Source organism: Cellulomonas alba, assembly GCF_030362835.1.
Lineage (GTDB): Bacteria > Actinomycetota > Actinomycetes > Actinomycetales > Cellulomonadaceae > Cellulomonas > Cellulomonas alba.
The window spans coordinates 1257954-1314708 of record NZ_JAUCGQ010000001.1 but is presented as its reverse complement, the minus strand read 5'-3'; the positions used below and the strand labels follow the sequence as shown (position 1 = coordinate 1314708).

The window sequence follows — 56755 nt, the reverse complement described above, 5'->3', positions numbered from 1 at the left end:
TCGCCGAGGCGGGCGTCGTGCGGCGGGCTGCGGGCGGTCGCCTCGAGGTGGCGACGGCGCTCGTGTGCGACGCGCGCGGCACGACAGTGCGCCACGACGCCTACGACGCGCTGGTGCGGCTCGCCGAGCGGCCCGCGGGGTCGTGATGCCGGCTCCGAGCTCCGGCGCCGCCTGGATCGTCGGGCTCAGCTCGGGAATGGCCGCGCTCGCCGCGACGAGTCCGCGCGCCCGGCTGCCGCCCGGCGGCGCCGGCGATGGCGACGCTCCGGCGCCTGTCGTGTCGCGCGACCTCGCGGGCGCCTTGCACGCGGCGGCCGCGCAGCTGCGGGCGGGCGCGGACCCGCCCGCGGCGTGGGAGCAGGTGCTCGGCGCGCGTCCTGACGGACGTGCGGCGCTCGAGCGACTGCTGCTCGAGCGGTGCGGCGGCGCTCGACGCGCTCGACGGTGGCGTGTAGCTGCGTCCACCGCCCGCGCGGCCGGCGGGCCGACGGCAGGCGTCGGCCGCGCGCACACCGCCGCGGTGGTCCGCACCCCTACCGCCGCGGTGGTCCGCGCTGACACTGCGACGGCGGCCCGCGTGCGCGCCGCCGTCGCGGCGGTCGAGGTGGCTGCAGAGCTCGGCGCGCCGTTGGCGCCGGTGCTCGAGCGCATCGCGGGTTCCGTCGCGCTCGACGAAGAAGCGGCCGCTGACCTGCACGCCGCGCTCGCGGGGCCGCAGGCGACCGCCCGGCTGCTGGCGTGGCTCCCGGCGCTCGGCCTCGTGCTCGGCGTCGCGCTGGGCGTCGATCCCGTCCGCGTGCTGCTCGGCGGTGGCCTCGGCACGTGGGCTGGCGCGGCGGGCCTGGCGCTGACCGTCGCGGGACGACGCTGGACGCGTCGGCTGGTGCGGGCCGCGGCGGCGGGGGCGGGGCGGTGAGGCTGCTGCTGGTCGCGGCGGCCGTCGGGGCCGTGGTCCCCTGGACCGGGCGGCGCGGCCGCGGGGGGCGACGCCGCGATCCGGTCACCGAGCCGGTCGCCGAGACCGACGTCGTCCTCGTCCTCGACCTGCTCGACGTCGCCGTCGCGTCCGGCGTCGCGTTGCCGCGAGCGCTCACGGTGGTGGGCGCCGCGATCGGCGGGCGTCACGGGCGGGCTCTGGCTGCCGCGGGCGGCGCGCTGCTCGTCGGCGCGTCGTGGCGTACGGCCTGGGCCGGGGCGCCCGCCGAGCTGGCAGCCGTCGCCGAGACGCTCGCGCCCAGCTGGACGGCGGGCGCCGCGCCAGGACCCGCGCTGCGGGCGTGCGCCGAGCAACGTCGCCGCGGTCGACGCGCGCAGCTGCGGAGCGCGGCGGGGGCGCTCGGCGTCCGGCTCGTGCTCCCGCTGGGGCTGTGCTTCCTGCCGGCGTTCCTGCTGGTCGGGCTCGTGCCGATGATGGTCGGACTTGCCCGCGGGTTGTTCGGATGACCCGAGCACGCGCCGCGCGTTGCGGCGACGAGCTCTGCGCGCCACGCGCCGCGCGCCGCGCGCCCCGCGCCGCGCGCCACGGGTCGCCGCGAGCCGCCCACAGCCCGGTCGCGCAGGTGGCCGTCCACGGATCGGTGCACGTGCGACCTCGCGACGCTGCGCGGTCACGAGCCTGGGAGCGGCGCCCGACCGTCGGGCGGACAGGAGGCCGTGATGTCGTCGATCGTCGTCGCACCGCTCGGTGCGGAGCAGGTCCAGCACGAGGCGGGCGAACCGAGGAAGGGACTGCCTGCGGAACTGTTCGGTGTGCACTGGCGAGCTCTGCGGTGTCGCACGCCGAACTCGCGTCCGAGCACGGAACTCGCGCCTGTCCTGCTGGGCCGGCCCGGGCAGGTGCTCGGCCGCGCGGTGCCCGGGTCCGGCGCGGGGACGAGACGCTCGCGGGGATGGCGCGCCGTCCGGCCGCGGACCGCGGCCGTGGTCGCCCGCGAGGGGCGACGCGTGGCCGCCGCCTCGCGCGACGCGGGCATGGCGACGGCCGAGTACGCCATCGCGACGCTCGCCGCGGTGGGGTTCGCCGGTCTGCTCGTCGTGCTGCTGAAGAGCGACCTCGTGCGTGGGCTGCTCACCGCGATCATTCGCAAGGCGCTGCAGGGATGAGCTCCGCGCGCGACGGTGCCGACGTCGAGCACGGCAGCGTCGAGCAGGGCAGCGTCACCGCCGAGCTCGCGGTCGGCCTGCCCGTCGTCGTGCTGCTGATCGCGCTGCTGGCGTCGCTCGCCGCGGCGGGCGTCACCGAGCTGCGCTGCGAGGCGGCCGCGCGCGCCGGCGCCCGGGAGGCCGCGCTCGGCTCGGACGACGGAACCGTGCGGTCGACCGCCGCGAGGGTCGCGGGCGCCGGCGCTGCGGTCGAGATCGCGCGGGCCGGCGAGTGGACGACGGTGCGGGTGTCGGCCGGGGTGTCGCTCGGTCCGTGGGTGGCGCCCCTGCGCGTCGGGGGGACCGCCGTCGGGAAGGAGGAGCCGTGATCGCGGCGCCCCCGAGCGCGGGACGGGTCCCGGGGGTGCGAGACGCGGCCGCGCGCGACGGCGAACGCGGGTCCGGGACCGTGCTCGTCCTGGCGCTGGTGGCCGCCGTGCTGGTCGTCGCGGCCGCGACGGGGCTGCTCCTGGGCGCCCAACGTGCGCACGAGCGGGCACAGGGTGCCGCGGACCTGGCGGCGCTCGCCGGCGCGGCCGAGCTGCGCGCGTCGGACGGTGCGCTGGGCCCGGCGTGTGCGATCGCACGCCGGTCGGCGGCCGCGAACCGCGCGTCGGTGTCCGGCTGCCTGCCCGGACCGGGCGGGTCGCTGCGCGTGAGGGCCGTCGTGCACGCGGTTGCCGGCGACGCGACCGCGGAGGCGCGCGCCGGCCCGCGCGCCGCGAGCGGCGGCTGAACCGGTCGGCCGCGTCGCCCCCCGGCGAACGGCGGCTGAACCGGTCGGCCGCGTCGCCCCCCGGCGAACGGCGGCTGCACCGGCGGGCCGCGTCGCACCCCCGCCGGCGAGCGGCGGCTGAACCGGTAGGCCGTGGCCACGGGCCGGCGTCGCGCGCGCCCAGGGTGCGCGGAGGCCGAGCCGGCCGCGCGTCAGCCGTCCGCGTGCGTCAGGACCACGTCGAGCAGTCGGATCGCGGCCGCCTTGTCGAGCGGGTCGTTGCCGTTGCCGCACTTCGGCGACTGCACGCACGCCGGGCAGCCGGTCGAGCAGCGGCACGCAGCGATCGCGTCGCGGGTCGCGCGCAGCCACGTCGCGCCGAGGCGGAAGCCCCGCTCGGCGAAGCCGGCGCCGCCGGGGAACGCGTCGTGCACGAACACGGTCGGCTGCTCGGTGTCGGCGTGCATCGCGGTGGACAGGCCGCCGAGGTCCCACCGGTCGCAGGTCGCGAGCAGCGGGAGGAGGCCGATGGAGGCGTGCTCCGCGGCGTGCAGTGCGCCCGGGACCGCCTCGACGGTGACGCCCGCCGCGGCGAGGACCTCGGCCGGAGCGGTCCACCAGACGGCGGTCGTGCGCAAGGTCCGGGCGGGGAGGTCGAGGTCGGTCGAGCCGAGCACCTGGAGGTCGGGCAGGCGGCGCCGCTGGTAGGAGAGCACCTGGGTCGTCACGTCCACGTGGCCGAAGCCCCACGTGAGCGGACCCCAGGCGACCTGCTCGTCGACCGAGACGATGTCGGTCGACGTCACCCACCGGGCCCACGTGCCGTAGTCCACGTCGCGGCGGGTCACGAGCGCGACCCCGTCTGCGAGTCGCAGGTCGTCGACCACGAAGGCGAGGCCCTGGTGCACGTAGACCGCACCGTCGTGCACGGTCGAGTCGGCGGACCCGGCGTCGACGGTGCCGAGCAGCCGGCCAGTGGCGGACTCGACGACGCGCACGGGGTCGCCGCCGGTGCCGCGCAGGTCGGTGAGGCGCGTCGCGGGCTCGGCGTGGGTCCAGTACCAGCCCGACGGGCGGCGGCGCAGGGCCCCGCGCTCGACGAGCTCCGCGAGGAGCTCGCCCGTCTGCGGGCCGAACGTCGCGAGCTCCTCGGCGCGCAGCGGCAGCTCGGCAGCGGCCGCGCACAGGTGCGGGGCGAGCACGTACGGGTTGGTCGCGTCGAACACCGTCGCCTCGACGGGCGCGTCGAGGATCGCCTCGGGGTGGTGCACGAGGAACGTGTCGAGGGGGTCCTCCCGGGCGACGAGCGCGACCAGCCCCTCGGCACCCGCGCGCCCGGCGCGTCCCGCCTGCTGCCACAGCGACACTCGCGTCCCGGGCCAGCCGGCGATCAGCACGGCGTCGAGCCCGGAGATGTCGACACCGAGCTCGAGCGCGTTGGTCGTCGCGAGGCCGCGCAGGTCGCCGGAACGGATCGCGCGCTCCAGCTCCCGGCGCTCCTCGGGCAGGTAGCCCCCGCGGTAGGCGCGGACGGTCCGGGCGAGCTCCGGGTCGACCTCGTCGAGCGCTCGTTGGGCAGAGGCGGCGACCGACTCCGCGCCGCGCCGCGAGCGCGTGAACGCGAGCGTCCGGGCCCCCGCCGCGGCGAGATCGGCCAGCAGGTCGGCGACCTCGGCGGTGGCGGTGCGGCGCGGCAGCTCGTCGGGTTCGGCGACGATCCGCCCCTCGGGTGCAGCAGGAGCAGGATCGGTGTCGACCCGCCACACGTCGTCCGGCGACGGCGGTGCGGTGCGCTCGGCGTCACCGGCCGTCGTCGCCGCCGCGGGGACCGGCACGGGGGTCGCCCACGGGTCGTCGTCCACGAGCGCCGACCACGGCGCCTCGCGACCCGGCAGCTCGGGCGGCTGCCACAGCACGAACGTCTTCCGGCCCGCGGGCGACGCGTCGGCGGTCACTGCGACGACGTCGTCGGGGTCGACGCCGACCAGCCGCGCGGCGCTCTCGGCCGGGTCCGACGTCGTCGCCGACGCCAGCAGGAAGACCGGCGACGAGCCGTACGACTCGGCGATCCGCCGCAGTCGCCGCAGCACGAGACCGACGTGCGCCCCGAACACGCCACGGAACGCGTGGCACTCGTCGACGACGACGTACCGCAGCGACCCGAGCAGCCGCGACCACCGGCGGTGCTGCGGCAGGAGCGCGAAGTGGACGAAGTCGGGGTTCGTCAGCACCACCTGTGCGTGCTCCTGGACCCACCGCCGCTCGTCCAGCGACGTGTCGCCGTCGCAGGTGGCCACTCGCACGTCGCGCGTCCGCGCGGCGCCGACGAGCCGGTCGAGAGCGGCCAGCTGGTCGGCGGCCAGCGCCTTGGTCGGGCACAGGTACAGGGTCGAGGCGCGGCGCGCGACGGTCTCGACGCGGCCGGGTGCGAGCACGCCCGACGCGCTCGCCGCCCGCACCGCCGTGAGCGCAGGCAGCCAGAACGCGAGCGACTTGCCCGAACCGGTCGACGTCGCCAGCACCGCGTGCCGGCCGGCCCACGCCGCGTCGGCGGCCTCGACCTGGTGGCGCCACGGGCGCTCGACGCCGAGCTCGCGGTAGCCGTGGACGAGGTCGGTGTCGGCCCAGGTGGGCCAGTCCGCGTGCTCGCCCGCACGCTCGGGCAGGACGCGCACGTGCGTGGCGCGGTCCGCGCGGCGACCGCCCGCCAGGAGCACGTCGAGCAGCTCCCCGGTCCCCGCCACCGGCCCATGGTCGCACCTGGTGCGTGGCGTCCCGGAACGCGCGCCTCCGAGGATGCGAGCGTGCGACCGGCAGCGTCCCCCGACGTGCCGTCCGGCAGGATGCGAGGGTGCGCACCCGCATCGACCTGAACTGCGACCTCGGCGAGGGCCTCGACCCGTGGCGGCCGGGCGAGCCCGGGCTCGACGCCCGGTTGCTGGACGTCGTGACGAGCGCGAACGTCGCGTGCGGCGGACACGCCGGCGACGAGCGGACGATGGCCGCGGTGTGCCGTGCCGCCGTCGAGCGCGGTGTCGCGATCGGGGCGCACCCGTCGTATGTGGACCGCGAGCACTTCGGGCGCCGGTCGCTCGCCGTCGCCCCTCACGTGCTGCGCGCGCAGGTGGCCGAGCAGGTCGCCGCGCTGGTCGGGATCGCCCGGGAGGCCGGTGGCCGGGTCGCCTACATGAAGCCGCACGGCGCGCTCTACAACGTCGTCGCGCGTGACGAGGAGCAGGCCGTCGCCGTTCTCGACGGTGTCGCGGACGTCGGCGCGCTGCCCGTCGTCGGGCTGCCGGGCTCGGCCGTGCTGCGGCTCGCGCACGAGCGTGGTTGGCGAGCAGTGGCCGAGGGGTTCGCCGACCGCGGCTACCGGCCGGACGGCGCGCTCAGCGCACGGAGCGATCCCGGCGCGCTCGTCACCGACCCCGACGAGGTCGCGGCACGGGTCGTCGCGATGGCAGCGCGCGGCGAGGTGACGGCTGTCGACGGGTCTCGCGTCGCGCTCGACGTCGACACGCTGTGCGTCCACTCGGACACGCCAGGCGCCGTGGCGCTCGCCCAGGGCGTCCGGCAGGCGCTGACCGCCGCAGGGCTCGAGGTGGGCGCCTTCGCATGACCGCTGACGCGTGGTCGGTCGCGGCGTTCGGGGACGACGCCGTCCTCGTCACGCTGCCCGACCTGACCGCCGTCCGCGACGTCGACGCCGCGCTCCGGTCCGCGCGCCGCGCGGGCGCCCTCGCGGGGGTCGTCGACCAGGTGCCCGCCGCGGCGTCCGTGCTGCTCCGCGTCGCGGCCGGCGCCGATCTCGAGACGCTCGTGCGGGACGTCGAAGGCGAGGTGGCGGCGCTCGCGGGTGCCACCGTCGGCACGCGGTCCGCGGGTGAGCCCGCCGCGTCCGAGCTCGTCACGCTGCCGGTCCGGTACGACGGGCCCGACCTCGACGAGGTGGCGGGGCTGACCGGGCTCACGCGCGACGAGGTCGTCCGCCGGCACGCGGCCGCGGAGTACACCGTCGCGTTCGGCGGGTTCATGCCGGGGTTCGCGTACCTCGTCGGGCTCGACCCCGCGCTGCACGTCCCCAGGCGGGAGAGCCCGCGCGAGCGGGTACCGGCGGGAGCGGTCGCGATCGCCGACCGCTTCAGCGCCGTGTACTCCGCGGCCACGCCGGGCGGTTGGCGGCTGCTCGGTACCTGCGACGTCGCGCTGTTCGACGTGGACCGCGACCCGCCCGCGCTGCTGACGCCCGGCACGCGCGTCCGGTTCCGAGGGGTGCCGGCCGCGGACCCTGCCGGGCCGCGGGACGCGGACCTGGACCCCGACCCCGACCCCGACGCGCCCGAGCGCGCAGCGCCGCCGGCCCTCGGCCGCACCCGCGCCCTCACCGTCCTCGACCCGGGCACGCTCACGCTCGTCGAGGACCTCGGCCGCGCGGGCTGGGCGCACGTCGGCGTCGGCCGGGCGGGTGCGGCAGACGCCGAGGCGCTCGCGCTCGCGAACCGGCTCGTCGGCAACGCGGAGGGCGCAGCCGGCCTCGAGGTGCTCCTCGGCGGACTGCGCGTGCGCGCCGATCGGCCGGTCACCGTCGCGCTGGCCGGCGCACCCGGCGCGGCCGACGTGGACGGGCACCCGGTCGGCCGGCACGCGCCCATCGAGCTCGCGGCCGGGCAGGTGCTCCACGTCGGCACCGCGTCGCGCGGGCTGCGGGTGTACCTGGCGGTGCGGGGCGGCCTCGACGTGGTGCCGGTGCTGGGCTCGCGGTCGGCTGACCAGCTCGCGGGCATCGGGCCGGCGCCGCTGGCCGCGGGTGACGCGCTGCCGGTCGGCCCGGCGCCCGCCGACCTCCCGCCGGTCGACGTCGCGCCCGTACGCGACTGGGCCTCCGAGGTGGTCCTGCACCTCGCGCCCGGTCCGCACGCCGCGTGGGTCGAGGGGGGCCTCGAGGCGCTCGACCGGTCCGGGCCGTGGCTCGTCACGCCTGCGACGAACCGCGTCGCGCTGCGGCTCGACGGCACGCCCCTGCGTCGCGTGCCGGAGCGCGAGCACGCGGAGCTGCCCCCGGCGGGCCTCGTGCCGGGTGCCGTGCAGGTGCCGCCGGACGGGCGGCCGATCGTGTTCGGCATCGACCACCCGGTGACGGGCGGGTACCCCGTGCTCGCCGTCGTGCGCCGGCCGGACCTGCACTGGCTCGCGCAGCTGCGGCCCGGGGAGCGGGTGCGGTTCGTCGTCCGCTGAGACGGTGCCGACGGGCGCCGCGCAGCGACACGCCGCGGACTTCCCCCACCGAGTCGCCCGCGCCCCGAGGGCTGGCCGACCACCGCCACGACCGCCGGGACGAACGTCCCGCTCGCCGGTCGGACCAGGGCATAGAACTGCCACATCTGGCCCACCAACGGCCGGCCGACCACAACATCTGGTGGTCGGGGCCGAGCGAGCGTGACGAGGAGCAACCCCATGCCCGAGCCTGTTGTCGTCGACGTCGGTTCGTCGATCGACGAGTACCTCGACCGCCGCGACTGGCGCGTCAACGCGAACGCGAACCAGGGGTACTCGCTCGGCGGGCTCATCCTCAACACGGCGGGCAAGGTCGTCGCGAACTACTGGCTGAGCCACGTGTACCCGCCCGAGGTCGGGCGCGCGCACCGCGAAGGCGACCTGCACATCCACGACCTCGACATGCTGTCGGGCTACTGCGCGGGCTGGTCGCTGCGGCGGTTCCTCGCCGAGGGGCTCAACGGCGTGCCGGGCAAGGTGGACGCGTGCCCGCCGAAGCACTTCGGCTCGGCGATCGGCCAGATCGTCAACTTCCTCGGCACGATGCAGAACGAGTGGGCGGGCGCGCAGGCGTTCAGCAGCTTCGACACGTACATGGCGCCGTTCGTCCGCCTCGACGAGCTCACGTACGAGCAGGTCCGCCAGGGCATCCAGGAGCTCGTCTACAACCTCAACGTGCCGAGCCGGTGGGGCACGCAGACGCCGTTCACGAACCTCACGTTCGACTGGACGTGCCCGGACGACCTCAAGGACGAGGTCCCGGTCGTGGCCGACGAGCCGTGCGGCTTCACCTACGGCGACCTGCAGCCGGAGATGGACCTCATCAACCGCGCGTACATCGAGATCATGACGACCGGCGACGCGAGCGGCCGCGTGTTCACGTTCCCGATCCCGACGTACAACATCACGCGCGACTTCGACTGGCACAGCCCGAACGCCGACGCGCTGTTCGCGATGACCGCCAAGTACGGCCTGCCGTACTTCCAGAACTTCCTGAACTCGGACATGAACCCCGGCGACGTCCGCAGCATGTGCTGCCGGCTGCAGCTCGACCTCCGCGAGCTCCTCAAGCGCGGCAACGGCCTGTTCGGCTCGGCCGAGCAGACGGGCTCGCTCGGCGTCGTGACCGTCAACTGCGCGCGCCTCGGCTACCTCTACGCGGGCGACGAGGCGGGCCTGTACGCGGCGCTCGACCGGCTGCTGACGCTCGCGCGGACGTCGCTCGAGCTCAAGCGGACCGTCATCCAGCGGTACATCGACGAGGGGCTGTTCCCGTACACCCGCCGCTACCTCGGCACGCTCGAGAACCACTTCTCGACCATCGGCGTCAACGGCCTCAACGAGATGGTCCGCAACTTCAGCGGAAACGCGTACGACCTGACGCACCCGCGTGGGCACGCACTGTCGGTCCGCCTGCTCGACCATGTGCGCGGACGGATGGTCGAGTTCCAGGAGGCGACCGGCCACCTCTACAACCTGGAGGCCACGCCCGCCGAGGGCACGACGTACCGGTTCGCCAAGGAGGACCGCGTGCGGTTCCCCGGCATCCTGCAGGCCGGCACCGACGACCAGCCGTACTACACGAACTCCTCGCAGCTGCCGGTCGGGTTCACCGACGACCCGTTCGAGGCGCTCGAGCGGCAGGACGAGCTGCAGACGCGGTACACGGGCGGCACGGTCCTGCACCTGTACATGTCGGAGCGGCTGTCGTCGCCCGACGCGTGCCGCGAGCTGGTGCGCCGCGCGCTGACGCGGTTCCGCCTGCCGTACCTGACCGTGACGCCGACGTTCTCGATCTGCCAGCGGCACGGCTACCTCGCGGGCGAGCACCCGACGTGCCCCGACTGCGGCTCGCCGTGCGAGGTGTGGACGCGCGTCATGGGCTACCACCGGCCGGTGAGCTCGTTCAACATCGGGAAGAAGGGCGAGCACGCCGAGCGGGTGCACTTCCAGGAACCCGCCGCACTGGCCGGCGCGGGGGTCGGCGCATGAGCGCGCCGGGCTGCGCGGCGGCGACCGTCGGTGCGGAGGACGCTGTGTCGGCCGACGCGGCGGACGCTCGGAGCGTGCTCGTCGGGTCGCATCCTCCGCACCGACGGCGGGGCCCGGCGCCGGTCGACCTCGGCTGGGCGGACCGGTCGCCGGACACGCTCGAGATCGCGGGCCTGACGCCGATGTCGACGTGCGACTGGCCCGGCCGCCTCGTGGCGACGGTGTTCCTGCAGGGGTGCCCGTGGCGGTGCACGTACTGCCACAACCAGGCGATCCTCGACCCGCGCACGCCGGGCGTCCTGCCGTGGTCGGACGTGACGGCGCTGCTCGCGCGCCGGCACGGGCTGCTCGACGGCGTCGTGTTCTCGGGCGGCGAGCCGACCCGTCAGGCGGCGCTGGCCGACGCGTGCCGCGCGGTGCGCGACGCCGGGTTCCTCGTCGGGCTGCACACGTCGGGTGCCTACCCGAACCGGCTCGCGGCCGTGCTGCCGTACGTCGACTGGGTCGGGTTCGACGTCAAGGCACCGGCGCGGCTCTACCGCGAGATCACGCGCGTCGGCGGTGCGACGACCACCGCCGACGCCGCGTTCACCTCGCTGCGGCTGCTGCTCGACACCGCGGCCGCGCGGCCGCTCGACGGGCCGCCGCTCGACGTGCAGGTGCGCACGACGGTCGACCCGACCGTGCTGACGCCGGCCGACGTCGCGGACCTGACCGCCGTGCTCGCCGGGATCGGCGTCGAGGACCACGTGCTGCAGGAGGCTCGCCCGGACGGCACCACGACCGAGTACCGGCACGCGCTCGCGGCGGTGCGGGCGCGGGAGGCGGCTCGGTGAGCGTGCGGCGACCGGGTAGGCACGGGCCGATCCGGTGAGCGTGCGCCGACCGGGTAGGCGCGGGCCGCTCCGGTGAGCGTGCGGCGACCGGGCAGGCACGAGCCGATCCGGTGAGCGTGCGGCGACCGGGTAGGCGCGGGCCGCTCCGGTGAGCGTGCGGCGACCGGGTAGGCACGAGCCGATCCGGTGGGCTCGAGCACAAGCCTCCCGGTCGGTGCCGGGAGGTCCGCCGACGTCGACTCCGTGAGACCGCGCCGAGTCCGTGAGATCGAGCACGAGCCCGTGAGACAGGACTCACGGATCACGGTGGAACTCGCGGTCCTGACGGAAACTCGCGGTCCGGACCGGAGCCCGCGCTACGGGACCGTGATCTCGCGCGGCTCGGCGATGGCGACCACCGGGGTGCCGGTCGTGCTGGACGCGTCCTTGTAGACGTCGGCGCTCACGTACGGCCACGCGACGACCTTCTCGCCCGGCGTCACGTCGGGTTTGCCCTCGCACCCCACGACGTGCACACCGCCGGCGAGCCGGTAGGTCTGCTCGGGTCGCGTGCCGTCGACGCGCGTGCGGGTCGCGTCGTCCTCGACGAGCCGCGCGACGACCGTGCCGTCCGTGCCGACGATCGCGTAGCGCGCCGCGGTGGGAAGCTCGGCGTGCCACGTCAGCTGCGCGATGCCCGTCACCTGCGCGGTGAGGTCGTCGTCCGCCGCCAGCAGCAGGCCGTTCGCGTCCGGGCGTGAGTGGATCGTCGTGTGCACCGGCTCGCCGCAGCGGAAGATCGCGGCGGCGGGGTCGCCCAGCCCGAGACGCAGCTCGCGCTCGACCCGCGCCCGCTCCTCGGCGGCCGCCCTGTCCTGCGCCTCCGCGTCGGCCTTCGCCGAGGCGACCGCGGAGGCGAGCGCCCCCGGCGGGACCGTCGTCGCCGGGCCGTCCGTCCGGGGCCCGTCGTCGGCCGCCGTCCCCGGGTCCGACGGCGCCGGCGCGAACGTGTCGATCCGCAGGTCGTCCACGTCGCTGCCGGTCTGCGCGGGCCCGGCGGTCGGGGGCGCGTGCATCGCGCCGCGCACCTGCGCGCCGCCCGCGACGAGGGCGCCGGCGGCGCACGCGACGGCGACGCCCTGGCCCGTGTGGCGCACGGCGCGGCGGCGGCGCACCCGCGCCGTGATGCGGTGCACGGCCGCGGGAGCCTCGCCGCCGAGCGTCCCGTGCGCGGCGGCGCGCGTCGCTGCCGCGGCGAGGTCGGCGAGCAGGTCGTCGAGGTCGTCGGTCATCGTGTCCTCCGGGGGATCAGCTCGATGGTCTCTTCGTGGACGGCGTCGGCCTCGTCGTCGGGGTCGATCCGGCGACGGCCGGGCGCGTCGCGGTCCGCCAGGGCGGAGCGGGTGCGCTGCTGCGGCGGGCCCACGTCCGTGCCGACGAGCGCGGCCCGCAGCGCGGCCCGCCCGTCCGACAGGTACCGCTTGACCGCCCCTGCGCTGAGGTCGAGCAGCAGCGCGATCTCGTCGACCGGCAGGTCCTCGACGTGGTGCAGCACGACGCACGCGCGCTGGCGTGGCGACAGCGTCGCGAGGGCCTCGGCGAGCACCAGCCGGTCGCCCACGGCGAGCTCGGGCGGCAGCACGTGCGCGCGCTCGTCGACCGCCGCGAGGTGCCGGATGGTGGCCCAGTGCCGGCGGCGGCGGAAGCCGTCGAGGTAGATCGTGTGGATCGCGCGGCGCACGTACGCCTCGGCCGACCGGATCTCGGTGACGGGCCTCCCGCGCGAGAACACCCGGACCAGCGCGTCCTGCACCAGGTCCTCGGCCTCGCGGACGTCACCGGTGAGCAGGTAGGCGTGCCCGACGAGCGCCGCGCCGCGGTCGCGCACGAGCGCGTCGAGCGCCTGCTCCCAGCCCATCGGTCCCCGCTTCCTCGCCGGCCCGGTGGCCGCTACCTCTATGACGAACGACGCCGCCCCCAGGTTGGGGCACGACCGCGCCGGGTGGTCGGAGCCCACCCCGCGGCGCGGGAGAATGGCACCGATGCGATCCGCGACCGAGCCCCGGCCGACCCGCGCCGCCTGGGTGGTGTGGTCAGCGGCGGTCCTCGTCTACTTCGTCGCGGTGACGCACCGGACCGCGCTCGGCGTCGCGGGCGTCGAGGCCGTCGCCCGGTTCGACCTCGCGGCCACGGGCCTCGCGCTGTTCTCGGTCGTGCAGCTGACCGCGTACGCGGCGATGCAGATCCCGGCGGGTCAGCTGATCGACCGCCTCGGCCCGCGCGCGATGCTCACGGGCGGTGCGGTGCTGATGGCGACCGGCCAGCTCGTGCTCGCGACGGCGCACAGCGTCCCGGTGGCCCTCGTGGCGCGCGTGCTGATCGGCGCGGGTGACGCGCCCGTCTTCATCGGCGCCTGCCGCCTCGTCGCCGAGTGGTTCCCGCCGCGCAGCGTCCCCGTGATGGTGCAGGTCACCGGCCTGATCGGGCAGAGCGGCCAGCTCGCGTCCGCGATCCCGGTCGCCTGGCTGCTGCACCACCACGGCTGGACGGCGACGTTCGCGACGCTCGCGGGCGTCGGCCTCGCGACGGCCGTCGTCGGTGGCGTGCTGCTCCGCTCGCCCGCACGCTCGGCCGACCTCGGGCGGCGCGAGCCGTTCTGGCACGACGTGCGGCTCGCGACGACGCCGTCGGGCGTGCGGCTCGGGTTCTGGAGCCACTTCCTGACGCCCTTCTCGGCCAACGTCGTCACGATGCTGTGGGGCGTGCCGTTCTTCGTGACGGCCCAGCGGCGCAGCACCGCCGAGGCGAGCCTGCTGCTCACCGCCCTCACGCTGACCGCGATGACGACCGGCCCGATCATCGGCCGGCTCACGGCGCGGCACCCGCTGCGACGCAGCTGGATCGTGCTCGGCTCGGCCACTGCGTCGCTGCTCGCGTGGGTCAGCGTGCTCGCGTTCGACACGCCGCGGCCCCTGTGGCAGCTCGTGCTCGTCGTCATCGTGCTGGGCGTCGGCGGCCCGGTGTCGCTCGTCGGGATGGACTACGCGCGCACGTTCTCCGACGCGCACCGGATCGGCACGGCCAGCGGGTTCGTCAACGTCGGCGGGTTCGCGTCGACGATCCTCTCGGTGCTCGCGATCGGCGTGGTGCTGCAGGTGGTGTCGCCGCCCGGCACGACGACGTACTCGCTCGACGCCTTCCGCGTCGCGTTCTCGGTGCTGCTGGTGCCGTGGGTGGTCGGCGTGCTCGGCGTGTGGCGCAACCGCGTCCGCACGCGCGCCGACCTGGCCGCGACGGGCGTGCTCGTGCCGCCGATCCGTGACGTCATCCGGCGACGCCGGCACGGCTGACCGCGCTGCGGACCCGCGGCGGTCGGCGTGGCGACCCGGCCGGGTCGCGGTGCGTCAGCCGATCGTCAGCGGCCACGGACCGCCGACCGCGACGAACGAGGCGGGCGAGCTGACGGGTGCGTCCGGCCCCGTGGGGTCGACGGATCCCGGCGCCGTCCCGCGGGGCAGGTCGGAGGCGCCGCCGCTGCTCCCCCCGCCCGACGAGCTCGACGCCCCGGAGCTGCCCGCCACGGTCCCCGCGCCGGTCGACCCGCGGGACGTCCCTGCGCCCTCGGCCGCGGCGTGGGCGGCGGGTGTCTCCGGGACGCGCATCGGCGGTCCGATCGCCGCGGGCGTGAACGTCCACACCGTCCAGACGTCGTACGTGCCCGGTGGCAGCGGGTCGCCGACCGTCGCCGCCTGGTCCGGGACGCACGCGCGCAGCAGCGTCGAGGCAGCGAGGCCGGGGGACTGCGTCGACGTGCCGGGGTCGAGCTGGACGCCGAGGCCGATGGCGTCGCTCGCCTCGCCGGGCCCGCCCACCACGCGCCCGTCCCGCGTGACGAGCACCAGCGGGTGGCCCGTCAGCTCGTCGAGGTGCGTGGTCCCGTCGTTCGTGAGGCGCTGGCCGAACGAGTACGGCTCGCCGCGGCGCGCATCGGGGAGGGCGCGGGTGGTCAGGTCGACCGCGATCGGCGCGGGGGCGGCGGCGAGCGCGCGGAGACCCGCGACCGGTGCGCCGCACGCGGCCGGGTCGGTGCCCGTGGGCGCCGGCGCCGGCTCCGCCGTGGCCGTGCCGAGCGGCCTGGGTGAGCCGCCGGGACCCGTCGCCACCTGCACCGGCACGCTCGCCCCGACGACGGTGACGAGCGCCTGGCCGTCCGTCGGCCAGGCGTCGGGCGCGGGTTCGGTGGGCGTCCCCCCGGTCGGCACCGCGACGCCGACGTCGCTGGTCGCCCACGGCTCGAGCGCGATCGTGTCGGTGACGACGAGGTCGTACGCCCCACCGAGCGTGTGACCGTCGCACGCCACGAACCGGCCCTCGACGTCCTCCGAGAAGGGCAGGGCGACGGCGGCGTAGTCGCCGCGGTTCTCCGGCGAGGTGGCCTCCGCGACGGTGGGCGCCGCGCGACCGGCACGCACCGCGACCACGCGCCCGTCCCGCAGCAGCGAGACGTCGGTCCCGTAGACGATCGCGGTCAGCGGGTCGGGCGCCGGACCCGGGACCGGGCTGGAGGTGCCGCCGCCCGGGGTGTCGCCGGGTCCGGCGGTCGACCCGGTCCCGTCGCCGTCTGCCGTGCTGGTCCGCGAGTCCGTGCCCGACGGCGCGACCGGGACGTCGAGCGTGGTCCGCAGGCGCCACGGCGCGTCGGCCGGCAGGTCGGCGGGCGCGTCGATCGTGAGCGTCGGCGCCCCGCGTCCGGGGAGCAGCTCGGGCGCCCAGTGGGGGATCAGCTCGTCGATCGCGCGCCCGCACCACCGGTGGTACGCGCTCGGCAGGTCGGGGAACGCGCCGCCGGACGAGCCTCGGGCTCCCGCGCACGCGCTCGTGGCGGCGAGCACGAGGACCGCGGCGACGGCGACCCCGGCGCGACCGCCCCGCGTCACGGTCGTGCCGGGCGAGCCGGCCCCCGCCGCGGGCGCGTGCCGCCCGGCCCGCCCGTCCCGTGAGCCGGCGGCGTCCCAGACCCCGCGCACGATGGCTCGCCCCCTCAGCCCGCGGCCGGCACGGTGACGGTCGAGCGCGCCACGGCGTGCTGCGTCCAGTCGCCCCCGTCGCCCGTCATCGCGAGCGTCTGCACGACGACCAGCTCGTACGTGCCCGGCTCGACGACGGGCGACCCGTGGCCGACCGGGTACTGCGCGCACGAGGCGAGGTGCGCGGTCACCGGCGTGGAGATCGTGCCGTAGATGCCCGGCCGGTGCGGAGAGGCGGTCGTCGGGCCCTCGGGCTGCTGGACCTGCGCACCCTCCTGGACCGCGACGACGACGCCGTCACGCACGAGCGAGACGTCGGTGCCGACGACCTCGGCGTGCATCCCGTCGTCCCGGCGCGCGACGGTCGTCGCCTGCCAGGTGCCGTCCGCGGCGACCGTCGCGCCCCGCAGCGTGAGCTCGGTCGGGTCCGGCGGGTCGGCGAGGGGCTTGCCGCACCGGTCGAACTGGGCCGGCCAGTCGCCGCCCGCGCCGTCGTCGCCCTGCGCCTCGGACCCGTTCGGCAGCGGAGCCACGCCGCCGCCGAGCGAGTCGGACGCCGTCGACCCGCCGGACGTCGAGCCGGCCGCGACCCGACCGCCGTGGCCGGTCGTGACGGCGCCCCACACGGCCGGCGCCGCGACCACGACCCCGGCCGCGAGCACGCAGGCTCCGCCGCTGAGGGCGGCCCGCCGCGCGGTCCGACGCCGGCGCACGCGACGCCGGATCGTCGTCACCGGCACGTCGTAGCCGAGCGACTCGGGCCAGCCGGCGGCGTCGTCGAGCGCGTGGCTCAGCGGGTTGCCGTGCGGGTCGGGCGTCGGGTGGTTCATGACGACCTCCGGGTGTCGAGCGGCTTCGTGGCGGGGTGGGTGCCGAACGTGACGGCGGGCCCGGCGTCGTCGGGCAGTGGTCCGAGCAGGGACTCGAGCTTGTGCGTGGCCGTGGACAGGTACCGCTTGACGGTGCCCGTCGCGAGGCCCATGCGGTCCGCGACCTCGGGCACGGTGAGGTCCTCGACGTGGCGCAGCACGATCGCGACCCGCTCCTGCGGCGCGAGCCGGTCGAGCGCCGCGCGCACGTCGACGCCGGCCGTCACCGCCGCCGCGGGATCGGGCGTCGCCTCGCGGGACCGCTCGTCGTGCTGCACCAGGTGCCGCAGCCCGCTCCAGCGCTGGCGTCGGCGCAGCACGTCGAGGTGGATGGTCAGGATGGCGCGCCGGACGTACGCCTCGGCCGCGTCCGGCGCGAAGCCGGTGCGCGTGCGCGCGAACACCCGCACGAACGCGTCCTGCACCAGGTCCTCGGCCTGCCGCGGGTCCCCGCTCAGCAGGAGCGCGTAGCCGAACAGCGCGCGCCCGCGCTCGCGGGCGAGCACCTCGAGGGTGTCGGGCTGGTTCGGCGGCACGGCTCCATCGTCTCGTCACAGGGCTCCCTACGAGCCCAGACGCGCGACGAGGGCGAACCGTTGCATCGGTTCGCCCTCGCCGTCCGGCCACCGGCGCGAGCCCGGCGTCCGAACCGCGAGGAGAGGGTCCCTCCCACCCACCCCTCGCGGGCCGTTCGTCGGTCAGGAGCCGGTCCCGCCCGCGTGGATACCGCCGCCCGACGCGGTCGTCAGGACGCGCCGGCGGTGCCCTCCGCGAGCGTGGCGCGTCACGCGTGGGCACCGTCCGCGAGCATCTGCCCCAGCCGGGCTGGGGCACCCTCGTCGTCGTCGCAGGGGGCGCCCCCTGCGCGCCCCCTGACATGAAGACGTACGGCGGTCGGCAGACGTTGGTCGGCCGGTGTCAGATGCGTCACAGCGCCTGGCTAGACTCTGCGGGTCCGGCGGGCAACGGGGCCAACCGGATCCGGGCGCGATCAGGGGAGAGCGCGCCGCACTCCGAGGAGGAATGCATGGTCGAGCTCGGTTCCACGAGCCTCACGATCGTCGGTGTCATCGCGGCCGTGGCAATCGCCGCCCTGCTCGTGGCAGCCGTGCTGCGCCGTCAGGTGCTCGCAGCCGGTGAAGGCACCCAGTCCATGCGCGACATCGCGCAGGCCGTCCAGGAGGGCGCGAGCGCGTACCTCAACCGGCAGTTCCGGACGCTCGCGCTGTTCGCGGTCGTCGTCTGCGCGCTGCTGTTCCTGCTGCCCGGTGATGCGGGCATCAAGGTGGGACGGTCCATCTTCTTCCTGGTCGGCGCCGTGTTCTCGGCGTCGATCGGCTTCCTGGGCATGTGGCTCGCGACGCGGGCCAACCTGCGCGTGGCCGCGGCCGCGTCGCAGGAGAACGGCCGCGCCGAGGGCGCGCGCATCGCGTTCCGCACCGGCGGCGTCGTCGGCATGTCCGTGGTCGGGCTGGGCCTGCTCGGCGCGGCGGCGGTCGTCCTGATCTACAAGGGTGACGCGCCCTCCGTGCTCGAGGGCTTCGGCTTCGGCGCGGCGCTGCTCGCGATGTTCATGCGCGTCGGCGGCGGCATCTTCACCAAGGCGGCCGACGTGGGCGCCGACCTCGTCGGCAAGGTCGAGCAGCACATCCCCGAGGACGACCCGCGCAACGCGGCGACCATCGCGGACAACGTGGGCGACAACGTCGGCGACTGCGCCGGCATGGCCGCCGACCTGTTCGAGTCGTACGCCGTGACGCTCGTCGCGGCGCTGATCCTCGGCCGTGCGGCGTTCGGCGAGAAGGGCCTCGTGTTCCCGCTCCTCGTGACGTCGATCGGCGCGCTCGTCGCGGTCATCGGCGTGTTCACCACGCGCGTGCGCGGCCAGGAGAGCGGTCTCGCGGCGATCAACCGCGGGTTCTACGTCGCGGCCGTCATCGGCGTCGTGCTCGCCGCGGTCGTGGCGTTCGTGTACCTGCCCGACACGTTCGCGGCGTTCACCGACGGCACCGCGAAGCTCACGGAGCACGCCGGCGACCCGCGGCTCATCGCGTCGGCGGCCGTCGCGATCGGCGTCGTCCTCGCGGGCGTCATCCTCTGGGTCACCGGCTACTTCACGGGGACGACGAGCAAGCCGACGCTGCACGTCGCCGCGACGACCCGCACCGGTGCCGCGACGGTCGTCCTGTCGGGCATCGGCGTCGGCTTCGAGTCGGCCGTCTACACCGCGGGCATCATCGCCGCGGCGATCTGCGCGCTGTTCCTCATCGCCGGCGGGTCGATCGCGCTGTCGCTGTTCCTGGTCGCGCTCGCGGGCTGCGGCCTGCTCACGACCGTCGGCGTCATCGTCGCGATGGACACGTTCGGGCCCGTCAGCGACAACGCGCAGGGCATCGCCGAGATGTCCGGCGACGTGACGCCCGAGGGCGCGCAGATCCTCACGGACCTCGACGCCGTCGGCAACACCACGAAGGCCGTGACGAAGGGCATCGCGATCGCGACGGCCGTGCTCGCCGCGACCGCGCTGTTCGGCTCGTACGCCGACGCGGTGTCGATCGCGCTCGCCAAGCCCGGCGTGCACGTCGGCAGCGACATCGTCGCCGCCATGACGCGGTACGAGGTCATCTCGCCGGTGACCCTCGTCGGCGTGATCCTCGGCGCGGCGGTCGTGTTCCTGTTCTCGGGCCTCGCGATCGACGCGGTGACCCGGGCGGCCGGCGCCATCGTGTTCGAGGTGCGCCGCCAGTTCCGCGACTTCCCGGGCATCATGACCGGCGAGGTCCGCCCTGAGTACGGCAAGGTCGTCGACATCTGCACGCGTGACTCGCTGCGCGAGCTCGCGACGCCGGGTCTGCTCGCGGCGTTCGCCCCGATCGCGGTCGGCTTCGGCCTCGGCGTCGGCCCGCTCGCCGGGTTCCTCGCGGGCGCCATCGCCGCGGGCGTGCTCATGGCCGTGTTCCTTGCGAACTCGGGCGGCGCGTGGGACAACGCGAAGAAGATCGTCGAGGACGGCAACTTCGGCGGGAAGGGCTCCGCGGCGCACGACGCGGCGGTCATCGGCGACACCGTCGGCGACCCGTTCAAGGACACCGCCGGCCCGGCGATCAACCCGCTCATCAAGGTCATGAACCTCGTGTCGGTGCTCATCGCGCCGGCCGTGGTGGCGATCTCGGTGGGCTCGGGCGCCAACCAGCCGGCGCGCCTGGCGATCGCGATCGTCGCGGCGCTCATCGCGTTCGGCGCGGTGGTGGCGTCCCGCCTGCGGGCGGCGCGCGTCGACCGCGACGGCGTCGACGAGCCCGAGGCGGCTCCCGCGCTCACGCACTGAGCGCTCGGACGACGAGGCCCCGGTTCTCCGCGGAGGACCGGGGCCTCGTCCTGTCCGGGACGGGGCGGTGCCGACCGCGAGCCGTGCCAGGTGTGCGGGCGAGCGGCCGACACGCCGCGTGCGGAGGCCGCGAGATCGGCGTGTCGCCGCGCCGGCCGCACGTTCGGTACGGCGCACCCGGATCGCGCGGCGTCCAGCAGACCGATCGCCGCCCGCGCCCGGCCGCGCGGGGCCGTCAGGCGTGTCGCGCGTCCGCCAGGACCTCGCGCAGCACGCGCCACGCGTTCGCGGCGAGCACCGGGTTCGTGTCCCGGTAGTACGGCAGCTGGACGAGCGCCTGCGCGAGCGCCCGCGCGCGGCCGCGCACCCAGGTGGCGTCGTCGACGCCGAGCCCGTCGCGCAGCGTGGCCCGCGCGCCCGCCGGCAGCAGGTTCCACGCCACCCCGAGGTCGGAGGCCGCGTCGCCGAGGCCGATGCCGGCGAAGTCGATCAGCCCGCTGAGCCGGCCGTCGCGCAGCAGCAGGTTCCCGGGCGCGAGGTCGTGGTGCACCCACGTGCGGGTGCCGTCCCACTCGGCGTGCGCGAGGGCCTCGTCCCAGATGGCCGCGAGGGTCGCGATGTCGACGTCGTCGGCCAGCGCCGCCAGGTCGCGGCGGACCTGGTCGTCCCGACCGCTCAGCGGCTGGTCCTTCGGCTCGCCGTCCGGGAGCTCGAGCGCGCGGATCGCGCGGACGAGCGTGACCAGCTCGCGGGCCAGCGCGTCGGGGTCGTCGAGCGCGTCGATCCGCGGGTTCACCCCGTCGAGCCACGTCAGCACGGACCACGACCACGGGTAGTCGTCGGACGGGTTGCCCGTCGCGAGGACTCGCGGCGTCTCGACCGGCAGGCGACCCGCGACGAGCGGCAGCCACCGCACCTCGTGGTCCACGGTGCCGGCCGCCCAGTGGATGCGCGGCAGCCGGACGACCATGCGGTCGCCGAGCCGGAACATCGCGTTGTCGGTGCCGCTCGACGCCACCCGCCGCACCGGCAGCCCGGCCCACCGCGGCAGCTGCTCGGCGACCAGGCGCGCCACGAGGTCCGTCGGGAGGTCGAGCTCGTCGGCGTGCATCCTCACGCGGGCAGTCGAGCAGGGTGCGCGACCGGGACGCCAGGGGATTGCGCCGGCCGCGTGGCACGCTGGCGCGATGGCGCCCGTCACCGATGCCGCCCTCGTCCTCGTCGGCCAGGGCCGGTACGCCGACCCGTGGCACGACGTCGCCGCGACGTCGCACGCGCTCGCGGCCCTGCTCGCGGACGTCGGGCTGCCGGTCGACGTCCGGGGCACACGGCCCGACGCGCTCGGCGGGCTCGACGCGCCGGGTCTGCTGGTCGTCGTCGCGGGCGACGGCCGCCGGGACGCGGAGTTCGACGGCGACGACGACGCGTGGCGCGGGTTCCACGACCGGCGCGCGGACTGGGTCGCCGAGGGCGTCCCGGTGCTCGCCGTGCACCAGTCGGCGATGGCCTTCCGGGACGACCCGCGGTGGGCGCGCGAGGTCGGCGGCCGGTGGGTCGAGGATCGCTCGTGGCACCCGCCGCTCGGACCGGCCGTGCTCCGCGTCGCCGGCGACCCGCACCCGGTCACCGCGGGCCTCGGTCCGCTCGCGGTCGTCGACGAGCGGTACGCGGACCTCGAGGTCGACCCCGGCGTCCGGCCGCTCGTGCTCGCCGACGTCACCGCCGACGAGGCGTCCGACCGGCCGGTGTCCGCGGGCGCGCACCCGGTCGTCTGGGTCGCGCCGGGGCCGGGCCGCGTGCTGTACGACGCGCTCGGCCACGACGTCCGCTCCTTCGAGTCCCCCGACCACCGAGCGCTGCTGACGGCGGCGATCGGCTGGCTGCTGGCGCTCTGACCCGACCTGTGACGGGGGCATCAGCAGCGGCCACTGCGGGTGCGGAACCGTCGGTGCGGACCACGCGGCGACACGCCGGAGGGCAGGCGCCTGCGGACGGCGTGTCGGCCGTTCCTCCGCACGGACGGTTCGGGGGCCTCGTGGACGCGACCCCGGGCGGCGCGCGACCTGTGCAGTCCGCGAGGATGGCCCGGTGGACACGCCTCGCACCGAGCCCGCCCTCGTCGACGCGCTGCGGGCCGACCTCGCGGCCGCCGGCTTCACCGTCACCGGCGTGGACGAGCTGCTCGGTCCCGTCGCGTCCGACGCGCTGCACCGGGAGGAGCAGGTGCCCGCGCTGCGCGCGACGGCGTCGAGCGACGAGCCCGCCGCGGCGCTGATCCGGGCGTTCGTGCTGGGCGCGCCGGTGCGCCGTCGGGCTCTCGAGCGCGCGCTGCCGACGGTCGGCGTCGCCGGCGCCGCGCGACTCGGGCTCGTCGCGAGCTCCGGGACGGCGGCGGACGACGAGGTGCACGCGCTCGTCGACCTGCGTCCGTACACCGCGCTGGACGCCGTCGACCCCGGCGGAGAGACGCGCGAGGTCGACTGGTGGATCGCGTCGGACCTCGGCGAGCTGGCCACCGGCCGCGCGCTGCGCACCGACCACGTGCTCGGCGTCGGCGGCGCGTCGACGACGCTCGCCCAGGTGACGGTGCGCCGGCCCGTCGCGCGCGCCCTCGACCTCGGCACGGGGTGCGGCATCCAGTCGCTGCACGCGCTGCTCCACGCCGGGCGCGTGACGGCCACCGACATCTCGCACCGCGCGCTCGCGTTCGCGCGGTTCAACGCCGCGCTCGCCGGTGTCCGCGCCGAGGGCCAGGGGACCGAGAGCCCGACGCACCTCGCTGCGTCCGACCGCACCGACGGCGCCGCGCACCCGCCGGCCGGCCCGGCCGCACCCACCGCCCCCGCGCGCCTCGACCTCCGGCTCGGCTCGATGCTCGACCCCGTCGCGGGCGAGCGGTTCGACCTCGTCGTCAGCAACCCGCCGTTCGTCATCACGCCGCGCGACCCGGACGTCCCGACGTACGAGTACCGCGACGCGGGCCGCACGGGCGACGCGATCGTGCGCGAGCTGGTCACCGGCGTCCGCGCGGTCCTGGCACCGGGGGGCGTCGCGCAGCTGCTCGGCAACTGGGAGGTCCGCCGCGGCGAGCGCTGGGACGAGCGCGTCGGGGAGTGGCTCGCCGAGTCGGGGCTGTCCGGCTGGGTGGTCCAGCGCGAGCTGCAGGACCCCGCGCAGTACGCCGAGACGTGGATCCGGGACGGCGGCACGACGCCTGACCGCGACCGCGAGGCCTGGCGGACGAGCTACGACGCGTGGCTCGACGACTTCGCGTCGCGCGACGTCGAGGCGATCGGGTTCGGCATCGTGACGCTCGTCGACGACGGCCTCGGCTGGGCGCGGCTCGAGGAGGTGACGGGCACGGTGCAGCAGCCGCTCGGTCCGTCGATCGAGGCGTCGGTGCGCGCGCGGGCCGCGCTGGCCACGCGAGACCTCGCCGACCTGCGGCTCGTGGTCGCGCCGGACGTCACCGAGGAGCGGTACCTGACGCCGGGCGACGTCGACCCGCAGATCATCCTGCTGCGGCAGGGCGGCGGGTTCGGCCGGACGGTCCAGGCGGGCACGGCGCTCGCCGCGCTCGTCGGCGCGTGCGACGGCGAGCTGACCGTCGGGCAGATCGTCGCGGCGCTCGGCGCGCTGCTCGAGCGACCCGCGCACGAGGTCGCCGCCGAGGTCCTGCCTGCGGTCGAGGGGCTCGTCGTCGACGGCCTGCTCACCGTCTGACCTGCCCTCACAGCCTCGCCACAGTCTCGGCTGACGATCGCCCCAGCCCGTCTCCCTACCTTCGCGTCCGTCGGTCGCACTGGCCGCCCCGGGGCACGTCGCCCCCGCTGAGGTGAACGAGGGAGACCATGCGTCGCGTCTGGAGACGGACCAACCCCTGGGCGAAGGTGGCCACGGCCGTCGTCGTCCTCGCGCTGGCCGGGGTCGGGGTCTGGTGGTTCGGCTTCCGGGGGGACGAGGCGAGCGCCGCGGCGCCCGTCACGCGCACCGTCCAGGCCAGCACGACGACCATGCAGAAGACCGTCAGCTCGACGGGCACGGTCTCGCCCAGCGTCGAGGAGGACGTGAGCTTCGCGGTCAGTGGCACGGTCACGTCGGTGCCCGTGACGCAGGGCACGCAGGTCACGAAGGGCGACGTGCTGGCCAAGGTCGACACGCTGCAGCTCAAGGCCGACCTGCTCTCCGCCAAGGCTGACCTCGCGAGCGCGGAGGCGACGTGGTCGGACGCGCGGGACGCGAGCGACGGGAGCGACGCGTCCGTCTCGCGAGTCGCGGCGGCGCGGTCGCAGGTCGACGTGGCGCAGGCCGCGGTCGACACCGCCGAGGACGACTACCGCGCGGCCACGCTGACGGCGCCGGTGTCGGGGCTGCTGACGTCCGTCAACCTGGCGGTCGGCGACGCCGTGACCGGCTCGAGCGGCAACGGGAGCAACGGCAGCAACGGCAGCAGCAACGGGAGCTCGAGCTTCCCGAGCTCGTCGTCCAGCTCGTCCAGCTCGAGCTCGTCGAGCGCGCAGTTCGTGATCGTCGGCACCGACTCGTGGGACGTCGACGCCACGGTGTCCGACTCGGAGGTCGCGAACGTCAAGGTCGGCGACCAGGCCGAGATCGCGATCGACGACGTCGCGGGCACGGTGTACGGCACGGTGAGCGCGATCGGCCTGCTCTCGACGAGCTCGTCGGGCGTCGCCTCGTACCCCGTGACGATCGCGGTGACGCCGGGCCAGAGCACCCTGCACGACGGCGAGTCCGCGGACGTGAAGGTCATCTACTCCAAGCGCACGGGCGTCCTCGCGGTGCCGAGCCTCGCGGTGAGCACCGGCACGGACGGCGTCAGCTACGTGACGAAGGTCGACGCGGAGGGCAAGCAGACCAAGGTCGCCGTGAAGACCGGCGAGACCGCGAACCAGATGACCGAGATCACGTCGGGCCTGACCGAGGGCGACTCGGTCGTCCTCGTGACGTTCACCCCGGGCGGCGGGTCGGGGTCCGGCAGCCAGCGCGGCCAGCGCGGTGAGGGAGGCTTCGGGGGGACGTTCCCCGGCGGCGAACGCCCGGGCGGCGGGCGCCTGCCCGAGGGCGGCTTCGGCGGCAACCTGCCCGGCGGCACCCAGGGCGGCGGTCGTGGCTGAGCTGACCTACGCGCCCGATCGCTGGGCGTCGGCCCCGGCCGAGCCCGTGATCGAGCTCGAGGGCGTGACGAAGACGTACCGCACCGGCACCGTCGAGTTCCAGGCCCTGCGCGGCGTCGACCTCCGCATCGGCGTCGGCGAGTACGTCGCGATCATGGGCCCCTCGGGGTCGGGCAAGTCGACGCTGATGAACCTCCTCGGCTGCCTGGACACGCTGACGACGGGCACGTACCGGCTGGCGGGCGAGGACGTCGGCGAGCTCGACGAGATCGACCTCGCGGAGATCCGGAACCGCCGCATCGGCTTCGTGTTCCAGCAGTTCAACCTGCTGCCGTCGCTGCCCGCGTGGCGCAACGTCGAGCTGCCGCTCGTCTACGGGCACGTGCCGGCGGCCGAGCGCCGCCGCCGGGCTCTCGAGGCGCTCGACCGGGTCGGCCTCGCGGACCGGGCGCGGAACCGCCCCGGCGAGCTGTCGGGAGGCCAGCAGCAGCGCGTCGCCGTGGCCCGCGCGCTCGTCGGGGAGCCGGCGCTCGTGCTGGCCGACGAGCCCACCGGCAACCTCGACTCGGTGTCGACGGCCGACGTGCTGTCGCTCCTGGACGACCTGCACACCGCGGGCAGCACGATCGTCCTGATCACGCACGAGGCCGACGTCGCGCGGCGCGCCGAGCGGGTGGTGCGCGTCATGGACGGCCTCATCCAGTCCGACGAGGTGATCCGGTGACCTGGCTCGAGACCCTGCGCACCGGGTGGCACGCCGTCCGCTCGCACGCCCTGCGCTCGACGCTGACCGTGCTCGGCATCCTCATCGGCATCGCGGCAGTGATCCTCACCGTGGGCCTCGGCCTGGGCACGCAGCAGGACGTCTCGAAGCAGATCTCCTCGCTCGGGTCGAACCTGCTGATCGTCCGGCCCGGGTCGTCGACGTCTGCCGAGGGCATCCGCGGCGGCTTCGGCTCCCGCACCACGCTCACGCGCGCCGACGCCGACGCGCTCGCGTCGAAGACCAACGCCCCGGACGTCGCGGGCGTGGCGGCCGAGAAGTCGACGTCGACCGAGATCGACGCGGGGAGCACGAACTGGACGACGACGGTGGTCGGCACCACGACGAGCTGGCTCGACGTGCGCGGCAGGACCGTGGCCCAGGGTCGGTTCCTCACCGCGGCGGACGAGACGAGCCGCGCGAACGTCATCGTGCTCGGGCCCGAGACCGCCAAGGAGCTGTTCGGCACCACGTTCGTCACCGGTCAGACGGTGACGATCAGCGGCACGGACTTCCAGGTGGTCGGCGTCCTGAAGCCGGAGGGCTCGAGCGGCGACAACGACCTCGACGACACCGCGATCGTGCCGATGTCGACGGCCGCGAACCAGCTCGTGGGCGGCTCGGACCGCAACGCCGTCAGCACGATCTACCTCCAGGCCGCGTCGACCGACCAGCTCGCGGCGGCCGACGCCGAGGCGACCACCCTCCTGCTGAACCTGCACGGCATCACGGACTCGTCGAGCGCCGACTTCACGATCAGCAGCCAGGACGCGCTCGTCTCGACCGCGACGTCGGTCTACAAGACGCTGACGATCCTGCTCACCGGCATCGCGGCGCTGTCGCTGCTGGTCGGTGGCATCGGGGTCATGAACATCATGCTCGTCTCGGTCACCGAGCGGACGCGCGAGATCGGGCTGCGCAAGGCGCTGGGCGCGCCGCCGTGGGCGATCCGCCGGCAGTTCCTGGTCGAGGCGTCGGTGCTCGGGCTGACCGGCGGCCTGCTCGGTGCCGTCGTCGGCGTCGTCGCCGCCAAGGCGCTGCCCAGCGCGCTCGGCTCGTCGGTCGTCGTCTCGGGCGTCGCCGTGGGCGGCTCGGTCGTCATCGCGATCGCGATCGGCCTCGTCTTCGGGGTCTACCCCGCCACGCGGGCCGCGCGGCTCGCCCCCATCGACGCGCTGCGGGCGGAGTGATCCGCGTGCGCGCATCCCCGAGGAGAACACCTGTGAACACCCGTCTGCGCCTCGCCGCGGCCCCGGCGATCCTCGCCACCGCGGCTGTCGTCCTGCTCGCCGGCTGCCAGGGGTCGTCGTCCGGGTCGGGCGGCGACCAGCCCTCGGCCGCGCCGAGCGCCCAGGCCGGTGGCCCGGGCAACGGGTCGGAGGGCGCCGCGGGCGACGGCCCGGGCCTCGCGCCCGGCGGCGGCGCGGTGACCGGCGAGATCGCGGCCGTCACCGGCACGGTCGCGCAGGTCCGCGGCACCGACGGCCAGACCTCGGTCACCTGGACCGGCTCGACCACGTTCGAGCGGACCACGACGGGCACGCTCGCCGACGTCAAGGTCGGCGCGTGCGTCACGGCCGTCGCCGTCGGCCAGGGCGCGGACGCGTCGTCCTCGTCGTCCGGCGCGGTGACGCGCGTGACGATCACGCCGGCCGGGTCGGACGGCACGTGCACCGGCGGCTTCGGCGGCGGGCGCGGCGGCTTCCCCGGCGGCCGCGACGGCCAGCGCCCGTCGGGCGCGCCGACGGACCTCCCGGGCGGCGGCCAGCGGGGTGCCAACGGTGAGCGACCGACCGGCGGCCCCGGCGCGGGCAGGTTCCCGGGCGGCTTCGGCGGCTTCACGAGCGGCAAGGTGACGGCCGTCAGCGGCTCGACCATCACGGTCGACGCGCTGCAGCTCGGCACGGGCGGCTCGACGCCGACGACCGCACCGAAGCAGGTCGCGGTCGACGCCTCGACGACCTACACGACGACCGCGAGGTCCGACGCGTCGGCCGTCAAGGTCGGGCTGTGCGCGGTCGCGCGCGGCAAGGCGGACGACAGCGGCGCGGTGACCGCGACGTCCATCACCCTGTCCGACAAGGTCGACGGCAGCTGCAGCACGGGCTTCGGCGGCCGCGGCTTCGGGCGCCCGGGCCAGGGCACGGGCGAGGGATCGACGAATGCCTGAGCCCCGCACCCGCAAGGCCCAGGGCCAGGGCAAGCCGGGCTCGGCGTCGGCTCGTCGCCGGGCGCGCCGCCGTCGCGTCGTCGCGCTGACCACAGTGGGTGCCGTCGTGCTCGTCGCCGCGGGCAGCGGCGTCGCGCTCGCGGCGTCGCACGACGACGCCGACCGGTACCGCACCGCGACGGTCGAGCGCGCGTCGGTCGAGCAGAAGGTCGACACGGTCGGCACGATCGCGTCGGCGACCCGGCGCGACATGGCGTTCTCGGTCGGCGGCACGGTCAGGAGCGTCAAGGTCACCGTCGGCCAGATCGTCACGGCCGGCCAGGTGCTCGCGACGCTCGACACGAGCGACCTCGACGACGCGGTCGACGCTGCGAAGTCCGCCCTCGCGACGGCCCAGCAGCAGCTCAGTGACGACCTCGCGTCGCAGACCAGCTCGAGCTCGTCGAGCACCGACTCCACCGGCACGGACCGGTCGGGCTCGTCGAACGGCTCCTTCCCGTCGGGCTCGAACGGGTCGACGGGCTCGCGCTCGAACGGCGCGGGGGCGGGCCCCTCGGGCTCCACCGGCTCGAACGGCTCGGGCTCGAACGGCACCGGCTCGACCCCGTCGGGCTCCGGCTCGACCACCACGAGCCCGGCGGTCGCCAAGGCGCTCGCGGCGGTCAAGGCGGCGCAGAGCGCGCTGCTCGCTCAGGCCGACGCGGCCGACAAGGCGCTGGCCGCGAGCACGCAGGCGGTGGCCGACGCGCAGACGGCGTGCACCGACCTGCTGGCCGTGACGGGCGACGACGTGTCGCCCGGCTCGGGCTCGGGCGACTCGTCCGACCCCGCGCCGAGCGTCTCACCGACCGCGGATGACTCCGACGGGTCCGGCGACACGTCGTCCGGGAGCTCGACGACGGACGGCGTCGCGATGGCGCTGGCCGCGTGCCAGAAGGCGGTCTCGGCGACGCAGACCGCGCAGCAGGCGACGAACGACGCGCAGTCGAAGGTCTCCGACCTGGCGACGGCGCTCGACAAGGCGGTCTCGGCGTACGAGCAGGCGCTCCAGCGGGCGTCGCAGGGCTCCTCGACGGGCACGAAGCCCTCGACGGGCACGGGCTCCTCGACGGGCACGAGGCCCTCGACCGGAGCGACGACCACCGCGGCCTCGTCGACCGGGTCGCCGACGATCGTGCTCGCCGCGGCCACGACGTCCACCGGCTCGAACCCGACCGGCGGCGCGGGCGGCTCGAACCCGACCGGCGGCTCGTCCGTGGCGTCGGCGGCGACGATCCTGGCCGACCGTGCGGCGATCAGGACGGCCGAGGCGAAGGTCACCGTCGCGGCGAGCAGGCTCGACCTCGCCACGCTGACGAGTCCCGTGCCGGGCCGGGTGGCGTCGGTCGGTCTGAAGCCCGACCAGTCGGTGAGCGCGTCGTCCACGTCGGCGGTCGTCACGATCATCGGCGCGGACGGCTACACGGTCAGCACGCAGGTGCCGCTCACCAAGATCGACATCGTGAAGGTCGGCCAGGCGGTGACCGCGACGACGGCGAGCACCCAGGGCACGCTGACCGGCACGGTCACGAGCATCGGCGTGCTCGACGTCTCGAGCACCTCCGACCCGGCGTACACCGTCGAGATCGCGCTCGACCCGACCGGCCGGGCCCTCTACGACGGCGCCTCGGCCCAGGTGGAGATCGCGGTCGCGGGCGCCTCCCAGGTGCTCACGGTGCCGACCTCGGCGGTGCACGTCGACGGCAGCACGGCCACGGTCGAGGTGCTGCGCGACGGCACGCCGACGACGGTCACCGTCGAACGCGGCGCCGTCGGCACCGACCGCACCGAGATCACCTCGGGCCTGAAGGCGGGCGACGAGGTGGTGCTCGCGGACCTCCGGGCGCAGATCGCGTCGAGCTCGAGCTCGTCGTCGCGCACCGGGCTCTCGGGGCTCGGCGGCACCGGCGGCCCGACGTTCGGCGGCAGCTTCCCCGGCGGGAGCTTCCCCGCGGGGGGCTTCAGTGGCGGCAGCTTCCCGGGCGGGTTCTCCGGCGGCGGCAACCGCTGACCCACCCGTGCCTCGCCGTCACCGTCCGTCGGTAGGCTTCCGGCGCACCGCACGCCGCGCGAGAGGACCGCCATGACCGACGACACGACCGCCCCGTACGTCGCCGTGCTCGGTGGCGGCGTGATGGGCGAGACGCTGCTGTCCGCGCTGCTCGGCGGCGGCTGGACGCCCGAGCGGGTGGAGGTCACCGAGAGCGCCGCGGTCCGGGCGAACGAGCTCGCGAGCCGGTACGGCGTGCGCACGGGCGCGTCGAACGCCGAGGCGGCCGCGCGCGCCGACGTCGTGCTCATCGCGGTGAAGCCCAACGTCGTCGGGTCGGTGCTCGCCGACGTCCGCGACCGGCTGCGCACGGGCGCGCTCGTCGTCAGCGTCGCCGCCGGCCTGCCGCTCTCGTTCTACGAGTCCCGCCTCGCCGCGGGCACGCCCGTCGTGCGCGTCATGCCCAACACCCCCGCCGTGATCGGCAAGGGCGCGAGCGCGATCGCGCGCGGCACCGCCACCGAGCCCGGCCACCTGGTGCTCGTCGAGCGCATCCTGGACAGCACCGGCCTCGTCGTGCGGGTGGACGAGAAGGACCTCGACGCCGTCACCGCGATCTCGGGCTCCGGCCCCGCGTACGCGTTCTACCTGATCGACGCGATGGCCGAGGCGGGCGTGCTGCTCGGGCTCAGCCGCGACCTCGCCACGCGGCTCGCGGTCGCGACGGTCGAGGGCTCGGCGGCGCTGGCAGCCGAGTCGGGCGACCACCCGGTGGTGCTCCGGGAGCGCGTCTCGTCGCCGGGCGGCACGACGGTCGCCGCGGTCCGTGAGCTCGACGCCCACGGCGTCCGCGCGGGCGTGGTCGCCGCGGCGCAGGCGGCGCGCGACCGCTCGCGGGAGCTCGGCGCGGCGTACTCGTCCTGACCCCGGCTGACGCGAGGAGCGCCCTAGGCTGCGGTGATACGTTTCCGGCGCCTGCGCCGGTCCGCGCCGCCCGGTGCGTCACCGATACCCCCGACGGGAGCACAGCCGTGAGCGTCGAGGCCCACGCCGCCGAGCGGCGCCGCGCGCCCTCCATGGCCGACGTCGCGGAGCTCGCGGGGGTGTCGCACCAGACGGTGTCCCGCGTGCTGAACGACCACCCGAACGTGCGGCCGGAGACGGCCGAGCGCGTGCGCGACGCGATCTCCCGCCTCGGGTACCGGCGCAACAGCGCGGCCCGCGCCCTCGTGACGCGACGCTCGGCGACCATCGGCGTGCTGACCACGAGCTCGGCGCTGTACGGCCCGACCAGCACGGTCGTGGCGCTCGAGGAGGCGGCGCGCGAGCGCGGGTACTTCGTCTCGCTCGCGTCGGTGCACACGTTCGAGGCCGAGCGGCTGCTCGACGCGCTCGACCACTTCATGGTGCAGGGCGTCGACGGCATCGTGGTGATCGCGCCGCAGGACGACGTCGCGACGGCCGTCGAAGGCGTGCGCACCGACCTGCCGGTCGTCATGATCGCCGCGCTGGACGACGACCACCTGCGGCCCGGCACCGTCTCGGTCGCGGTCGACCAGCGGCTCGGCGGCCGGCTCGTCACCGACCACCTGCTCGACCTCGGCCATCGTGACGTGCTGCACCTGGCCGGCCCGGCCGACTGGTTCGACGCGCGCGAGCGGGAGCGGGGCTGGAGCGAGGCGCTGCGCGACCGCGGCGTCGAGCCCGGGCACGTCGTGCGCTGCGACTGGTCGGCGCAGGCGGGCTACGACGCGGGGCAGCGGATCGCCGACGCGGTGCGCGCGGGGGACGGGCCGACTGCGGTCTTCGCGGCCAACGACCAGCTCGCGCTCGGCGTGCTGCGCGCGCTGTGGGAGCGGGGCGTGCGCGTCCCCGACGACGTCTCGGTCGCGGGCTTCGACGACATCGCGGGTGCGGCGTTCTTCGTCCCGTCCCTGACCACCGTGAGCCAGCCGTTCGCGGCGGTCGGCCGGCAGGCGCTGACGGCGCTCACCGAGGCGATCGGGGGCGCGGCGGTGGGCGCGCGTCTCATCGAGCCGACGCTCGTCGTCCGCGCGAGCACGGCGGGGCCACGGGCGTGACGGGGTGCCGGCCGCGGTCCGCCCCGCGATTGACACCTCTGCATTTGTTAGCGCTAACATCGCAGCACCGCGCCGGCACGTCGACGCGGCGCGCCCGCACCTCGGTGCGTGGCGGCGGACGGTCGAGGAGGACCTGATGGCGGACCAGGCTCGCAGCGAGAGCAGCGGCCGCGACGCCGTCGCCGCCGGCCGCGCGGTGCTCGGCATCGAGCTCGGCTCGACGCGCATCAAGGCCTGTCTGATCGACCCGGACGCCCAGGTGCTCGCGACGGGCGGCCACGCGTGGGAGAACCGCCTCGTCGACGGCCGCTGGACGTACGGCCTCGACGAGGTGTGGAGCGGCCTGCAGGCGGCCGTCGCCGACCTGCGCGCGGACGTCGAGCGCCGGCACGGCGTGCGGCTGACCGCGGTCCGGGCGCTCGGCGTCTCGGCGATGATGCACGGCTACCTCGCGTTCGACGCCGCCGGCGAGCTGCTCGTGCCGTTCCGGACGTGGCGCAACACGTCGACCGGCCCCGCGGCGCAGGAGCTCACCGACCGGCTCGGCTTCAACGTCCCGCTGCGCTGGTCGATCGCGCACCTGTACCAGGCCGTGATCGACGACGAGCCGCACGTCGCACGCATCGCGCACCTGACGACGCTCGCGGGCTACGTCCACGAGCGGCTCACCGGTCGCCAGGTGCTCGGCGTCGGCGACGCGTCCGGCATGTTCCCGATCGACCCGGCGACCGGCACGTACGACGCCGCGATGCTGGCCACGACCGACGCGCTGCTCGCGGCCCGCGGCACGGCGCTGCGCCTCGGCGACCTGCTCCCCGAGGTCCTCCGGGCCGGCCAGGACGCGGGTCGGCTCACCGACGAGGGCGCGCGGCTGCTCGACCCCAGCGGCACGCTGCGCGCCGGCGCGGCGGTGTGCCCGCCCGAGGGCGACGCGGGCACCGGCATGGTCGCGACGAACGCCGTCCTGCCGCGCACGGGCAACGTCAGCGTCGGCACGAGCATCTTCGCGATGGTCGTCCTCGAGCGCGCGCTCTCGCAGGTGCACCCCGAGATCGACGTCGTCACGACGCCCGCGGGCGACCCGGTCGCGATGGTGCACTGCAACAACGGTGCGAGCGAGCTCGGCGCGTGGGCGGACCTGTTCGGCCGGTTCGCCACCGTGCTCGGGCACCCGACGGGCGGCGACGAGGTGTTCGCCGCGCTGCTGGGCGAGGCGGTCGAGGGCGATGCCGACGCGGGCGGCCTGCTCGCGTACAACACGCTGTCCGGCGAGCCCGTCACCGGGCTGGCCGAGGGCCGGCCCCTCGTCGTGCGCACTCCCGACAGCCGGCTGACCCTCGCCAACTTCGTGCGCGCGCAGGTCTACGCCGCGTTCGCCGCGCTGAGCCTCGGCATGCGCGTCCTGACGCAGGAGGGCGCGCAGGTCGACGAGCTCGTGGCCCACGGCGGCATGTTCCGCACGCGCGGCGTCGCGCAGCGGTTCCTCGCCGCGGCGCTCGGCGTGCCCGTCGCCGTCGGCGACGCCGCGAGCGAGGGCGGCGCGTGGGGCATCGCGGTGCTCGCCGCCTACCTGGACGCCGCCGCCGACCAGGACCTCGCCGGGTACCTCGCGTCCCACGTCTTCTCAGACGCCGCGGTCGAGGTCACCGCGCCGGCGGCCGAGGACGTCGCGGGCTTCACGGCCTACCTCGACCGGTACGTCGCCGGTCTCGCGATCGAGCGTGCGGCGGTGGACGCCACCTAGGCAGACACCCCCGGGGGCGCCGCTGCTACCGACGACGGCCGGGCGGCCCCACGCCGGGGACTTGTCCCGCACGCGCCACCGGCCGACCATCTCGACAGACAGGACCCGCACCATGACCACCACGCCAGCGCCCGAGGCGCCCGGCGGCATCCCGCCCGAGGCCGCGGACGACGTGCGCCGCGCGCGCGAGCTCGTCGCGCGCCTGCACGCCGAGCTGCCCCGGTGGGGGCTCGTCGTCTGGACCGCGGGCAACGTGTCGCAGCGCGTGCGCGTCGCCGGCGGCGCCGACCTGCTCGTCATCAAGCCGTCGGGCGTCACGTACGACGAGCTGACGCCCGAGGCGATGGTCGTGTGCGACCTCGACGGCAACCTCGTCGAGGGGGACCGGTCGCCGTCGTCCGACACCGCGGCGCACGCGTACGTCTACCGGAACATGCCCGACGTCGGCGGCGTCGTGCACACGCACTCGACGTATGCGACCGCGTGGGCCGCGCGCGCCGAGCCCGTGCCGTGCGTGCTGACGATGATGGCCGACGAGTTCGGCGGCGACATCCCGGTCGGGCCGTTCGCGCTGATCGGCGACGACTCGATCGGCCGCGGCATCGTCGAGACCCTGCGCGGCTCGCGCAGCCCCGCGGTCCTCATGCGCAACCACGGCCCGTTCACCATCGGCCGCGACGCGACCGCCGCCGTCAAGGCCGCGGTGATGGTCGAGGAGGTGGCGCGCACGGTCCACGTCGCGCGCCAGCTCGGCGACCCCCTGCCCATCGACCAGCGCGACATCGACGCGCTGTACGCGCGGTACCAGAACGTGTACGGCCAGCCCGGTCAGCCCGGCCAGGGCCACCAGAGCAGCCACAACCCGGCGGAGCCGGGCGAGGAGGAGTGACGAGCATGCAGAACCCGTTCGACGGCAAGGAGATCTGGTTCCTCACAGGGAGCCAGGGCCTCTACGGCGAGGACGTCCTCGCGCAGGTCGCGCAGCAGTCGCAGGCGGTCGCGGCCGCGCTCGACGCCGCGCCCGACGTCCCGGTGCGCATCGTCTGGAAGCCGGTCCTGACGGACTCCGACGCCATCCGCCGGGCGGTGCTCGACGCGGGAGCGGACGACGCGTGCCTCGGCGTGGTCGCGTGGATGCACACGTTCAGCCCGGCGAAGATGTGGATCCGTGGCCTCGACGTGCTGACGAAGCCGCTGCTCCAGCTGCACACCCAGGCGAACGTCGAGCTCCCGTGGTCGACGATCGACATGGACTTCATGAACCTCAACCAGGCCGCGCACGGCGACCGGGAGTTCGGCTACATCCTGAGCCGGATGGACGTGCCGCGGAAGGTCGTCGCCGGGCACACCACCGACCCGCGGGTCCAGCAGCAGGTCGGCACGTGGGTCCGCGCCGCGGCCGGTCGCGCGGCGATGGGCGCGATGCGGCTCGCGCGCTTCGGCGACAACATGCGCAACGTCGCGGTGACCGAGGGCGACAAGACCGAGGCCGAGGTCCGGTTCGGCGTCTCGGTCAACACGTGGGGCGTCAACGACCTGGTCGCGGCCGTCGACGCGGCGTCCGACGCCGACGTCGACGCGCTCGTCGCCGAGTACGAGGACCTCTACGACGTCGTGCCCGAGCTGCGCCGCGACGGCGACCGCCACGAGTCGCTGCGCTACGGTGCGCGCATCGAGCTCGGCCTGCGCTCGTTCCTCGAGGGCGGCGGTTTCACGGCCTTCACCACCAACTTCGAGGACCTCGGCGGCCTGCGCCAGCTGCCCGGCCTCGCGGTGCAGCGCCTGATGGCCGACGGGTACGGGTTCGGCGCCGAGGGCGACTGGAAGACGGCAGTGCTCGTGCGGACCGCCAAGGTGATGGGCCACGGCCTGCCCGGCGGCGCGTCACTGATGGAGGACTACACCTACGACCTGACGCCCGGCTCGGAGCTGATCCTCGGCGCGCACATGCTCGAGATCTGCCCCACGCTGACCACCGGCCGCCCCCGCCTCGAGATCCACCCGCTCGGCATCGGCGACCGCGAGGACCCGGTCCGCCTCGTGTTCGAGGCCGACGCCGGCCCGGGCGTCGTCGTCGCGCTCAGCGACATGCGCGACCGGTTCCGCCTCGTCGCGAACGAGGTCGACGTGGTGGCGGCGCCGCAGTCGCTGCCGAGGCTGCCCGTCGCGCACGCCGTGTGGTCGCCGAAGCCGGACTTCGCGACGTCGGCGTCGGGGTGGCTGCTCGCGGGTGCGGCGCACCACACCGTGATGTCGACGGCGGTGGGCGTCGAGGCGTTCGAGGACCTGGCTCGCATGACGCGCACCGAGCTCGTCACGATCGACGCGGACAGCACCCGCCGCGGCGTCGAGAACGAGCTGCGCTGGAACGCGGTGTACCGCCGCGTCGCCGACGGCATCTGACGCAGGCCGCGCACCCGGGCCGCGCGCCCGGGGGCGCGGTCGGGGTGCCTGGCTAGGCTCGACGGGTCCGCCCGACGCGCTGCGAGGAGGCCCCGCCGTGGGACGCGTGCACATCGACCTGTTCACCACGCTCGACGGCGTCGCCCAGGCGCCCGGCGGCCCCGAGGAGGACGCGTCCGGCGCGTTCCCGTGGGGCGGCTGGCAGGCGCCGCTGATCGACGACGTCGCCGGTCAGTGGGTGCTCGACGGGATGGCCGGCCTCGACGCCCTGCTGCTCGGCCGCCGGACCTACGACATCTTCGCGGCGTACTGGCCGCACCAGGACGACACGATCGGCCGCCTGTTCAACGCGGTGCCGAAGTACGTCGCGAGCCGCGGTACCCCCGCCCTCGGCTGGCCCGGCTCGACGGCGCTCGGGCCGGACCTCGCCGCCGAGGTGGGCGCGCTGCGCGAGCGGCACGAGCACGTGCACGTGATCGGCAGCGTCGACCTCGTGCAGACGCTGCTCGCGGAGGAGCTGTACGACGTCCTCACGCTGTGGGTGCACCCCGTCGTGCTCGGGGAGGGCAAGAAGGTGCTCCCCGACGGGGCCGCGCCCGCGCGCGTGCGGCTGCTCGAACCGCCTGCCGCGTCGCCGAACGGCATCGTGCGCCTGCTCTACGGCCCGACCGGCGACCGCCCGACGACGGGCGACATGACCGTCGTCGACCACGCCGGCGGCGACTGGGGCTGACGGTCGCGCCGAGGTTCGCCCAGCACCAGAGAGATGGTTCGCCCGGGGCCTTGACGCCGCGTCGTGTGAGCGCTCACACTCGTCCCGGACGCGAGTCCCGAGACTCGTCGTCCACCCACCCCCGACGCCGCCGTCGGGAAAACGCAGGGCTTTCGAACCGGTTCGACGATGAAGCGGAGCACGGCATGAGCACGATCGGCGACGTCGCCAAGCACGCGGGGGTCTCCCGCAGCACGGTGTCGTACGCGCTGTCCGGCAAGCGTGCGATCTCGGAGGAGACGCGTGCCCGGATCGAGCGGGCGATCGCGGAGCTCGGCTTCACCCCGAACGCCGGTGCCCGCGCGCTCAAGACCGCGGAGACGATGGTGCTGGGCCTCATGCTCGAGTTCCACGCCGACGAGTTCGCGCCCGCGATGCTCCAGTACGTCCTCCCGGTCTCGCAGGCGGCGCGTGAGCTCGGCTACGACATCCTCATGGTCACCGACCCGGACGGTCCGAAGGCGGTGCACCGCATCGCGGACTCGGACATGGTCGACGGGATCGTGCTGCTCGACGTCACGGCGGCCGACCCCCGGCTGCCGTCCCTGCGGGCGGTCCGCAAGCCGGCGGCGCTCATCGGGCTCCCGTCGGACACGGCCGGGCTCGACATCGTCGACCTCGACTTCGGCGAGGCCGCGCGCATGCTCGTCGACCACCTGCAGGCGCTCGGGCACCGCGAGATCGTGCTGATCTCGCCGCCGCACCACGTCGTCGAGCGTGGCGGCTCGTACGTCTGGCGGTTCCGCGACGGCGCGATCGAGCGCGCGGCGCGCTACGGCCTGCAGATCCACGCGTACTACGGCGAGTCGCGGCAGCCGGCGATCCGGCGCAGCGTCGAGGCGATCCTCGACGCCCACCCCGCCGCGACGGGCCTGATCGTGCACAACGACGCCACGGTCGCCGCGCTGCCGACCATCCTGCGCGACCGCGGCGTGGGCGTGCCGGACGACCTGAGCGTCGTCAGCCTCTACTCGCGCGACTTCGGCGAGGAGTTCTCGCTGCCGTTCACGGCCGTCGAGTCGGCGGCCGACGACCTCGGTCGACACGCGGTCGCCCAGCTCGTGCGCCGCATCACCCGCTCTCCGGACGCCGGTCCGCCCGTCGTCCGGTTCGTCCCACCGGTCATCAGCGACCGAGGCAGCACGCGCCACCGCCGCCGCTGACGGCCATCCCCACCCGGCACCTCGCCGCACCAGGGCTGTCGAATCGGTTCGCAAGCTCGGCGCCCTTCGTCAGGACATGCAGCTCCCCGGCACGACACAGCACGATTCAGAGAGGAACCTCCTGTGTTCAGCACCTCCAGCACCCAGCGGGTGACCGGCCTCGCAGCCGCGGCGGCTCTCGTCACCGTCCTCGCGGCCTGCAGCAGCAACGGCACGAGCGGCTCGACCACCGACACGGGCACGTCCGGCTCGGGCTCGACGCTCAGCACGGTCAACGTCTGGGACCCGTACCCGCAGTACGACGACAGCTCGGACTGGGCGAAGTACCTCCAGACGTGCGCGCCGTCGGGCGTCACGCTCAAGCGGACCACGGCCGCGACGGCCGACCTGCTCAACAACCTCACGACCGCGGTGAAGGCGGGCAACGCACCCGACGTGATCATGCTCGACAACCCGGCCGTGCCGGATGCGGCGTCGTCGGGGCTGCTGGCCCCGGCGTCCGACGTCGGCATCGACACGAGCGGCTTCGACGCCAACCTGGCCGGCCCCGGCACGGTGGACGGCACCGCCTACGGCGTCCCGATCGGGGCGAACACCCTCGGCCTGTACTACAACGAGGCCATCCTCACCAAGGACGGTGTCGACCCGGCGAGCATCACGAGCTGGGACGGCCTCAACGCCGCGCTCGCCAAGGTCAAGCAGGCGGGCGACAAGGGCATCACGTTCTCGGGCATCACCGGCGAGGAGGGCGTCTTCCAGTTCCTCCCGTGGTTCTGGGGCGCGGGTGCGAACCTTAAGGACATCGGCTCCGACCAGGCGGTCGCCGCCGGCCAGCTCGTCTCCGACTGGATCGGCAAGGGCTACGCCCCCAAGTCGGCCATCACCGACAACCAGTCGGCGTCGTGGGACCTGTTCCTGACGGGCAAGTACGCGTTCGCCGAGAACGGCTCGTGGTTCGCGCAGGCCGCGGCCAAGCTCACGGACTTCAAGGCCGTCGCGGTCGCCCTGCCGGGCAAGGACGGCGGCGCCGCTCCCGTCCCGACCGGTGGTGAGTTCGTCCTCGCGCCGCTGCAGAACAAGGACAGCGCCGCGCACTACGCCCTCGCCAAGCAGGTGATCAACTGCCTCGTCGGTGCGGACAACCAGGTGAAGACCGCGACGCAGCTCGGCTACTTCGCCGCGAACAAGGACCTGCGCGCCCAGCAGATCGCGTCCGACCCGGTGTGGAAGCCGTGGGCCGCCGCGATCGAGGCGGCGCAGGGCCGCACCACCGACCTCGGCGCGGACTACACGGCGACGTCGGCGAACCTGTCGACCGCCCTGCAGGGCGCCCTCAACGCCGCGGGCGACGCGTCCAAGGTCAAGGACGCGTTCACCCAGGCCGCCCAGGGCTGACGCACGACGGCGTGGCGGCCCGCACCGCAACGGGCCGCCACGCCCCCGCAAGGAGACGATCGGTGACATCCGTGGGAACCCCGACATCAGGGCCCGTGCCCGCCGCCGCGCCGCACGCCGCGGCGGCGGGTCCGTCGCGCCTGACGACCCCGCCGCGTCGGCGCGGCCGCGTGCGCCCGACGACGTGGGCAGGCCTGGCCTTCGCCGCGCCGCTGCTCGCGTACCTCGCCGTGTTCTACGCGTACCCGCTCTGGACGAACGTCTCGATGAGCCTGCACCGGTTCACGCGCGCGACGTTCGTCACGGGCAAGGCGCCGTACGCCGGACTCGACATCTATCGCGAGGTCATCAGCTCGCCGCAGTTCTGGCCGACCGTGCGGCAGACCGCGATCTTCGTGGTCGTCTCGCTGGTCTTCCAGTACGCGATCGGGCTCGCGCTCGCCGAGTTCTTCCGCCGGGCGTTCCCGCTGTCGACCGTGCTCCGCGGCCTCTTCCTCGTGCCGTGGCTGCTGCCGATCATCGTCTCGGCGACCACGTGGCAGTGGATGATGGACGCCGACTCCGGCATCATCAACCGCTTCCTCGGGGTCGTCGGCATCGACCCGGTCTGGTGGCTCAACGCCGACCACGCGCTGATGTCCGTGACGATCGCCAACATCTGGCTCGGCATCCCGTTCAACCTCGTCGTCCTCTACTCGGGGCTGCAGAACATCCCGGGCGAGCTGTACGAGGCGGCCTCGCTCGACGGCGCGGGTGCGTGGAAGCAGTTCTGGACGATCACGTTCCCGCTGCTACGGCCGGTCACCGCGATCACGCTGCTGCTGGGCTTCGTCTACACGCTCAAGGTCGTCGACATCATCTGGATCATGACGTTCGGGACCGGGACGTCCCAGACGCTCGCGACGTGGGCGTACGCGATGGCCTTCGGCAAGGGCAGCTCGGCGGTCATCAAGTACTCCGAGGCGTCCGTCGTCGGCACGATCCTCCTGCTCGTGGCGCTGCTCATGGGCTTCGTGTACCTGTTCGTCCAGCGCCGCCAGGAGGACTGAGATGGCTGCCCTGACCGAGCACCGCGTGCGCCGCACGTGGTGGAAGACCACGGTCGGCGTGGTCCTCACCGCCCTGATGCTGTTCCCCGTCTACTGGATGGTGAACGTCTCGCTCACCGCCCGCGGCTCGATCCGCGACGGGGACCTGTACCCGAAGGACTTCACGCTCGACCACTACCGCGTCGTCCTGCACGACCAGCTGCCGTACCTCGGCACGAGCATGGTCGTGGGCATCGGCACGGTCGTCGTCACGCTGCTGATCGCGGCGCCCGCGGCGTTCGCGCTGTCCAAGCTGGTCCTGCCGGGACGGCGGACGCTCAGCTTCCTGCTGATCGTGGCGCAGATGGTCCCGGCCGTCGTCATGGCCCTGGGGTTCTACACGATCTACACGAACCTCGGGATCCTCGACACGGTGCCGGGGCTGATCCTCGCCGACTCGACGATCGCCGTGCCGTTCGCGGTCATGCTGTTCGCCGCGTTCATGACGGGCATCCCGCGCGAGCTCCTCCAGGCGGCACAGATCGACGGGGCGTCGCAGTGGCGCACGTTCCGGTCGGTCGTGCTGCCGGTGTCGCGCAACGCCGCCGTGACCGTCGCCCTGTTCGCGTTCCTGTGGGCGTGGTCCGACTTCCTGTTCGCGTCGACGCTCAACCGCGGCGGGGGCGACCTGCGCCCGATCACGATGGGCATCTACGACTACATCGGCTCCCAGAACCAGGAGTGGGGCCCGATGATGGCGACCGCCGTCCTGGCCTCGATCCCCGCGGCGATCCTGCTGGTCGTCGCGCAGAAGTACGTGGCCGCCGGCGTGACCGCCGGCGCCGTGAAGGACTGAGAGAAAGCCCGGATGACGCCCTCACCCCCGTTCGCGCTGCCCACCTTCGACGTCCGCGACGTGCCGTTCTCGGTGCGCGGGTCGTGGCTCGACCTGTCGCCGGTCGTCGGGCTGCACACGCGCCACGACGACGTGCACCTCGTGTCGCACCGCAACGGCATGCACGCGGTGCTGCGCTGCGAGCCGGTCGCCGGCTCGGCGCCCGTCGAGTGGCACGCCGACGCCGCGCGGTTCACGTGGCGCGCGGGTCACGCCGCGGTCGAGGCGGTGTTCGCCGGGCTGCGCGCGCTGCGGCTGCGGGGCACGGCCCTCGCGCTGCGGCTCGTCGACGCCGCGGGCGGCCTCACCCCGTTCACCGGCACGTACCTGTACGTCGACCCCGTCGACGGTTCCGCGGTGTTCACGTCGTACGAGACGGGCCGGCGCTACCGCGTCACGATGCTCACGGGTCGGCTCGAGGTCGACGGCAGCGAGGCGCTCGGCGTCGCGGACCGCGCCGTGACGCTCGGGGCGGGCGAGCCGTCGTGGGAGGCCGTCGTCGAGGAGATCGACGCCGCCGCCGAGCCGTTCGTGCCGCTCGGCACGTTCGACGAGACGGTCGCCGCGGTGGCCCGCACGTTCACCGACTACCTCGACGCGGTCGCGCCGTGGCGGTCGGCGGCGACCCCGGCGGCGGACCTCGCGGCCTACGTGCTGTGGTCGGCGACGGCCGCGCCCGAGGGGCTCGCCGCGCGCGAGTCGGTCCTCATGTCGATGCACTGGATGGACAAGCTCTGGAGCTGGGACCACTGCTTCAACGCGCTCGCGCTCGCGGCCGGCCAGCCCGACGCCGCGCTCGACCAGTTCCTCGCGCCGTTCGACCACCAGGACGCGACGGGCGCGCTGCCCGACTCGATCACGCACTCCGAGGTGCTCTACAACTTCGTCAAGCCGCCGATCCACGGCTGGGCGCTGCGTCACCTGCGGGCCCGCGCGAGCCGCGCGCTGACCGACGCGCAGCTCCGCGAGATCCACGGGCGCCTCGCCCGCTGGTCGACCTTCTGGCTGGAGCGTCGCCGCGTGGCCGGCCACGCGCTGCCCTACTACCAGCACGGCAACGACAGCGGATGGGACAACTCCACGACGTTCGACGTCGACCGCGTCATCGAGTCGCCCGACCTCGCGGCGTTCCTCGTGCTCCAGCTCGAGGTGCTCGCGGACCTGTCCGACGAGCTCGGGCTCGCCTCGGCCGCCTGGCGCGCGGAGCGCGACGCGCTGCTCCACGCGCTGGTGGACGAGCTGTGGACCGGCACCGAGCTCGTCGCGGTCGGCGCGCTCTCGGGCCGCGCGAGCACCGCCACGAGCCTGCTCAACCTGCTCCCTCTGGTGCTCGGTGAGCGCCTGCCCGACGACGTCCGGGCCGCCCTCGCCGCGCGGGTCGAACGCCACCTCACCGAGTTCGGCCCGGCGACCGAGCCGGTCGACTCGCCGCACTACGAGGACGACGGCTACTGGCGCGGCCCGATCTGGGCCCCCTCGACCGCACTCATCGAGGACGGGCTGCGCGTCAGCGGGTTCACCGACCTCGCCGACACCGTGAGCGCGAGGTTCCGCGCGCTGTGCGAGCGGTCCGGCTTCGCGGAGAACTTCGACGCCCGCACGGGCGCGGGGCTGCGCGACCGCGCCTACACGTGGACGGCCGCCGTCTACCTCGTGCTCGCGGCCGACGCGGTGTCCCGGGGCTGAGCCGCCGTCGCGCCGGGTCGGGGCTCAGGGCCGGGCCGCGAACCGCTCCAGCAGGTCGGCGTGACCCGAGACGATGACCAGGTCGTTCGCCGAGATGCGCGTGTCGGGTGTCGCGAACACGAAGTCGCGCCCCGGGCTCTTCACGCCGATCACCGTGACGCCGTAGCGGGTCCGGATCTTCGACTGCGCGATGGTGAACCCCTGCGTCTCCTTCGGCGGGCGCATCTTGACGACCGTGAACCCGTCCTCGACCTCGATGTAGTCGAGCAGCTTGCCGGAGACGAGGTGCGCGACCCGCGCACCCGCGTCGGCCTCGGGCAGCACCACGTGGTGCGCGCCGATCCGCTGGAGGATCCGCGCGTGCTCCCCGGAGATCGCCTTCGCCCAGATCTGCGGGATGCCGATGTCGACGAGGTTCCCGGTGATCAGCACCGACGCCTCGAGCGCCGAGCCGACGCCCACCACGGCCACCGGGAACTCCCGTGCCCCGAGCTGGTCGAGCGCGTCGGGGTTCGTCGCGTCGGCCTCGACGAGGGCGACGCGCCCCGACCACTGCGCCACGAGGTCGGGGTCCTTCTCGACCGCGAGCACGTCCTGCCCGAGCCGCTCGAGCGTGCCCGCGATCGAGGACCCGAACCGCCCGAGCCCGATGACGAGGGTCGCGTCGGGCTTCCGGGGCGACCGCGGGCCGCCGGCCGGGACGTCCTGCGTGCGTTCAGCCAATGATCGGCCTCTCTTCCGGGAGCCGGATGACCCGTCGACGGTTGCGCAGCGCGAGGGCCGCCGCAACCGTGATCGTGCCGGTCCGGCCGATGAACATGAGCACGACGAGCACGTACTTGGCGCCGGTGGGCAGGTGCGGCGTGATGCCGGTGGACAGGCCGCACGTGCCGAACGCCGAGATCGTCTCGAACAGCACGCGGTCGAGCCCGAGGTCCGTCATGCCGAGCAGCAGCAGCGAGCAGATCAGCACGAACGTCGCGGAGATCAACGAGACGGCGATCGCGACCTGCAGGATGTCGCGCGGGATGCGCTTGCCGAACGCCTCGACGTCCCGGTCGCCGCGTCCCTCGGCCACGATCGCGAGCAGCATGACGGCGAGCGTCGTCACCTTGATGCCGCCCGCGGTCGACGCCGAGCCGCCACCGACGAACATGAGCGAGTCCTGCACGAGCCACGTCGTCTGGTGCATCTGGCCGACGTCGACGGTCGACAGGCCGCCCGAGCGCGGCATGACGCCGGCGAACAGCGACGCGATCACGTGCCCGGACGGCGACAGCCCGCGGAACGTGTTGTTCCACTCGAGCGCCCCGATCAGCACCACGCCCGCCGCGGCGAGCGCGAGGCTCGTGGCGATCGTCAGCTTCGAGTGCAGCGACCAGCGGCGAGGCTGGCGCAGCCGCCGCGCGACGTTGAGGATCACCGGGAAGCCCAGCGACCCGATGAACACGCCGACGGTGATCGGCAGCAGCACCCACCAGTCGGACCCGTACGGCACGAGCCCCTGCTCGGTCGGCACGAAGCCGGCGTTGTTGAACGCCGAGACGGCGTAGAACACCGAGTGCCACGCGGCCGTCCCCGCGCCCTCGCCGTCGATCAGGAACCGCGGGAACAGCACCACCGCGATGGTCACCTCGAGCGCGGTCGACGCGACGATCACGGTCCGCACGAGCGAGCCGACCTCGCCGAGCCGCGTCACCTTCGTCTCGGACGAGACGAGCAGCTTCTGGGTCAGCCCCAGCCGGCGCGACACCGCGAGGCCGAGCAGCGACGCCAGCGTCATGACGCCGAGGCCGCCGACCTTGATCGCCACGAGGATCACGACGAGCCCGTACGTGGACCAGTACGTGCCGGTCGGCACGACGGTGAGCCCCGTGACGGTCGTCGCGGACGTCGCGGTGAAGAGCGTGTCCACGAACGGGGCCGAGTGGCCGCTCGTCGTGGCCCACGGTGCGGCGAGGAGCGCGGTGACCACGGCGATGACGGAGCCGAACACCCCGAGCGCCAGCCGGGCCGGGGACCGTCGGGCGACGCGGTCGACGAACTCGCGCGCCCCCCACGTCACGCCCCGGAACCCGCCCGCCATGCCACCTCCCGTCGCCGACGGGCCCACTGTGGCATGCGACCGGCCCGGTCGCCGGGCAGGTCGCGGGCTCAGGGCCGCCGCGGACACCGTTCGACACACGCCGCGCGCCGGTGCGACGGTGTCGGCATGACGGACAGGCCGGACCCGCGCGTGCACGTGGTGTGGGCGCCCGAGATGCTGAGCTACGACTTCGGCCACGGCCACCCGATGACGAGCGAGCGCCTGGACCTGACGATCCGGCTGGCGGAGTCGCTCGGCGTGCTCGACGGCGCCCGCCTCGTGGGCGCCGAGCCGGCGTCGGACGAGCTGCTGCTCACCGTGCACGACGCCGACTACGTCGCGGCCGTCCGAGCAGCGTCCGAGCGAGGGACGCCCGACCCGGCGCGCGGCCTCGGCACCGACGACGACCCGGTGTTCCCGCACATGCACGAGGCCGCTGCGCGGGTCGCGTCCGGCTCGGTCGACGCGGCGCTCGCGGTGTGGCGCGGCGAGGTCGAGCACGCGGTCAACGTCGCGGGCGGCCTGCACCACGCCATGCCGGGCGCGGCCTCGGGCTTCTGCGTCTACAACGACGCGGCGATCGCGATCCACGCGCTCCTCGACGCCGGTGCCCGGCGCGTGGCGTACGTCGACGTCGACGCGCACCACGGCGACGGCGTGCAGGCCGTGTTCTGGGACGACCCGCGGGTGCTCACGGTGTCGCTGCACGAGACGGGGCGGCACCTGTTCCCGGGCACCGGGTTCTCGAACGAGACGGGCGGCCCGCGGGCCGAGGGCTCGGCCGTCAACATCGCGCTGCCGTCGGGCACGGGCGACACGGGCTGGCTGCGGGCGATCGACGCCGTCGTGCCTGCGGTGCTGCGCGCGTTCGAGCCCGACGTCCTCGTCACGCAGCACGGCTGCGACGCGCACGCGCTCGACCCGCTCACCGACCTGCGCGTCTCGGTCGACGGGCTGCGCCTCGCGGCCGAGCGGCTGCACGGGCTCGCGCACGAGCTGGCCGGCGGGCGGTGGGTGGCGCTCGGCGGCGGGGGATACGCCGTGCTCGACGTCGTGCCCCGTGTGTGGACGCACCTCGTCGCGATCGCCGCGCACCGGCCGGTCGACCCCGCGACCCCCGTGCCCGAGTCGTGGCGCACGTTCGTGCGCGACCGGTACGGCCGCTCGGGGCCGGCGACGATGTCCGACGGCACGACGCCCGCGGTGCGCGCGTGGTCGGCGGGCTACGACCCGGGCGACGACCTCGACCGCGCGGTCCGGGCCACGCGCGCGGCGGCGTTCCCGTCGCTCGGGCTGGACCCGGAGCTGGACTGACCAGCCGCTTCGTCACCCGCGCGGCGGTCGCCCGACTGGTCGTCCCAGGAGTTCACCACTTTCACAGCAGCCCCACCCGCCACTAGGGTTTCCCCTGCATCCGTCGGGCGGGTGCGCGGGTCCGACGCGTCGCCGGACGAAGAAGGAAGAACGATGGCCGACCAGCCGGGTCGTACCCGCTACCTCACGGTGCTCGAGGTCGCGGACGTCATGCGCGTGTCGAAGATGACCGTGTACCGGCTCCTGCACGCCGGGGAGCTGCCCGCGGTCCGCGTCGGCCGCTCGTTCCGCGTCCCGCAGGACGCGCTGGACCACTACCTCGCGACGAACGTCACGGTCGCCGAGCAGCCCGAGGACCGCGGCCGCCTCTCCTCCTGACGCGGCGTCGGCGGCGACGTCGACAGGGTCCGGGCGGCGGGTGCCCGTGATCGCGTAAGGTATGTGCTCGGACTTTCCCGTGCGTGGACGATCGTGCCGCGCGCCGATCGACCACCCATGGCCCGGCCGCCGCCGGCGCCTCCCAGGAAAGCGAGTGAGACCTATGGGCTCCGTCATCAAGAAGCGCCGCAAGCGGATGGCCAAGAAGAAGCACCGCAAGCTGCTTCGCAAGACGCGTCACCAGCGTCGCAACAAGAAGTGACCCGCTCGGGCCCGGCACCTGCCGGGCCCGACGTGTTCCCGGCGCCTTCTCCGTCTACAGCGCGCGCTCGTAGACGAAGTCGTCCTCGAGCCGGCTGCCCACCACGAAGTGCTTGACGCCCACGCGCTCGAACCCGCTGCGGGCGTAGAACGCCTGGGCGCGCGCGTTGAGCTGGTTGACGCCGAGCCACATGCCGAGCGCGCCACCGGCCCGGCCGGCATCGATCGACGCCGTCATCAGCGCGTGCGACACCCCCGCGCCGTGGTGCCCGGGGTGGACGTAGCACTTGCTGAGCTCGACGGTCGGCCGGATGCGCAGCGCGGCGCGGACCTCGTCGTCGCCAGGCTCGCCGGCCACGAGCATCGTGTAGCCGACGAGCTCGTCGTCGAGCGCGGCCACGAGCACGGTGCGTGCGTCGTCGGCGAGGTAGTCGGCGAACCGCTCGGACGAGAGGTGCCGCGCGATGAACGCCTGCTGGTCGGCGGGCGTCGAGCCGGGCGGGCACGCGAGCGGGAACGTCAGCGCGGCCAGCTCCGCCAGCGCGGCGACGTCGTCGGGCTCGGCGGGGCGCACGGTGGGGGCCATGCGTCCAGTGTCGCAGCGCGGCTCCGGTGCTCCGCGGTCCCGTTGCGCTCAGACGTCCGCGGCCGGTCCGCGGTACGCGCGGCGCGCTGCTCGGGCCGCGAGGCCCAGGCCCCACGCGAGGCCGGCGGCGCTCGCCACGGACGCGCCGCGCCGCGCGGTGCGGCGCCGGTCGCGGAACTCGTGCGTCGTCCAGCCCGCGGCGCGTGCGTGCCGTCGCAGGTGCCCATCGGGGTTGATCGCGACCGGGTGGCCGACGGCCGAGAGGATCGCGACGTCGTTGGCCGAGTCGCCGTACGCGTACGACCGCCCGAGGTCGACGCCCTCGCGTGCCGCGAGCGTGCGCACCGCGTCCGCCTTGGCGCGGCCGTGCATCAGGTCGCCCACGAGGCGGCCGGTGTAGACGCCCGCGCGGTGCTCGGCGCACGTGCCGATGCAGCCGGTGGCACCGAGGCGGCGCGCCAGCAGGTCGCCGATCTCGACCGGCGAGGCCGTCACGAGCCACACCTGGTGGCCCGCCGCGACGTGCGCGTCGAGCAGCGCCTTCGTGCCGGGGTAGATGCGGTCGTGCAGCACCTCGTCGTAGACCTGCTCGGCGACCGCGGTGACGTCGTCCACCGAGTGCCCGCTGATCAGCTCGAGCGCGCGCTCGCGCAGCCGGTCGATCGCCTCGGCGTTCTCGCCCATCGTCACGTAGCGCGCGGTGTGGACCGCGAACCGGGCGATGTCGCGCGCCTTGAAGAAGCCGCGGCGATGCAGGCCGCGCGCCATGTGGAACGAGCTCGCGCCGCGGACGATCGTGTTGTCGACGTCGAAGAAGGCGGCGGTGACGGTGTCCGGCACGAGGGACACCGGGCGGGCGTCGAACGGCTCGGACATACCGCCACTGTAGGGACGGGTTCTGAGCGAGCCCTGGGCAACCATGTGAGGTCGCTGTGAGCCGGGCATGCGCACCATGGTCGCCTACCGTGGTGCGCATGACGGACCACGTGCCGCGCGTGCTGCTCTACGGCCGCGCCGGGTGCCACCTCTGCGACGACGCCCGGCTGGTCGTGGAGCAGGTGTGCGCCGAGTCGGGCGCCACGTGGACCGAGCTCGACGTCGACGACCTGGTGGACGCCGACCTGCGCGCGGACCTCTCCGAGCTGGTGCCCGTGGTCGAGGTCGACGGGGTCCGGCAGGGCTACTGGCGGATCGACGCGGCGCGCCTGCGCCGGAGTCTCGCCGCGCCCCGGGTGAGCCCCTAGCCTGTGCGGGTGCCCGGTGCGCCGGGTCCGACGGTGGGGGTCGACGTGGACACGCAGCCGATGGCAGGGAGCTCGCCCGAGCGCGAGCCCGTCGCGGCGCGCGCGAGCGCCCGGCGCGGCATCCCGCCGGCGACCGTCGCCCGCCTGCCGGGGTACCTCCGCGCGCTGCACGCGCTCGCCGCGGAGGGCGTCGTGACGACGTCGTCCGACGAGCTCGCGGACCGCGCCGGCGTCGGGTCGGCGCAGCTGCGCAAGGACCTCTCGTGGCTCGGCTCGTACGGTCGCCGCGGCGTCGGGTACGACGTCGAGCACCTGTCGTCGCAGGTCGAGGTGGCCCTGGGGCTGACGACGCAGCGGCGCGTCGTCATCGTCGGCATCGGCAACCTCGGCCACGCCCTCGCGAACTACAGCGGGTTCGCCGACCGGGGCTTCGGCGTCGTCGGGCTCGTGGACGCCGACCCGGCCGTCGTCGGCACCACCGTGGCGGGCCTCGTCGTCCGGCCGCTCGACGAGCTGCGCGCGATCGTCGCGGCGACCGACGCGTCGATCGGGCTCATCGCCACGCCCGCGGCCGCCGCGCAGGAGGTGTGCGACGCGCTGGTCGAGGCGGGCGTGGTCGGCATCCTCACGTTCGCGCCGCGGTCGCTGCGCGTCCCACCGCACGTCGACGTCCGCGCCGTCGACGTGGCGAGCGAGCTCCAGATCCTCGCGTTCCACGACCACCGCCGCGCCACCGGCGCCTGACTCCGGGGCCTGCTCGGGCGGGGGCGGGGACGACGCAGGGGCGGGACGCACACTCGTGGTGCGCGTCCCGCCCCTGCGGCGGTCGCGGGTCGTGCCCGCGCGGTCGTCCGGCCGAGCCGGCGCGGCGTCAGGCCTGCTTGATGGCCGAGACGTCGAGCGTGATGACGACCTTGTCCGAGACGAGGACGCCGCCGGCCTCGAGGGCCGCGTTCCAGGTCAGGCCGAAGTCCTTGCGCGAGATCGTCACGGACGCCTCGAAGCCCGCACGCGCGTTGCCGAACGGGTCGACGGCCGTGCCGGCGAACTCGGTCGCGAGCTCAACGTTCTGCGTCACGCCGTGGATCGTCAGGTCGCCGGCGATCACGTAGTCGCCGCCGTCCTCGCGGACCTCGGTCGAGACGAACGTCCACTGGCCGAACTTCTCGACGTCGAAGAAGTCGCCGCTCTTGAGGTGGCCGTCGCGGTTGGCGTCGCCGGTCGAGACGGTGGCGGGGTCGAGGACCACGGAGACGGACGACGACGCGAGGTCCTCGCCGACCGTGATGGTGCCCTCGGTGACCGCGACGGTGCCGCGGACCTTGGAGATGCCCGCGTGGCGGACGGTGAAGGCGGCGTCGGTGTGCGAGCCGTCGATCGCGTACGTGCCGGTGGTCAGGCCGGCGGGAAGGGCGGTGCTGGTGGTGGCGGTCATCGGATGCCTCCGGGAGTCGGTTCGTGCGGTGGGCGGTGCGGTCGGGCCGGCACTCGTCCCGAGCGCTCCGGGGAGCACTCGTTGAAGCGTCAACCACCGCGATAGTTCAAAGTTGTACTACACTCGCCGACGACACGCAACACCGCGACACTGTGCACATCAGCACACGGACACCCGGGAACCAGGCACCATCTGCGAGAGCGCAGCGCGCGCCACAGCGCCGGCCGGACGGGGGAGGAGACGTCATGACGACGACGCAGGTCGACACCGCGACCACGGCGACGGCCACCGAGCCCACGCCGCCCGGCGGGTGGCTCGACGCCGAGCAGCAGGTGCACTGGCGCGCGTTCCGCGGTGGCACCGCGCTGCTGCTCGCCGCGCTCGACCACGAGCTCGCGGTTCGCACGGGCCTGTCGTCGCACGAGTACGAGGTGCTGGTCCGCCTGTCCGAGGTGCCCGGCCGCACCATGCGGATGTCCGAGCTCGCCGACGGCGTCGCGCACTCCCGCAGCCGCCTCACGCACACGATCCGCCGCATGGAGGAGCGCGGGCTCGTCGGGCGCGCGCAGTGCGCGTCGGACGCGCGCGGCGTGAACTGCACGATGACGGAGCAGGGCTGGCGCGTGCTCGTCGAGGCGGCGCCGATCCACGTGCAGTCCGTGCGCGACCACCTCGTCGACGTGCTGACGCCTGCGCAGTTCGCCGCGCTCGGCGACGCGATGGACGCCGTGCGCACACACCTGACGACGGGCGCGTGCGCCGTGGCCGCAGAGGCGTGCGACGCGGTCGACGCCGCCGAGTCCGCGGTCGCCGGCACCGCGCCGGGTGGCGCGGGTCACGACGCGTAGCCGCCTGTTCCGTCCGGGACGCACAGGAGCGTTTGCGAGACTGGGCCCATGGTCGCGACCACGATCCACCTGCTGCGCCACGGCGAGGTGCACAACCCCGAGGGCCTGCTGTACGGGCGGCTGCCCGGGTACCGCCTCTCGGAGCGGGGCGTCGCCATGGCCGAGAGGGTCGCGACGCACCTCGCCGGCGAGGACGAGACGGGCTCGCCGCGGCGCGACGTCGTCGCCGTGATCGCCTCACCGCTGCAGCGCGCGCAGGAGACGGCGGCGCCCATCGCGGCCGCGTTCGGGCTCCCGGTCGGCACCGACGAGCGCCTGCTCGAGGCGGAGAACCACTTCCAGGGCATGAAGTTCGGCGTCGGCGACGGCTCGCTGCGCCACGTCCGCCACTGGCCCTACCTGCGCAACCCGTTCCGCCCGTCGTGGGGCGAGCCCTACCAGGAGCAGGTCGCGCGCATGCTCGCCGCGGTCGACGCGGCGCGCGTCCAGGCGGCGGGCCACGAGGCCGTGCTCGTCAGCCACCAGCTGCCGGTGTGGGTCACGCGCCTCGCGCTCGAGAACCGTCGGCTGTGGCACGACCCGCGCAAGCGGCAGTGCTCGCTCGCGTCGCTGACGAGCCTGCGGTTCGAGGACGACGCGCTCGTCGGCCTCGGCTACTCCGAGCCGGCCGCCGCGCTGCTGCCGGGCGCCGCGACCGTGGCGGGGGCCTGACGTGGGCCGTCGCGTGCTGCGCGCCGCCGCGCCGGTGCTCGTCGCCGTGCTCGCGCTCGCGGGCTGCGCGACGACCACGAGCCACAAGGCCGGCAACCCGGCGGACGTCGTCAACCAGGGCTACACGTCGGGCGACGGCTCGACCAAGACGTGGCCGGTCGGCGACCGCAAGGGCCCGGTCGCGCTGAGCGGCACCGACTTCGAGGGCACCAAGGTCGACGTCGCCGACTGGCGCGGCAAGGTCGTCGTCGTCAACACGTGGTACGCCAACTGCCCGCCGTGCCGCGCCGAGGCGCCGGACCTGGCGAAGGCGGCGACGGAGTACAAGAGCAAGGGCGTCGAGTTCGTCGGCGTCAACGGCACCGACGCCCAGGGGGCCGCGCAGGCGTTCCAGAGCCGGTTCGCGATCCCGTACCCGTCGATCGCCGACACGAGCGGGGCGGCGATCGCGGCCCTGCAGGGGACCGTGCCCGTGAACGCCGTGCCGACCACCGTGTTCCTCGACAAGCAGGGCGACGTCGCGGCGCGCATCCTCGGGCTCGCCGACCCGTCGACCGTGAGCTCGATCCTCGACGGCCTCGTGGGCGAGGCCGCGCAGTGACGGGCGGCGCGGCGCTCGCGGACGTCGGGAACGCCTTCGGCTCGACGGCGGCCTCCGGGTCGCTGCTGCTGGCCGTCCCCGTCGCGCTCCTCGCGGGCGTCGTGAGCTTCGCGTCGCCGTGCGTGCTGCCGCTCGTCCCGGGCTACCTCGGGTTCCTCGGCGGCATGACGGGCGCCGCCGGGAGCCGGTCGGGCCGCGGCCGCGGCGGCGGCACGGCGGTCGCGACGCGTGACCCCGCGCGGGTGCGCGTCCTGCTCGGCGTCGGGCTGTTCGTGCTCGGGTTCACCGCCGTGTTCGTGGCGTACGGCGTGCTCGCGGGGTCGATCGGCGGCGCGCTGGTCGAGCACCAGGACGTGATCGAGCGCGTGCTCGGCGTGGTCGTGATCCTGATGGGCCTCGCGTTCCTCGGCTTCGTCCCGTTCCTGCAGCGCGAGAAGCGCCTGCACCTCGCACCGCGCGCCGGCCTGTGGGGCGCGCCTCTGCTCGGCGTCACGTTCGGGCTCGGCTGGACGCCGTGCATCGGCCCGACGCTCGCGGCTATCCTCACGCTGTCGCTCGACGGCGGCTCGGCCGGCCGGGGCGCGCTCCTCGCGGTCGTGTTCTGCCTCGGGCTCGGGCTGCCGTTCCTGCTCGTCGCGCTCGGCGTCGAGTCGTCCGCGCGGATGATGGCGTTCCTGCGGCGGCACCGGCTCGCGATCATGCGGCTCGGCGGGGCGCTGCTCGTCGTGCTCGGCCTCGCGCTCGTCACCGGCGTGTGGGGCGACTGGGCGGCCTGGCTGCAGCAGCTCCTGACGGGCTCCGACTCGTTCCGGCCGGTGGTCTGATGGCGCGCTACCGCCCCGAGGGGCTCCAGGACGCGTTCGCGGAGACCGATCGGACGTCGGCCGCGCAGACCGAGACCGTTCCGCCCGCGGACGCCACGGCGGCACCGTCCGAGCCGCTCGCGCCGTCCGCCCCGGTCGCCGTCCCGGCGATCGGGTTCGTGGGCTGGCTCCGCTGGGCGTGGCGGCAGCTCACGAGCATGCGGGTCGCGCTGCTCCTGCTCATGCTGCTCGCGGTCGCTGCCGTGCCCGGCGCGGTGCTGCCGCAGCGCGCGCAGGACCCCGCGAAGGTCGCCACCTACCTGTCGAACCACCCGACCTCCGGCCCGTGGCTCGACCGGCTGCAGATGTTCAACGTCTACTCGTCGTTCTGGTTCTCGGCGATCTACCTGCTGCTGTTCGTCTCGCTGGTGGGCTGCATCCTGCCGCGGACGAAGGTGCACCTCGGCGGCGTCCGCGGTCGGCCGCCGCGCACGCCGCGCCGCCTCGACCGCTTCCCGGCGCAGGGCGGCGGCACGTCGACCGAGCCGCCCGAGCAGGTCGCGACCGCCGCCGCGGCGCACCTGCGGCGCGGGTGGGCCTGGCTGCCGTTCGTGCGGACCTACCGGGTCGACGTGCACGACGAGGGCGCGGGCACCTGGTCCGTCTCGGCCGAGCGCGGCTACCTGCGCGAGACGGGCAACCTGCTGTTCCACCTGGCGCTCGTCGGGCTGCTCGTGTCGATCGCGAGCGGCCAGATGCTGCACTACCGCGGCCAGGCGATCGTCGTGCAGGGCCACGGCTTCGCGAACGCCGTCACCGAGTACGACACGTTCGAGCAGGGCACGCTCTTCCGCGCGAGCACGCTCGTGCCGTTCACGCTCTCGCTCGACGGCCTCGACTCGCGGTTCGACTCGACGACGCTCGAGGCCCGGGACTTCACGGCCCACGTCACGCTGACGAACCCGGGCGCGCGGCCCGAGCAGAAGACGATCAAGGTCAACCACCCGCTCGACGCCGGCGGCGCGCACGTCTACCTGCAGGGCAACGGGTACGCGCCGCAGATCGACGTCACGGACGCGTCGGGCAAGCTCGCGTTCAGCGGCTCGGTGCCGTTCCTGCCGCAGGACAACGTCTACACGTCCAAGGGCGTCGTCAAGGTCCCCGACGTCAGCGGCACGCAGGACCAGGTCGGGCTCGTCGGCTTCCTGCTGCCGACCGCGCAGAAGCTGCCCATCGGGGCGTACCGGTCGATCGACCCGCAGCCCAAGGACCCGCTGCTCGTGCTCTCGGTGTGGCACGGCAACCTCGGCCTCGACACCGGCGTGCCGCAGAACGTGTACGAGCTCGACGAGGCGCGCATGAAGCAGTCGGTCGACGCCTCCGGGCAGCCCGTCACGCTCTACCTCAAGCCCGGCCAGACGGTGCAGCTGCCCGACGGGCTCGGTGCCGTGACGTTCCACGGGCTCGACCGGTACGCCGCTCTCGACCTGCGCCACGACCCGACGCTCGGCTGGGTGCTCGTCTTCGCGATCTGCGCGCTGGCAGGGCTCGCCGCGTCGCTGTTCGCGCCGCGCCGTCGGCTGTTCGTCCGCGCGGTGCCCGGCGCCGACGGCGGCCCTACAGTGGTCACCGCGGCCGGGCTGGCGCGCGGCGACGACGTCGGGCTCCAGGGGGAGCTCGACCGCACGCTCGAGGCGGTGCTCGGTCAGGGGCCCGCAGCGGGACCGCCACCCGCGGCCCCACCGGCCGCCGGACGGCAGACCCCCCAGCCGGCCGCGCGACCGGCCCCGGCGCGCGCGCCACGACCGGTCGCACGCCCGGGCGCCCGCACCGCCGCACGGCGTGACGGACGGCCCGACGCAGCACCCGACGCACGACCCCGACCAGGAGAGCGCACATGAGCACCGGGAACCTCAGCACCCTGCTCGTCTGGGCAGCCGCGACGGCCTTCACGATCGCGCTGGTCGCGTACGCCGTGGACCTCGCCCGCATCGCCGACCGTGCCGGCCGTCGGTCCGCCGTCGCGGCGGCCGGACGCGCGCAGGTCGCCGATGACGCCGCCGTCGCGGACGACAGGGCGGACGTCGAGGCGCAGGACCGGGTCGCGGTCGGTGCCGGGGTCGGCGCGAGCGCTGCCGGTGCCGCGTCCGGCGGGGCGCGCGTCGCGGCGGACGTCGGCGCACGGCCGGGCTCGCCGACCACGTCGGCGATCGCCGGCTCGTCCGCACAGGCCGCCGCGGGTCGCTCGGCGAAGGCCGAGGGCATCGCACGCTCGACCACGTACCTCGGCATCGCGCTGCTGCTCGCCGGCATCGTGCTGCGCGGTGTCGCGGCCGGCCGGTGGCCGACGGCGAACATGTACGAGTTCACGCTGGTCGGCGTCTTCGTCGCGACAACCGCGCTCGCGATCGTGCAGCGCCGCCGCGTCATCGCGTTCCTCGGCGTCGTGGTCATGGCGTTCGCGGTGCTCGCGCTCGTGTTGGCGCTCAACAAGCTGTACGTCCAGGCGGAGGCGACGCAGCCCGCGCTGAAGAGCTACTGGCTCGTCATCCACGTCGGCGTCGCGATCACGGCGACCGGCATCTTCACGGTGGGCTTCGCCGCCGCGGTGCTGCAGGTGATGCGCGACGCGCGCGAGACGGGCCGCTCGCACCTCGTGACGCCGTGGCGCTCGGTCGACGGGCTGCGCCGCGCGCTGACCGGGTGGCGCATCACGGGCCGCCGGTTCGGCTGGCTCGACCAGGTCCCGACGGCGCGCGACCTCGAGGCTCTCTCGTTCCGGCTCAACGCGGTCGGCTTCGTGCTCTGGACGTTCACGCTCATCGCCGGCTCGATCTGGGCCGAGCACGCGTGGGGCCGGTACTGGGGCTGGGACCCCAAGGAGATCGGCACGTTCGTCGCGTGGGTCGTCTACGCCGCGTACCTGCACGCGCGCACGACCCGCGGCTGGACGGGCCGCAAGGCGGCGTACTTCGTCTACGTCGGCTACGCGGTCGTGCTGATGAACTTCACGGTCATCAACCTGGTCGTCACGGGCAAGCACAGCTACTCGGGCATCTGAC

At 74.9% G+C, this 56755-nt stretch carries 53 protein-coding genes (1 of these 53 running past the window's edge); 41 read left to right on the top strand and 12 right to left on the bottom strand.

All coding sequences use genetic code 11. The annotated features are described in order from the left end of the window. The 6 genes from QRT04_RS05950 to QRT04_RS05925 form a co-directional block, all read left to right on the top strand. Nucleotides 1-146, top strand: the end of a protein-coding gene (locus QRT04_RS05950; RefSeq protein ID WP_289454239.1) for a TadA family conjugal transfer-associated ATPase. It extends 1033 nt beyond the left edge of the window; only the last 146 of its 1179 coding nucleotides appear in the window; the start codon falls outside the window, past its left edge; its stop codon occupies nucleotides 144-146. Continuing rightward, complete coding sequence (locus tag QRT04_RS05945; RefSeq protein WP_289454238.1) at nucleotides 146-916, top strand: type II secretion protein F; 771 nt, start codon at nucleotides 146-148, stop codon at nucleotides 914-916. The genes QRT04_RS05950 and QRT04_RS05945 overlap by 1 nt, the downstream gene beginning before the upstream one ends. Beyond that, nucleotides 913-1443: a type II secretion system F family protein gene (locus QRT04_RS05940; protein ID WP_289454236.1), complete on the top strand. Its 531-nt coding sequence runs from the start codon at nucleotides 913-915 to the stop codon at nucleotides 1441-1443. The genes QRT04_RS05945 and QRT04_RS05940 overlap by 4 nt, the downstream gene beginning before the upstream one ends. A 501-nt stretch (nucleotides 1444-1944) precedes the next feature. Then, complete coding sequence (locus QRT04_RS05935) at nucleotides 1945-2103, top strand: DUF4244 domain-containing protein (RefSeq protein ID WP_289454234.1); 159 nt, start codon at nucleotides 1945-1947, stop codon at nucleotides 2101-2103. Further along, a complete protein-coding gene (locus QRT04_RS05930) occupies nucleotides 2100-2471 on the top strand; it encodes a TadE family type IV pilus minor pilin (protein WP_289454232.1) in 372 nt (123 codons plus the stop codon). The genes QRT04_RS05935 and QRT04_RS05930 overlap by 4 nt, the downstream gene beginning before the upstream one ends. Further along, a complete protein-coding gene (locus QRT04_RS05925) occupies nucleotides 2468-2878 on the top strand; it encodes an Rv3654c family TadE-like protein (RefSeq protein WP_289454230.1) in 411 nt (136 codons plus the stop codon). Before QRT04_RS05930 ends, QRT04_RS05925 begins: the two co-directional genes overlap by 4 nt. Nucleotides 2879-3069: 191 nt before the next feature. Here QRT04_RS05925 and QRT04_RS05920 read toward each other — a convergent pair whose 3' ends face one another. Continuing rightward, nucleotides 3070-5601 (bottom strand): DEAD/DEAH box helicase, encoded by a 2532-nt coding sequence (locus tag QRT04_RS05920; protein ID WP_289454227.1) that lies wholly within the window; start codon nucleotides 5599-5601, stop codon nucleotides 3070-3072. A 107-nt stretch (nucleotides 5602-5708) separates the two neighbouring features. Here QRT04_RS05920 and QRT04_RS05915 point away from each other — a divergent pair, with 107 nt between their 5' ends. From QRT04_RS05915 to QRT04_RS05900, 4 genes are all read left to right on the top strand, one after another. Then, nucleotides 5709-6476, top strand: coding sequence for a LamB/YcsF family protein (locus QRT04_RS05915; RefSeq protein ID WP_289454225.1), 768 nt, complete (start codon nucleotides 5709-5711; stop codon nucleotides 6474-6476). Next, nucleotides 6473-8092, top strand: a complete 1620-nt coding sequence (locus QRT04_RS05910) for a 5-oxoprolinase subunit B/C family protein (protein ID WP_289454224.1) — start codon at nucleotides 6473-6475, stop codon at nucleotides 8090-8092. Before QRT04_RS05915 ends, QRT04_RS05910 begins: the two co-directional genes overlap by 4 nt. Nucleotides 8093-8311: 219 nt before the next feature. After that, nucleotides 8312-10123, top strand: coding sequence for a ribonucleoside triphosphate reductase (locus tag QRT04_RS05905; protein WP_289454223.1), 1812 nt, complete (start codon nucleotides 8312-8314; stop codon nucleotides 10121-10123). Further along, nucleotides 10120-10959, top strand: a complete 840-nt coding sequence (locus tag QRT04_RS05900) for an anaerobic ribonucleoside-triphosphate reductase activating protein (RefSeq protein WP_289454222.1) — start codon at nucleotides 10120-10122, stop codon at nucleotides 10957-10959. Before QRT04_RS05905 ends, QRT04_RS05900 begins: the two co-directional genes overlap by 4 nt. 356 nt (nucleotides 10960-11315) lie before the next feature. On the opposite strand, the gene QRT04_RS05895 is transcribed toward QRT04_RS05900, so the two are convergent. Next, nucleotides 11316-12230, bottom strand: coding sequence for a hypothetical protein (locus QRT04_RS05895; RefSeq protein WP_289454220.1), 915 nt, complete (start codon nucleotides 12228-12230; stop codon nucleotides 11316-11318). After that, nucleotides 12227-12856, bottom strand: coding sequence for an RNA polymerase sigma factor (locus QRT04_RS05890; RefSeq protein WP_289454218.1), 630 nt, complete (start codon nucleotides 12854-12856; stop codon nucleotides 12227-12229). The genes QRT04_RS05895 and QRT04_RS05890 overlap by 4 nt, the downstream gene beginning before the upstream one ends. 124 nt (nucleotides 12857-12980) lie before the next feature. On the opposite strand from QRT04_RS05890, the gene QRT04_RS05885 reads away from it, so the two are divergent. Further along, complete coding sequence (locus QRT04_RS05885; RefSeq protein WP_289454217.1) at nucleotides 12981-14288, top strand: MFS transporter; 1308 nt, start codon at nucleotides 12981-12983, stop codon at nucleotides 14286-14288. Between the two features lie 54 nt (nucleotides 14289-14342). On the opposite strand, the gene QRT04_RS05880 is transcribed toward QRT04_RS05885, so the two are convergent. From QRT04_RS05880 to QRT04_RS05870, 3 genes are read right to left on the bottom strand one after another with little or no spacing between them, the layout of a single operon-like run. Next, a complete protein-coding gene (locus tag QRT04_RS05880; RefSeq protein ID WP_289454215.1) occupies nucleotides 14343-15965 on the bottom strand; it encodes a hypothetical protein in 1623 nt (540 codons plus the stop codon). Between the two features lie 14 nt (nucleotides 15966-15979). Then, on the bottom strand, nucleotides 15980-16795 hold the full coding sequence (locus QRT04_RS05875) for a hypothetical protein (RefSeq protein ID WP_289454214.1): 816 nt from the start codon (nucleotides 16793-16795) through the stop codon (nucleotides 15980-15982). Further along, complete coding sequence (locus QRT04_RS05870) at nucleotides 16792-17370, bottom strand: RNA polymerase sigma factor (RefSeq protein ID WP_289454212.1); 579 nt, start codon at nucleotides 17368-17370, stop codon at nucleotides 16792-16794. Before QRT04_RS05870 ends, QRT04_RS05875 begins: the two co-directional genes overlap by 4 nt. Nucleotides 17371-17861: 491 nt before the next feature. Here QRT04_RS05870 and QRT04_RS05865 point away from each other — a divergent pair, with 491 nt between their 5' ends. Beyond that, nucleotides 17862-20162 (top strand): sodium-translocating pyrophosphatase, encoded by a 2301-nt coding sequence (locus QRT04_RS05865; RefSeq protein ID WP_289454211.1) that lies wholly within the window; start codon nucleotides 17862-17864, stop codon nucleotides 20160-20162. 235 nt (nucleotides 20163-20397) lie between these two features. Here the strand turns inward: QRT04_RS05865 and QRT04_RS05860 are convergent, their stop codons facing one another. After that, nucleotides 20398-21273, bottom strand: coding sequence for an aminoglycoside phosphotransferase family protein (locus QRT04_RS05860; RefSeq protein WP_289455724.1), 876 nt, complete (start codon nucleotides 21271-21273; stop codon nucleotides 20398-20400). Between the two features lie 76 nt (nucleotides 21274-21349). Here QRT04_RS05860 and QRT04_RS05855 point away from each other — a divergent pair, with 76 nt between their 5' ends. The 18 genes from QRT04_RS05855 (at nucleotide 21350) to QRT04_RS05770 (ending at nucleotide 43426) form a co-directional block, all read left to right on the top strand. After that, nucleotides 21350-22057: a ThuA domain-containing protein gene (locus QRT04_RS05855; RefSeq protein WP_289454210.1), complete on the top strand. Its 708-nt coding sequence runs from the start codon at nucleotides 21350-21352 to the stop codon at nucleotides 22055-22057. A 193-nt stretch (nucleotides 22058-22250) separates the two neighbouring features. Continuing rightward, complete coding sequence (locus tag QRT04_RS05850; protein ID WP_289454208.1) at nucleotides 22251-23885, top strand: DUF7059 domain-containing protein; 1635 nt, start codon at nucleotides 22251-22253, stop codon at nucleotides 23883-23885. Nucleotides 23886-24013: 128 nt separating this feature from the next. Then, a complete protein-coding gene (locus QRT04_RS05845) occupies nucleotides 24014-25297 on the top strand; it encodes an efflux RND transporter periplasmic adaptor subunit (protein ID WP_289454206.1) in 1284 nt (427 codons plus the stop codon). Then, on the top strand, nucleotides 25290-26021 hold the full coding sequence (locus QRT04_RS05840) for an ABC transporter ATP-binding protein (protein ID WP_289454205.1): 732 nt from the start codon (nucleotides 25290-25292) through the stop codon (nucleotides 26019-26021). Before QRT04_RS05845 ends, QRT04_RS05840 begins: the two co-directional genes overlap by 8 nt. Next, on the top strand, nucleotides 26018-27250 hold the full coding sequence (locus QRT04_RS05835; RefSeq protein WP_289454204.1) for an ABC transporter permease: 1233 nt from the start codon (nucleotides 26018-26020) through the stop codon (nucleotides 27248-27250). The genes QRT04_RS05840 and QRT04_RS05835 overlap by 4 nt, the downstream gene beginning before the upstream one ends. A gap of 32 nt (nucleotides 27251-27282) precedes the next feature. Then, on the top strand, nucleotides 27283-28230 hold the full coding sequence (locus tag QRT04_RS05830) for a hypothetical protein (RefSeq protein WP_289454203.1): 948 nt from the start codon (nucleotides 27283-27285) through the stop codon (nucleotides 28228-28230). After that, nucleotides 28223-30280: an HlyD family efflux transporter periplasmic adaptor subunit gene (locus QRT04_RS05825; RefSeq protein ID WP_289454202.1), complete on the top strand. Its 2058-nt coding sequence runs from the start codon at nucleotides 28223-28225 to the stop codon at nucleotides 30278-30280. The genes QRT04_RS05830 and QRT04_RS05825 overlap by 8 nt, the downstream gene beginning before the upstream one ends. A gap of 72 nt (nucleotides 30281-30352) precedes the next feature. Beyond that, complete coding sequence (proC, locus tag QRT04_RS05820; RefSeq protein WP_289454201.1) at nucleotides 30353-31183, top strand: pyrroline-5-carboxylate reductase; 831 nt, start codon at nucleotides 30353-30355, stop codon at nucleotides 31181-31183. A 107-nt stretch (nucleotides 31184-31290) separates the two neighbouring features. Beyond that, nucleotides 31291-32340 carry a LacI family DNA-binding transcriptional regulator gene (locus QRT04_RS05815; RefSeq protein ID WP_326522452.1) on the top strand — a complete coding sequence of 350 codons (1050 nt, stop codon included), beginning with the start codon at nucleotides 31291-31293 and terminating at the stop codon, nucleotides 32338-32340. 136 nt (nucleotides 32341-32476) lie between these two features. Beyond that, entirely contained in the window at nucleotides 32477-34084 is a 1608-nt protein-coding gene (locus QRT04_RS05810; protein ID WP_289454198.1) for a xylulokinase, read from the top strand. 112 nt (nucleotides 34085-34196) lie between these two features. Then, nucleotides 34197-34973 carry an L-ribulose-5-phosphate 4-epimerase gene (locus QRT04_RS05805; RefSeq protein WP_289454195.1) on the top strand — a complete coding sequence of 259 codons (777 nt, stop codon included), beginning with the start codon at nucleotides 34197-34199 and terminating at the stop codon, nucleotides 34971-34973. A 5-nt stretch (nucleotides 34974-34978) separates the two neighbouring features. After that, nucleotides 34979-36487, top strand: a complete 1509-nt coding sequence (araA, locus tag QRT04_RS05800) for an L-arabinose isomerase (protein ID WP_289454193.1) — start codon at nucleotides 34979-34981, stop codon at nucleotides 36485-36487. Nucleotides 36488-36584: 97 nt separating this feature from the next. Continuing rightward, nucleotides 36585-37220: a dihydrofolate reductase family protein gene (locus QRT04_RS05795; protein WP_289454192.1), complete on the top strand. Its 636-nt coding sequence runs from the start codon at nucleotides 36585-36587 to the stop codon at nucleotides 37218-37220. A gap of 185 nt (nucleotides 37221-37405) precedes the next feature. Then, nucleotides 37406-38422: a LacI family DNA-binding transcriptional regulator gene (locus QRT04_RS05790; protein ID WP_289454191.1), complete on the top strand. Its 1017-nt coding sequence runs from the start codon at nucleotides 37406-37408 to the stop codon at nucleotides 38420-38422. 123 nt (nucleotides 38423-38545) lie between these two features. After that, entirely contained in the window at nucleotides 38546-39817 is a 1272-nt protein-coding gene (locus QRT04_RS05785) for a sugar ABC transporter substrate-binding protein (protein ID WP_289454188.1), read from the top strand. Between the two features lie 62 nt (nucleotides 39818-39879). Continuing rightward, on the top strand, nucleotides 39880-40866 hold the full coding sequence (locus QRT04_RS05780) for a carbohydrate ABC transporter permease (RefSeq protein ID WP_289454186.1): 987 nt from the start codon (nucleotides 39880-39882) through the stop codon (nucleotides 40864-40866). Between the two features lies 1 nt (nucleotide 40867). Then, nucleotides 40868-41701: a carbohydrate ABC transporter permease gene (locus QRT04_RS05775; RefSeq protein ID WP_289454184.1), complete on the top strand. Its 834-nt coding sequence runs from the start codon at nucleotides 40868-40870 to the stop codon at nucleotides 41699-41701. A 12-nt stretch (nucleotides 41702-41713) separates the two neighbouring features. After that, entirely contained in the window at nucleotides 41714-43426 is a 1713-nt protein-coding gene (locus QRT04_RS05770) for an amylo-alpha-1,6-glucosidase (RefSeq protein WP_289454182.1), read from the top strand. 24 nt (nucleotides 43427-43450) lie between these two features. Here the strand turns inward: QRT04_RS05770 and QRT04_RS05765 are convergent, their stop codons facing one another. Both QRT04_RS05765 and QRT04_RS05760 read right to left on the bottom strand, forming a co-directional pair. Beyond that, nucleotides 43451-44149, bottom strand: a complete 699-nt coding sequence (locus tag QRT04_RS05765; RefSeq protein WP_407653565.1) for a potassium channel family protein — start codon at nucleotides 44147-44149, stop codon at nucleotides 43451-43453. Next, nucleotides 44142-45512 carry a TrkH family potassium uptake protein gene (locus QRT04_RS05760; RefSeq protein ID WP_289454181.1) on the bottom strand — a complete coding sequence of 457 codons (1371 nt, stop codon included), beginning with the start codon at nucleotides 45510-45512 and terminating at the stop codon, nucleotides 44142-44144. Before QRT04_RS05760 ends, QRT04_RS05765 begins: the two co-directional genes overlap by 8 nt. 126 nt (nucleotides 45513-45638) lie before the next feature. Between QRT04_RS05760 and QRT04_RS05755 the strand changes: the two genes are divergently transcribed. From QRT04_RS05755 to QRT04_RS05745, 3 genes are all read left to right on the top strand, one after another. Continuing rightward, nucleotides 45639-46826 (top strand): acetoin utilization protein AcuC, encoded by a 1188-nt coding sequence (locus QRT04_RS05755; RefSeq protein ID WP_289454180.1) that lies wholly within the window; start codon nucleotides 45639-45641, stop codon nucleotides 46824-46826. A 153-nt stretch (nucleotides 46827-46979) separates the two neighbouring features. After that, nucleotides 46980-47204, top strand: coding sequence for a helix-turn-helix domain-containing protein (locus tag QRT04_RS05750; RefSeq protein ID WP_289454179.1), 225 nt, complete (start codon nucleotides 46980-46982; stop codon nucleotides 47202-47204). 163 nt (nucleotides 47205-47367) lie between these two features. Continuing rightward, a complete protein-coding gene (locus QRT04_RS05745) occupies nucleotides 47368-47466 on the top strand; it encodes a 30S ribosomal protein bS22 (protein ID WP_003792170.1) in 99 nt (32 codons plus the stop codon). A 54-nt stretch (nucleotides 47467-47520) separates the two neighbouring features. Here QRT04_RS05745 and QRT04_RS05740 read toward each other — a convergent pair whose 3' ends face one another. Together QRT04_RS05740 and QRT04_RS05735 are read right to left on the bottom strand one after the other, a co-directional pair. Beyond that, nucleotides 47521-48051 (bottom strand): GNAT family N-acetyltransferase, encoded by a 531-nt coding sequence (locus QRT04_RS05740; protein ID WP_289454178.1) that lies wholly within the window; start codon nucleotides 48049-48051, stop codon nucleotides 47521-47523. Nucleotides 48052-48099: 48 nt separating this feature from the next. Continuing rightward, a complete protein-coding gene (locus tag QRT04_RS05735) occupies nucleotides 48100-48927 on the bottom strand; it encodes an HAD family hydrolase (protein WP_289454176.1) in 828 nt (275 codons plus the stop codon). Between the two features lie 98 nt (nucleotides 48928-49025). Between QRT04_RS05735 and QRT04_RS05730 the strand changes: the two genes are divergently transcribed. Together QRT04_RS05730 and QRT04_RS05725 are read left to right on the top strand one after the other, a co-directional pair. Continuing rightward, on the top strand, nucleotides 49026-49295 hold the full coding sequence (locus tag QRT04_RS05730) for a glutaredoxin family protein (protein ID WP_289454175.1): 270 nt from the start codon (nucleotides 49026-49028) through the stop codon (nucleotides 49293-49295). A 60-nt stretch (nucleotides 49296-49355) separates the two neighbouring features. After that, complete coding sequence (locus tag QRT04_RS05725) at nucleotides 49356-50039, top strand: redox-sensing transcriptional repressor Rex (protein WP_289455720.1); 684 nt, start codon at nucleotides 49356-49358, stop codon at nucleotides 50037-50039. A gap of 127 nt (nucleotides 50040-50166) precedes the next feature. Here QRT04_RS05725 and QRT04_RS05720 read toward each other — a convergent pair whose 3' ends face one another. Next, nucleotides 50167-50730 carry a YceI family protein gene (locus QRT04_RS05720; RefSeq protein WP_289454174.1) on the bottom strand — a complete coding sequence of 188 codons (564 nt, stop codon included), beginning with the start codon at nucleotides 50728-50730 and terminating at the stop codon, nucleotides 50167-50169. A 245-nt stretch (nucleotides 50731-50975) separates the two neighbouring features. On the opposite strand from QRT04_RS05720, the gene QRT04_RS05715 reads away from it, so the two are divergent. Genes QRT04_RS05715 through ccsB form a run of 6 tightly spaced genes read left to right on the top strand, consistent with a single transcriptional unit; the run spans nucleotide 50976 to nucleotide 56754 of the window. Further along, the gene (locus tag QRT04_RS05715) at nucleotides 50976-51578 is read left to right on the top strand and encodes a MarR family winged helix-turn-helix transcriptional regulator (RefSeq protein WP_289454172.1); all 603 of its coding nucleotides are present in this window, start codon (nucleotides 50976-50978) and stop codon (nucleotides 51576-51578) included. 48 nt (nucleotides 51579-51626) lie between these two features. After that, nucleotides 51627-52289, top strand: a complete 663-nt coding sequence (locus QRT04_RS05710) for a histidine phosphatase family protein (RefSeq protein WP_289454171.1) — start codon at nucleotides 51627-51629, stop codon at nucleotides 52287-52289. 1 nt (nucleotide 52290) lies between these two features. After that, the gene (locus QRT04_RS05705; RefSeq protein WP_289454170.1) at nucleotides 52291-52890 is read left to right on the top strand and encodes a TlpA family protein disulfide reductase; all 600 of its coding nucleotides are present in this window, start codon (nucleotides 52291-52293) and stop codon (nucleotides 52888-52890) included. Next, nucleotides 52887-53714: a cytochrome c biogenesis CcdA family protein gene (locus QRT04_RS05700; protein WP_289454169.1), complete on the top strand. Its 828-nt coding sequence runs from the start codon at nucleotides 52887-52889 to the stop codon at nucleotides 53712-53714. Before QRT04_RS05705 ends, QRT04_RS05700 begins: the two co-directional genes overlap by 4 nt. Next, nucleotides 53714-55594, top strand: a complete 1881-nt coding sequence (gene resB / locus QRT04_RS05695) for a cytochrome c biogenesis protein ResB (protein ID WP_289454168.1) — start codon at nucleotides 53714-53716, stop codon at nucleotides 55592-55594. The genes QRT04_RS05700 and resB overlap by 1 nt, the downstream gene beginning before the upstream one ends. Continuing rightward, the gene (gene ccsB / locus QRT04_RS05690; protein ID WP_289454167.1) at nucleotides 55591-56754 is read left to right on the top strand and encodes a c-type cytochrome biogenesis protein CcsB; all 1164 of its coding nucleotides are present in this window, start codon (nucleotides 55591-55593) and stop codon (nucleotides 56752-56754) included. The genes resB and ccsB overlap by 4 nt, the downstream gene beginning before the upstream one ends. Nucleotide 56755 lies beyond the last annotated feature (1 nt).

Bases quoted from the DNA above. Each gene is read 5' to 3' on its own strand.
- QRT04_RS05735 (WP_289454176.1), bottom strand. From the start codon at position 48,927: ATGTCCGAGCCGTTCGACGCCCGCCCGGTGTCCCTCGTGCCGGACACC.
- QRT04_RS05760 (WP_289454181.1), bottom strand. From the start codon at position 45,512: ATGGCGGGCGGGTTCCGGGGCGTGACGTGGGGGGCGCGCGAGTTCGTC.
- QRT04_RS05895 (WP_289454220.1), bottom strand. From the start codon at position 12,230: ATGACCGACGACCTCGACGACCTGCTCGCCGACCTCGCCGCGGCAGCG.
- QRT04_RS05745 (WP_003792170.1), top strand. From the start codon at position 47,368: ATGGGCTCCGTCATCAAGAAGCGCCGCAAGCGGATGGCCAAGAAGAAG.
- QRT04_RS05740 (WP_289454178.1), bottom strand. From the start codon at position 48,051: ATGGCCCCCACCGTGCGCCCCGCCGAGCCCGACGACGTCGCCGCGCTG.
- QRT04_RS05750 (WP_289454179.1), top strand. From the start codon at position 46,980: ATGGCCGACCAGCCGGGTCGTACCCGCTACCTCACGGTGCTCGAGGTC.
- ccsB (WP_289454167.1), top strand. From the start codon at position 55,591: ATGAGCACCGGGAACCTCAGCACCCTGCTCGTCTGGGCAGCCGCGACG.
- QRT04_RS05755 (WP_289454180.1), top strand. From the start codon at position 45,639: ATGACGGACAGGCCGGACCCGCGCGTGCACGTGGTGTGGGCGCCCGAG.
- QRT04_RS05905 (WP_289454223.1), top strand. From the start codon at position 8,312: ATGCCCGAGCCTGTTGTCGTCGACGTCGGTTCGTCGATCGACGAGTAC.
- QRT04_RS05720 (WP_289454174.1), bottom strand. From the start codon at position 50,730: ATGACCGCCACCACCAGCACCGCCCTTCCCGCCGGCCTGACCACCGGC.
- QRT04_RS05810 (WP_289454198.1), top strand. From the start codon at position 32,477: ATGGCGGACCAGGCTCGCAGCGAGAGCAGCGGCCGCGACGCCGTCGCC.
- QRT04_RS05860 (WP_289455724.1), bottom strand. From the start codon at position 21,273: ATGCACGCCGACGAGCTCGACCTCCCGACGGACCTCGTGGCGCGCCTG.
- QRT04_RS05845 (WP_289454206.1), top strand. From the start codon at position 24,014: ATGCGTCGCGTCTGGAGACGGACCAACCCCTGGGCGAAGGTGGCCACG.
- QRT04_RS05710 (WP_289454171.1), top strand. From the start codon at position 51,627: ATGGTCGCGACCACGATCCACCTGCTGCGCCACGGCGAGGTGCACAAC.
- QRT04_RS05805 (WP_289454195.1), top strand. From the start codon at position 34,197: ATGACCACCACGCCAGCGCCCGAGGCGCCCGGCGGCATCCCGCCCGAG.
- QRT04_RS05730 (WP_289454175.1), top strand. From the start codon at position 49,026: ATGACGGACCACGTGCCGCGCGTGCTGCTCTACGGCCGCGCCGGGTGC.
- araA (WP_289454193.1), top strand. From the start codon at position 34,979: ATGCAGAACCCGTTCGACGGCAAGGAGATCTGGTTCCTCACAGGGAGC.
- QRT04_RS05910 (WP_289454224.1), top strand. From the start codon at position 6,473: ATGACCGCTGACGCGTGGTCGGTCGCGGCGTTCGGGGACGACGCCGTC.
- QRT04_RS05865 (WP_289454211.1), top strand. From the start codon at position 17,862: ATGGTCGAGCTCGGTTCCACGAGCCTCACGATCGTCGGTGTCATCGCG.
- QRT04_RS05875 (WP_289454214.1), bottom strand. From the start codon at position 16,795: ATGAACCACCCGACGCCCGACCCGCACGGCAACCCGCTGAGCCACGCG.
- QRT04_RS05945 (WP_289454238.1), top strand. From the start codon at position 146: ATGCCGGCTCCGAGCTCCGGCGCCGCCTGGATCGTCGGGCTCAGCTCG.
- QRT04_RS05930 (WP_289454232.1), top strand. From the start codon at position 2,100: ATGAGCTCCGCGCGCGACGGTGCCGACGTCGAGCACGGCAGCGTCGAG.
- QRT04_RS05715 (WP_289454172.1), top strand. From the start codon at position 50,976: ATGACGACGACGCAGGTCGACACCGCGACCACGGCGACGGCCACCGAG.
- proC (WP_289454201.1), top strand. From the start codon at position 30,353: ATGACCGACGACACGACCGCCCCGTACGTCGCCGTGCTCGGTGGCGGC.
- QRT04_RS05885 (WP_289454217.1), top strand. From the start codon at position 12,981: ATGCGATCCGCGACCGAGCCCCGGCCGACCCGCGCCGCCTGGGTGGTG.
- QRT04_RS05900 (WP_289454222.1), top strand. From the start codon at position 10,120: ATGAGCGCGCCGGGCTGCGCGGCGGCGACCGTCGGTGCGGAGGACGCT.
- QRT04_RS05770 (WP_289454182.1), top strand. From the start codon at position 41,714: ATGACGCCCTCACCCCCGTTCGCGCTGCCCACCTTCGACGTCCGCGAC.
- QRT04_RS05890 (WP_289454218.1), bottom strand. From the start codon at position 12,856: ATGGGCTGGGAGCAGGCGCTCGACGCGCTCGTGCGCGACCGCGGCGCG.
- QRT04_RS05790 (WP_289454191.1), top strand. From the start codon at position 37,406: ATGAGCACGATCGGCGACGTCGCCAAGCACGCGGGGGTCTCCCGCAGC.
- QRT04_RS05775 (WP_289454184.1), top strand. From the start codon at position 40,868: ATGGCTGCCCTGACCGAGCACCGCGTGCGCCGCACGTGGTGGAAGACC.
- resB (WP_289454168.1), top strand. From the start codon at position 53,714: ATGGCGCGCTACCGCCCCGAGGGGCTCCAGGACGCGTTCGCGGAGACC.
- QRT04_RS05855 (WP_289454210.1), top strand. From the start codon at position 21,350: ATGGCGCCCGTCACCGATGCCGCCCTCGTCCTCGTCGGCCAGGGCCGG.
- QRT04_RS05825 (WP_289454202.1), top strand. From the start codon at position 28,223: ATGCCTGAGCCCCGCACCCGCAAGGCCCAGGGCCAGGGCAAGCCGGGC.
- QRT04_RS05725 (WP_289455720.1), top strand. From the start codon at position 49,356: ATGGCAGGGAGCTCGCCCGAGCGCGAGCCCGTCGCGGCGCGCGCGAGC.